The sequence below is a fragment of the Halomonas sp. 3F2F genome, assembly GCF_014897805.1.
Taxonomy (GTDB): domain Bacteria; phylum Pseudomonadota; class Gammaproteobacteria; order Pseudomonadales; family Halomonadaceae; genus Vreelandella.
The window spans coordinates 1-57,671 of sequence record NZ_JABUZE010000135.1; the positions used below are offsets into that span (position 1 = coordinate 1).

Genomic DNA, 57,671 nt, shown 5'->3' on the forward strand with positions numbered 1-57,671 from the left:
CACTCTGTCTTAGGCGTTTTGGTCTCTTCCTAAATTGTTTGTTAGTTTCTCTCTTTAGTGATTTTTTTCATTTTAAATTATTTGTTAATGATTTTTATAAGAGGCCTTATAAAGCCTCTTGTTAGCTTTTTACGACACTCCCTTTAGTTTTAAAGGAGAAAGGCTACGATGAATAAACAATATAATATTGAGGAAAATGAGTGGTTAACTGGCGTTGCCGTTTTTCTAATTAGGGAGCGTGGGCTGGCATATTTAGATGTCTTACGTAGCCTGCTTGATCGCTACGGTTTCAATATTTTGTGCGAACTAGCTATTCATGAAGATCAGCGGCAAACGTTGGCAAAGTGGATTGATAGTAGTGAACAGGAGCCTGTGGATTGGCCTGGTAATGGCGGCCTGCCAGCTTATTTTTTGGTGGTGCACGATGTTCATCCTGTGATGGAACAACCTTCTTCAAGGGAGACTCCTGGACGAACCGATAATGTACGGCTGCTGACTGTAGAAACAGTGCTAACTCAAAAGGTCAACGATGGGCGCAGAGGCCAAGAACACGTCAGTCCACTGTATTTGTCTTGTAGCACCACTCAGACACTTGAATACCTAAAGAAAATAGTTCCACAGCAAATCGGTAAAATACGTGCGACAGCGCAGCGCTATAACATTGAGTTTCGCACCCCTTATCCAGTGCTAGCCGACGTGAGTAAGCAGGTATGTCGAGCCAAAGTAGAGCTGGTGGATTTTCACGGCACTGAAGCAATTTGCAAAACCTTTCGCCCGGGGCGCGAGCGGTATTTAGAGCGTGAAGTAAAAGCCCGTGAGCTAGGCGCTTCATTACCTGAAGTATCGCGATTGCTAGAGGTGGGGCCTCATTACCTGGTGTTTGAGCGCTATTCCAATCGTATGGAGCGTATCCTTTCTCCCCGTGCACCGTTCTCACCACATGGGTTACTACCTCTCTGGACAATTGAGCGCGTCAGAGCGGTTATCTTGCATTATCGACGTCTTGGCTACGAGTGTATTGATCTCAATCCGCAAGACCTGATTTATGACCCTTGCCAAGGCCTCAAAATTATCGATTTCGAATTTCTTCAGCCTGGCACCGACGAGATAGAAAGTTTGAAGGGCAATTATGCTTGGTATGACGTGCCCTCACGTTTCAAGGGGGATTTGCCAATTTCGGCTCATCAAGGCTCCTATCATGAGCGCTGGTTCCCCTATACCGGGCTACCCCGAACCCTATGTTTGAACAAGCTTCCGCGACCGGTACTTACCATGGTGCGCTCGGCGGCACTAGTGCCTTTAACGTTAGACGGTTTAAGGCGAGTGAGTTGGCAACATATTCAGCGCCTGGTGCGTAACTGATCTATTTCCCTTCCTTCCTCTTGCTCACGGTTGTCTCGTCATGGAGTCACTGTATGAAGATTCTAGTAACCGGCCATGCTGGATTCATTGGCTTTCACACTGCTAAACGTCTGCTAGAGCGGGGGGATAGTGTCGTCGGGTTTGATAACGTTAATGACTATTACGACCCTGCTATAAAAGAAGCGCGTCTCAAAATACTTGAACAGACGGCAGCTGAGACAGGAAATAACTACCTCTCAATTCGTGCCAACTTAGCTAACCAGCAAGCGGTGGCAACGTGCTTTGAAGAGCACTGCTTTGATCGCGTTATTCATCTTGCTGCCCAAGCTGGCGTGCGCTACTCACTGGAAAATCCGCTTAGTTATGTGGAAAGTAACTTAATTGGCTTTACCAATATATTAGAAGCGTGTCGCTACGCTAAGGTTGCGCACCTGACTTACGCCAGCACCAGCAGCGTTTACGGTGCCAATACGCTAATGCCATTTTCCGAGCACAAGGGTGCCAATCATCCGTTGCAATTTTATGCGGCCACCAAGAAAGCTAACGAAATGATGGCTCATAGCTATAGTCACCTGTTTGGACTGCCGACGACTGGCCTACGGTTTTTTACTGTCTATGGGCCATGGGGTCGCCCAGACATGGCACTTTTTAAATTTACCAAGCACATTCTGGCTGATGAGCCTATTCAGGTTTTTAATTATGGCCACCATACTCGCGACTTTACTTATGTGGATGACATTGTAGAAGGCATTATTCGCGCCAGTGACGACATCGCAACCCCGGCTCAAGAGTGGAATAGCGATAGCCCCGATCCTGCTACCAGTAATGCACCGTTTCGCCTCTTTAACATAGGTAATAATGATCCGGTAACGATCAGTGTTTATATCGAAGCCATTGAAAAGGCGCTAGGTAAAAAAGCCATCAAAGAAATGCTGCCTCTACAGCCGGGAGATGCGCTAGATACGTATGCCGACTCAGGTGAGTTAGAAAGAAGGGTGGGATATAAACCCTCTACACCAATCTTTAAGGGCATTGAAAACTTCATTGCTTGGTATCGCGACTATTACTCATTAAAAAAATATTCACCTACTGCCTCCTCTGATGCTGCAAACGAAGTGTCTGGCTTAATTAAGTGATACGAACTCCTTACTTCTCCCTTAGTACACCCAACCCTAGCAGGAACTCCAATGAACGTTACAGTTTTCGGAACGGGTTATGTTGGCCTGGTTCAAGGTGCAATTTTGTCTGAAGTCGGTCATCACGTTGTTTGCGTAGATGTGGATGCTCATAAGGTTGAACAGCTTAAGATGGGTATCACGCCTATCTATGAACCTGGTTTGGAGTCGATAGTAAAAGAGAATCACGCTGCTGGAAGGCTCGATTTTACTACCGATGCGGTTGCCGCGATTAAACATGGACAGGTTCAATTTGTCGCCGTGGGAACGCCTCCCGATGAAGATGGAAGTGCGGATCTAACCTATGTGCTCAACGTGGCGACGACTATCGCTGAACACATGGAGCGCGACCAAGTTATCGTTAACAAATCCACTGTGCCAGTAGGTAGCGCCGACAAAGTTCGTGTCGTGATGGAAGATGTATTGAAAAGGCGTGGTCGAAGCGATATCAGCTTTGATGTGGTGTCGAATCCTGAGTTTCTAAAGGAAGGTAGTGCCGTCGTAGACTGCCAAAAGCCAGATCGAATTATTATTGGTACCAGTTGCGATGCAACAATAGAGGTTATGCGAGAATTATATGCGCCTTTCAATCGCAATCACGACAAAGTTATCGTGATGGATGTAAAAAGCGCTGAGTTAACAAAGTATGCCGCTAACTGCATGTTAGCAACCAAGATTAGTTTTATGAACGAAATGGCAAACTTAGCCGAGTTACTGGGAGCCGATATTGAAGCCGTGCGTAAGGGAATCGGTTCGGATCCACGCATTGGCTACCACTTTATTTACCCTGGTGTAGGCTACGGGGGTTCCTGTTTTCCCAAAGACCTACAGGCGCTTATTCACACTGCAAATAGTATCGACTTTGACGCCAAACTGCTCAAAGCGGTGGAATTACGTAATAAAGAGCAAAAAACCACGCTTTTCCAGAAAATAAATCAGCACTTCAATGCACAGTTAAAGGGTAAAACCTTTGCTATTTGGGGGCTTTCCTTCAAGCCCAATACAGACGATATGCGTGATGCGCCCAGCCGAGTGCTTATGGAGGCTCTATGGGCGGCAGGTGCAAAGGTGCAGGCTTATGACCCGGAAGCTATGGAAGAAGCGCAGCGAATCTATGGAAATCGTGAGCATTTAACCCTTTGTGGAACCAAAGAAGCCGCGTTAAAAAATAGTGATGCGTTAATTATCATTACCGATTGGCAAAACTTCCGAGCGCCTGATTTTGAGCTTATCAAAGCTCAGTTATCGGAACCGACTATCTTTGATGGTCGCAATCTTTATGAGCCACATAGAATGGCAGATAAAGGGTTTAACTACTACTCGGTAGGTAGAGCCAAACCAACGCTGTCAATAACAGCTCCACCTGAGCTGCATGTAGTCACTGCCAGTCATTAAAGTCGATATCTAATATGGATGTTTTTGGTCATTTAGTTATTGTGGCTGGCTTTATGTTGTATTTTTAAAGGTAGGTGGCTCATGTTAAAGCGCCAAGTTGATATTGCTGTTTCAGTAATAGGGTTAGTGTTGCTATCACCTCTGCTAGTTATTATAGCGCTGCTTATTCGCTATAAGCTAGGTACGCCAGTTCTCTTCCGTCAGTATCGCCCAGGGCTAAACGGTAAGCCATTTGAAATCGTCAAGTTTCGCTCTATGCGAGATGCCTATGATGAGCAAGGCCGAAAATTATCAGAAAAAGAGCGGCTGACTTCTTTTGGCCGGCGTCTGCGTGCTACCAGTCTGGATGAGTTACCCGAACTATGGAATGTACTGAAAGGAGATATGAGCTTGGTCGGCCCCAGGCCTTTATTAATGGAATATTTGCCTTATTACAGCGCCCACCAATTTCGTCGGCATGAAGCTCGCCCCGGTGTGACAGGTTGGGCACAAGTAAATGGTCGTAATGGTATCTCTTGGGAAAAAAAGTTTGATTACGACATTTGGTATGTAGATAACCAGACACTGCTTTTGGATATCAAAATACTACTATTGACAGTGAAAAAAGTTTTTTTCCGCGAAGGTATCAGTTACTCGGGTGATGTAGCGATGCCAAACTTTAAAGCATCAAAGTTGAAAAACGACAAAGGTGGGCAAAATGGCTAAAAAAATAAATATCCTTGTCACTGGCGTCGGTGGGCCAACGCCACGCAGCTTTGTCAGGTCTGTCCTTGACTCTGGAGCTGATAGTTATCGTTTTATTGGTGTTGATGCTAACCCATTAGCGATAGGCCTTTATGATAAATCTTCATATGATCATACCTATTTGGTGCCAAGAGCTGATGATGAACGTTACTGGTTAGAAATATCAAAAATAATTGATCATCACCAGATTCAATTTGCGGTTGTGTTGCCTGAAGTTGAAGTAGTGGCATGGTCGAAGCGGAAAGACCTTGAAGGTTTGCCTTGTAAAGCATTTATTTCTTCAAGCCAGCCGACCGAGGCACTGATCGATAAGAAAAAACTGCATGAAATACTGGCGGATAAGCCTTATATACCCCGTTACTGCACGTTTTCAAACGGCTTGAAAAGCCTTGATTTTACGCTTGATTATCCTTTTTGGGTACGTGGTACTGTTGGATCAAGTGGGTTGGGTTCTTTAAAAGTCACAAGTGAGAAAGAACTCGATGAATGGATGCAAATAAACCCTCTCATTGAAGAATTTATCGCATCCGAGTTTTTACCGGGAAGAAACCTTGCGTGTAAGGTTATTTATATGGACGGTAAGATTTTACGCTCTGCTTGTGCCGAGAGAGTAACTTATATCATGTCTAAGGTTGCGCCTTCTGGAATAACTGGCAACACTGCGTTTGGTCGTATGATTAATGATATTCAGCTTGTGAATATTGCTGATGATGCGATTATTTCATTTTTTAATCACTATCAATCGAAAGCGAATGGCATATTTACCGTAGATTTCAAAGAGGATGCGCAGGGGAATCCAATGATCACCGAAATAAATGTTAGGTTTGTTGCTTTTATTTCGTCTTTGGCTCAAGCAGGCGCTAATCTCCCTCTAGACTATCTTGAGATGAATCTTAATCCAGACAACTTCTCACACGTATACAAACATTATGAGTTTCCAAAAGGCACCATATTTTTAAGAGATGTGGATGAAAAGCCAGTTGTCATGAATGAAAAAGATCTATTAGATATGGATCCCCGCCATGCTTAACGGACCATTTTCTCCTTGGCCTTCCTTTACTCTGGAAGAGGCCCAGGCTATTCAGGACGTACTGCTTTCCAACAGAGTGAACTATTGGACAGGCAAGGAGTGCGTTGAATTCGAAAAGGAGTTTGCTCAATTTGCCGAGACTAAGCATGCCATAGCGTTAGCAAATGGGACTAACGCGCTAGACTTAGCTCTGAAAGGGCTGGGTATTGGCGAAAAAGAGCATGAAGAGGTGATTGTTACCTCTCGAACGTTCGTGGCTTCTGCATCATGCATTGCCAATGCCGGGGCTGTGCCAATCTTTGCTGATGTTGATCGCGACTCTCAAAATATCACTGCCGCCACGGTCGCTGAAAAAATTACCCCGCGTACTCGCGCTATTATTGCCGTGCATCTAGCAGGATGGCCCTGCGAAATGCAGGAGCTCATGGCGTTGGCAGAGCAATACGGGCTTTATGTGATCGAAGATTGCGCTCAGGCTCATGGCGCTCGTTATCAAGGCCGAAGCGTCGGAGGAATAGGTCATGTAGGGTGTTGGTCGTTCTGTCAGGACAAAATTATGACCACCGGTGGCGAAGGGGGAATGGTCACTACCAATGACATCGCGCTTTGGAAACGAATGTGGGCTTATAAAGATCATGGCAAGAGCTGGGACGCTGTCTATGTGCAAGAACATCCACCGGGTTTCCGCTGGTTGCATGATACGTTTGGCACCAATTGGCGCATGACTGAAATGCAGGCCGTCATTGGTCGTATTCAACTTAAACGGATGCCTGAGTGGAGTGCGATTCGCCAGATGAATGCTCAACATATCTGGCAAGCTGCGTTGGATTGTAAAGGGTTGCGTGTACCTGATTTTTGTTTAGATATGACCTCTGGATCACGAAGGCAAGATACCAAGCATGCCGCTTATAAATGCTATGTATTCATTGATCCGCGTCAGCTACGGGATGGCTGGGACCGCGATCGTATCCTGAGTGATATCAACCTAAGAGGAGTACCCTGTTTTCCAGGCAGTTGCTCTGAAGTATATCTCGAAAAGGCCTTTTTAAACGCTGGCTGGCAGCCACAAAGCAATTTGCCAGTTGCACAAGAGCTTGGTCAAACCAGTCTGATGTTTTTGTGCCATCCGACACTCTCCCAAGAAGAAATTGATAAGACATGTCAAGTGCTCAAAGAGGTCATGGCGCTAGCTGTTTAATCATTTTTTCAAGCCTTCCAGAATTTAAAAGATCATCTGTCTTTAAAGCTACCTGCATTTAAAGCTCACTATTTAAAATAGCTAATGTCGGCAAACGAGCCCTCAACCTGTGTGGCTTGGTGTTTCGTTAAGGAGTTTTTTATGAAGCCTAAGGTTGCTACCTCGAATAAGCGTTTTTTGCTGATATCGGGCACAAGCTATTCATTGGTCAATTTTCGAGGGCCATTGGTTCAAGCCCTGATCAAGGCTGGATTAGACGTCCATGTAGCTGCTCCAGGGCTTCTTGAAGACATGACTACTCGCCAGAAGCTTGAAGCCTGGGGAGCGGTTGCTCACGACTATCCGATGCAGAGAAATGGGCTAAACCCGTGGCGCGATGCTTTAACGCTGCACGCACTTTATCGTCTTATGTGCAAAATTCGCCCTGAAATGGTGCTTAGCTACACAATCAAGCCAGTTGTCTACGGACTGCTAGCCGCCTGGTTGGCCAGAGTTCCTCGCCGCTATGCATTAGTTACCGGGCTGGGTTACGCATTTGCTAGTCAGGCCAGCGGCAAGCGTGCTCTGGTCTATCAAGTTGTGCGTAGGTTATATGCCGCGGCACTCAATAGAGCAGACAAGGTGTTTTTTCAGAATCCTGATGATAACGCTTTGTTTCGTGAGTTGGGGATACTGCGTGAGAAGGTGCCTTCGCAGGTTCTCAATGGATCAGGGGTAGACATGAGTCATTTTACGGTAGCTCCTATACCCGTAGGTCCACCGCGCTTCTTACTGATTGCTCGCCTGTTGGGCGATAAAGGCGTGCGTCAATATGCTGACGCTGCACGCCGAATCAAACAGCGGCATCCCGAGATAGTATTTCAACTGGTCGGTGACATTGATAGTAATCCCGATACGATTACCCGGGAAGAATTGGATACCTGGATTAAGGAGGGCTCAATTGATCATTTAGGCTGGCTTAATGACGTGCGCCCGGCAATAGCGAATTGCAGTGTTTATGTACTTCCCAGCTATTACCGGGAAGGTACACCCCGATCAGTGTTGGAAGCCATGGCGATGGGGCGGGCGGTGATCACTACCGATGCGCCTGGATGCCGTGAGACTGTCATTGAGGGTGATAATGGCTACTTGATACCCGTTAGAGATGTCGGTGCGCTTGAGAGCGCCATGCAGGCGTTCATTGACAGTCCTGCCCTAGTACAAACCATGGGCCGACGTTCGTATGAAATTGCTAAAGATCGGTACGACGTTCATAAAGTTAATGCCGTCATGCTTAAATCGATGCAAATAAAAGATCTGGTAGCGAGTAGCCGAGAGCAAGCGCTAGTTAACAATAATGCTATTAATGAAGCCTAAAAATATAAAATTATTTCCTAGGGGTTAATGGTCTGTTGGATAAAACCTATTAATCCTATTCCTAATACAATTATGAGAACCTATTGATATGGCTTTCTTCTCGGTGATCATACCTGTCTATAATAAGGTGAACACTTTAAGTGATTCCCTGGAGTGTATATATAGGCAAAATTTCAAAGATTTTGAGGTGATTGCCGTAGATGATGGTTCTACTGATGGCTCTCTTGGCATTTTGCAGCAGTATGAGAAGGCCGGTTTGTTAAGGCTTTACCAGCGTGATTCTCCCGGTTCAGGAGGATATGCTGCGCGCAACTTAGGGGCAGATAAATCAACAGGTAAGTGGTTGGTTTTTTTTGACGCTGACGACATTATGTTATCAGACCACTTGTCATGTTTTGCCAATGCAATTAGTCAATATTCTGATATTGAATTATACGTCAATGCTTACCAGAAGATGGAAGGCTGGCGGCGGCTGCCGAGAATAAAAGGGCGGGCTAGTGGTCGTCTGAGCCGCTTGGAAGCCCTAGAATTCTTTGCACTTTTCGACTTTATTCACATGAATGGTGCGTGTATTTCGCGTCAGCGTTTTTTATCTATGGGAGGGTTTCCTGCAGGGCTTTATCGCCGAGGTGGCGATGTATATTTCTGGTTGAAAGTGCTTTGCGAATTAAAAACCATTCACTACAACGCCAATGTGACTACTTTATGGCTGCTTGAAAACAGCGATATTACTCGTGATAAACGCAACCTTGTTGGTTTACATCCAGGTGTTGATCTTTTTAAACAGTATGAATCAACATTAAAGCGTAGTGAGCGGCGACAATTGCGTTTGGCAATAAATCGCAAAGTTCTTTCTTGGGCCGTTGAGAAGAAGCTGCTTGGCCAATCAGTGCGCTTGGATTTAGAAGCATTAAGATTGGGAGGGATGAACATGCGTTTATGGCTGCATGCTATCTCATTACTAGTGCCCCAACCTTATTACGATCAGTTGCGTCGCCGTATTAAATAATCTGAGCAAGCAAAGGGGACAGTACTCATGACCAAGACAGTAATTACTTATGGCACCTTTGACATGTTCCATATTGGCCATCTGAATTTGCTAAGACGGTTGGCTGAAATGGGGGATCGTTTGGTAGTGGGGATCTCAACGGATGAGTTTAACACGCTCAAAGGCAAGCGCACGTTGATTCCATTTGAGCACCGTGCTGAGATTGTTCGCTCCTTGCGCTATGTCGACCAAGTGATTCCCGAGACCGACTGGGAACAAAAGCTTCAGGATATCCAGCGCTATTCAGTTGACACCTTTGCCATTGGTGATGATTGGAAAGGCCACTTTGACTTTCTTTCACCCCACTGTGAAGTGATATATCTGCCACGTACCGATGGCGTCTCTACGACTCAATTGAAACGTTCACTTAATCCTTTCTATAGCGTTTCACGTGATGAGTTAATGAATGCCTTTGACGTGCTCGATACGTTAAGAAAAGACTTCGGCTAATGTTCCTTTGTTTGATGGCGATAGTGCCAAGGAAATCACAATGTCCTCTTACACACTTCGTTTAGCAAAACAGCTGGCATGGTTACCGCTGTGCCTGATTGGCGGATGCTTCCCTCGCAATGATCGTTTATGGATATTTGGTGCTTGGCATGGTCGCCAGTTCGCTGACAACACAAGCTATTTGTATCGCCATGTGCGTGATCATGAGCCTAGCTTGAGAGCGGTTTGGCTTGCGCATGATCAAGAGGTTGTTAAGCGAGTTCGTGAAGAGGGCGGAGAAGCCTATCTTGCTTACTCAGTCAAAGGAATCCTGTTGTCGCTGCGTGCGCGGCTTTTTCTCGTCACTCATTCAGCAGAAGATGTTAATCCGCATGCGTCATTTGGGGGGCAGCTAATCAACCTAACTCATGGAACCCCTCTTAAGCGCTTGGTTCAGGATGCTCGCTCTTCCCGGCTTGGCGTTTTTACCGGCGTGTATGATCGTTACCTGCGCCGGCTTCTACCTGGGCAGCGCAGGCCTCAGCAAGTATTAGTGGCTTCCGACGTCGGCCGAGAGCGGTTGATCTCTGCCTTCGGTTTACCTAGCGATCGTGTCACTGCCCTTGGCTATCCTCGCTGGAATGCTTTCCAAGAAAATGCGTCAACATTATTGCAACAGGCTGGCATCGATATATTGGCGTACGACAAGGTGGTGCTATATGCCCCGACCCTTAGAATGCAAGGCAAAGGGGGGCTTGATGTGTCTCAAGGAGAACGCCTAGAAGCATTACTACCATGGCTTGAAAAGCATCGAGTACTATTACTCATCCGCGGGCACACCTCGTTGAAAATGAGCGGTGTACAAGCGTTAATGGAGGGGAATGCGAGTATTCGTGAAGCGCCTGTCAGTATATTTCCAGATGTAAATGCTTTATTTCCGGCCGTGGATGTACTTATCACGGACTACTCGAGTTTGATGTTCGACTATGCTTGTTTGAATCGCCCCATCATTTTGATGGCACCTGACCTGGATGATTATCTCAACCTCGATGTAGGAGTTTATGGAGATTATCTTGCTGATGCGCCAGGTCCGGTAATCGAATCTTGGGAGCATTTACCTGAAGCCTGGGACTCCTTGACTAAAAAGGTCCATCACCAGCGCTTAGCAACTTTTGTAGCTCGCCATGCCGCTATGAACGATGGCAGAGAGTGTGAACGCGTCACCTCTCATCTGCGTAACAGCTGTCGCCTCGAAGTAACCAGCCATGCCTGAATGAATGTAACTACAAAATGAGTACGTAGTTTGAATAGAGAATAAAGCCAGCTTCTCAATGATTTTATGGGGATGCGACATGTCATTTTATGAAAAAGGTATAAAAAGCAGGCAGGTAAGTGACGATGCCAATGTTGGCGCTCGAGTTGGTTTTCCAAGGGTTTCTGTGATTATACCGACGTATTATGACTGGTCACGTCTAAAAAAGTGTGTTGTTGCATTAGAGAACCAGTCGATTGCTCAAGACAATTTTGAAGTCATTATTGTCAATAATGCCTCTGATGATTCTCCGCCAGCGGACTTTTACTTACCCAACAACTTCACCATGATCAAAGAAGCGAAACCAGGCTCATATGCAGCAAGAAATGCCGCATTAAAGATTTCTCGAGGTGAAATAGTTGCGTTTACTGATTCTGATTGTATCCCAGATCCTTATTGGCTGGAGACAGCTATTAATCGACTCGATAAAGGTGCAGAACGCGTTGCTGGTAAAGTAGAGCTTTTCTTCAAATCTGAAAAACTGACGCTTGTTGAAATTTATGAAAAGGCCTTTGGATTTGATCAAGAACGCTATGCTCAGCGGGGAGGAGCGGTGACTGCTAATATGGTGACGTGGTCAAAAAACTTTGAAATAGTTGGATATTTTAACGATAACCTCATGTCTGGTGGTGACAATGAATGGGGAGTGCGTGCGAGCGAAAAAGGGATTCCTGTTGAATACGCCCAGGAGGTTATTGTTAACCATCCAGCACGCTCAAATGTAAAGGATATTCTTAAAAAACGAAGGCGAGTGATGGGAGGACAGTTGAATAAAATGAAAAAGAATTCGAAGAGGAGTTTCATTATAATTTTAGCTAAAGGCTATTTCCCCCCAATAAAAGCGCTAAAGTTGTTTTTAGAAAAAGAGTTGACTTTTTCAGAGAGATTTTTAGCTTATCTGTTGTGTTATTATTTTAAATCTTATTCAGCAACGTACAGGTTGGCGTTACTCCTCGGCCTGGCTAAGCCAGAAAGATCTTAGCTTGAAGTTATGTGATTGGTGATTGGTGATTGGTGATTGGTGATTGGTGATTGGTGATTGGTGAATAGTGGATGGTAATAGATAAGCGGTAGTCGAGTATTGTTTTTATAAATGCCTCGCCGAATATTAAGAAAATATTCGGCGAGGCATTTTTTTACTTAATGTTTTTTTAGAGAGCAGCAGACTATCGTCTTCATCCGTAGGTGCCTGATAAGTCTAAGGCTACGCTTTGAGGTGGATAGTCTTATGAATCAAGTTGTATTTGTAGATACGGTATTGACAGGCACAGTCTTTGCAGACACAAATCTTTTGATTTAGTATCTATGGATAGGTGGATGCAGACAGGGTACGAGGTGCTTATGCAAACAGCCAGCAATGTTATTCAGGACAAGGCCGCCGCTGCGGCTGGTTTGAAAGCCGCTGTGCGTATTTTGGATAAATGGCGGGCGACAGGTGAGCAGGGCGAATCTATTCTACGCGTCTCCCACAGCAGCTATGCCCGCGCGCGGCGGGGAGATTTAGCTGAGATCAAGTTAGACAGTGATCAATTGGCACGAATCAGTTATTTGCTCAATATTCATGCGGCACTGCGAATGCTGTTTGAAAACCCTGATAATGTTTACGGGTTCGTCTCTATGGCAAATCACAATCCTTACTTTAACGGGCGTACGCCGCTTGAAGTGATCGGTACTGGAGATTTCGCAGCACTTTATGAAACCTTCAAGCGTATTGATAGCTTGCGAGGTGCTCAGTGGTAGATTCGGCGGGAATAAGCGAAGGTTCGCTGCCCCTTTGTCAATCGAAAGAGGTAGTGGGGTATCGCTTAGTCAACAGTAAATTTCCTCCCATTGGGCTGTTTGACGATGTTGCGAGCCTCGATGAGTTTGAAGCGCTTTATGCCCTGCAGGCGCTGACGAACCCAAGGCTGCGTAACGAGGCTGGTGATTTGGGACTCATTCCTCACAACCAGATTCCCTTTGGTATCCGAGGATGCTCTTATGCGACAGCACCTTTTACCCACGTTAATCCGGAGGGTTCTCGCTTTAGCGACGGCAGCTTTGGTGTGCTTTACATTGCGGATGCACAACCAACGGCAATCAGTGAAGCGAGGCACCATCAGGAAATCTATTGGAAAAACGTACCATCGTTACATTTTGAACGGTTTATCTTCCGTGGGCTTAAGTGCCTATTTAATGAAAAAGCCTGTCGTGATGGCTTGGCGCTTCAGCCATCCCATGCCATTTATGATGCCGACGATTATCGAGCAGCGCGCACGTTAGGCAGAGAGCTTCGCAAAGAGCAACGTACCGGTTTGCGTTACCATTCTGTTCGGCAACCAGGAGCCACTTGCTGGGCGTTAATGACGCCGCAGTTCATCCTGGATATTATCCAGACCACTCATATTGAGATGATCTGGAACGGGCGAATAGCCCAAGTGAATCGCCTCTCAGCTGTACCCATCAAGTGAATTCAGTAGCGTAATTATGTTCGCTGTTGCTCGGTGAAGCGCTGCATGATCGTGAGTGTTTTATCACTAACATGATGCTCCATGCCCTCTGCATCAATACGCGCTGTACTGTCATCGACCCCAAGGGCACGCAAGAAATGCAGCACTACATCGTGACGCGTCCGGGAAATTTCGGCCATTTTTTGGCCTTCTTCGGTCAAGAAGAGCGAGCGATAGGGCTTGCTTGTCACTAGGCCCAGCTCATTCAGGCGGCGAATCATTTTAGAGACGGTCGCTTGGCTAACGGCCATTCGAGTAGCGATATCGGCTGCGCGCGCTTCTCCACGGTGGCGTAATAAGTCGCCAATTAACTCGACATAATCTTCGATCAGTTCCGTTTCGTGGGCATTACGCACCGTCTCATACTGCTGCGCATGCTGTTCCACTGGCGGTAGCGCATCTCCATCTTGGCCGTATGCGGTAGGAGAGTGTTGCTGTTGGTATTCACTCATTGGCAAAATTTATCAAGGTTAGTGGAAACGTTAATTAGTGATGGTAGCGCATTTTTTTAGATAATTGTTAGCCATGGCTAAACTGTTTGCATAAAGCTTTTTTGTTGAGCTACAGCTGTACTTATTGGGATCCTAGCACAGGAGAAAGAAATAATGGCCAAGCAGTATGGTTGGCTAATCATTGTGCTAGTAGCGTCTTGCTGCTTTTTCCTGACTCTGTTGTTTCCACCCAGGCACGGCGTATTAATACGTTTATGGTGTCATCGTGGGATTGGCCACATCAAGAGTTAGTCAGCCATCCTAGTACCATTTGGTGGTAATCAACGATGCCTAATACTTGTTGGTTTGCATCAATAACGGGCGCGAGTGATAGGCCAAATTGATCAAAAAGCCGAGCGCAGTAGCGGACGTTCATCTCGGTGCGAATGCTAACAACAGGTTTGCTCATAATTTCATACAGATTGATACGTTCGGCAGGGCGGTTAGGTGCGAGGACTTTCTTAGCGATATCAGAGGGTAATACGATGCCTAACTCGTCGAGCTCAGTACGCCGATTGATGATGATAACGCTGGCTTTGTGTTGGCGCATTAAGGTAATACCATCCGCAACCGTTAATAATCCATCTGCCGTCACATAGCGAGAATGCATGACATCTTTTACTGTGCGCTCTGTCATATTGGCTTTGACGTTCGACATTTTAAGTTCCTTAGCCTAAGGGCTGATTTAGCGTTTCTGAAAGAGATTTGATTTGATGCGTTACGCCTAGGGCATCTTCTACATCGATCTGAAACGCAATACCTGTGCCGGATGTTTCGTCAAACTCGCCAACGTCAGCGATGGCTTGGAGAATATGTCGGCTGATGTGCTCTTCAGCTAAAAAAAGCAGCACATCTCGTTGGGCGGTAATTTCCATGCCGAAAATACCCCGTGCTTTTTTGAGACCTTCACCGCGAGCGTTATTGATTACCGTTGCCCCGGTAGCGCCGGCATCGCGAGCGGCCTGAAGAATATCGTCGCTTAGTTCATCCTCAACTAACGCTACAATCAGTTTAAAGCGCATTTTTATCTCCTTTAGTAGACGACGGAGCTTGGCTGTAAGAGAGGCTATCAGTGGTTTGCTTGCGTTTATCTTTCCACTGAGCAATCTGTGCATATCCCATCACCGTAATAATGGGAAACAAGCAGGCGAGAGCAATCATGCCGAAACCGTCCATCAGAGCGCTTCGGCCGGGTATTGATGACGCCAGGCCCAATCCTAGTGCTGCAATAATGGGCACGGTAATGGTCGAGGTTGTAACGCCGCCGGAATCAAAAGCAAGGGGAATTATCGATTTAGGTGAGCGCAGGGTTTGAATAATCACTAAACAGTAAGCAGCAAAAACAAACCATTGGAGTGGCCAACCCATCACAATACGCCATACACCAAGAGTGATACCGAATGCCATACCTAACGCCACAGCAAGACGCAGCATAAATGGGTCTATGGTTCCGCCTGAAATTTCGCCAGCCTTAATTGAGACAGCAATAAGCGATGGCTCGGCAATGGTCGTGCTCGCACCAATCGCGAAAGCAAATATATATACCCAGTAATAATCACTCCAGTGTCGTTGAGCTCCCTCTGCAACAGCAGGCAAAAAATCATAATTAGTTAGCTGGGTGGCCATTAATTCCCCCATGGGGAAGAGCGCTTGCTCAAGGCCCACAAGAAATAGCGACAGTCCAACCCACACCATGAAAAAGCCAGCCAATACTTGCGGTAAGCGCTTAATGGGTTTGCGAATTACAATGTACTGAAAGCCAAAAATAATGGCAGCAATGGGCAAAATGTCTCGCAGAGTGTCCCAAAAGGTAGTGATTAAATTCATCAAGAGCTCCCTGCGACTAAATTGAGGCCAAAAATGCCGAATAGCAGCACGAAAATGATGGGCATGACTGATGCAAAAGCAATAAGGCCAAAGCCATCCAGCATTGGGTTTCGTCCTTTAATCGTCGATGCGAGCCCCACGCCTAGCGCCGTAACGAGCGGAACAGTAATTGTTGACGTGGTAACACCGCCGGAATCATAAGCAATACCGATTAACTCGCTAGGAGCCACCAGTGTCAGCAATAAGACAATGATATAGCCGCCAATAATCATCAGGTGTAGAGGCCAGCCTTTGAAAATTCTCAATACACCGACAACGACTGCAGTGCCAACAGAAACGGCCACCACCATACGAAGGGTAAAAGCGAAAGAAGCCTGGGCATCGCTAGTATTCGCAATTAAGCCACTTTCTGAGACCACTTCGCCTGCGCGGGCAGCGACGGCAATAAGTGCCGGCTCAGCAACGGTTGAACCAAAACCAAGCGCAAACGCAAATAGCAGCAGCCAAAATACCGATCCCTTTTGCACAAAAGCGCGTGCTAGATTTTCGCCTAGTGGGAAAAGTCCTAGTTCGAGGCCTTTGATAAATAAAGTCAGTCCCATTACGACAAACACGAGCCCTAGCACTAGATCTAAAAGGGCGAGTGAATCGGGTAGCGGCTGGCGTATGACGACAATCTGAAAAAAGCCCATAACCAGGACAACAGGTAATAGGTCTCTAAGGCTGTCTTTAAGCTGGTGTGCTAGCGAGGTAACGATATTCATTGAGCGTTTATTTTCACCGGGGCTTATAAATGGTTGTTATGAATTGGCAGGTGTCTAGTAAGCGTGCCTTTAAGCGGCGAGTGTAAAGTAAAAAAATAGTGACCAGCGTGACTCAGCTCAGGATTTGGGGCTTCTCAGCAAAGCCTGCTGCCAAATAGCAGCAGCGAGCCATCTAAAGAGTGCCAGCCCCACCAGGCTAGCACCACTCCGCCCAGCAGTAGCATTGCTAATGCTATCAACAGTGCAAACGCTGTTAGTGGTTTCATGAGGCCACCTGAGGAGTGATGTTTCGTGTCAGTGGTTTTTCGCTAATAAACCAGTGCAGACCAGCGGCGACCAGTGAGAGCACAATGGCAATCTTCCAGACAGTGTCATAATGGCCAGTGAGATCATAAAGATATCCGCCAAGCCAGACACCCATAAATGATCCTAGCTGGTGAAATAAGAATACAATGCCGCCCAGCATGGATAAATGGCGAACACCAAATACAGACGCCACAATGCCGTTGGTTAACGGCACGGTTGAGAGCCATAGTAGGCCCATGGCGATACCAAATAAATAAGCACTGGTAGAGGTCAGTGGCAATATGACAAAAGCGGCAATTATCGCGCCGCGAATTAAGTATAGCCAGCTAAGTAGGCGCGGTTTTGACCAAATTCCTCCCATCCATCCTGCCGTGTAGGTACCCACAATGTTGAACAAACCAACCAGTGCCAACACCGTGGTGCCCACCTGAATAGCCAGACCGTTATCGAATAAATACCCAGGTAGATGGACAGCAATAAATACAACTTGGAAGCCGCAGACGAAAAAGCCGAGGCACAGTAGCCAAAAGCCTTTCTGGCCGACCGCCTCATTGAGCGCGTCGCGTAAGCTTAAGTCGCCCAGTGCGCTGGGGCTTGGGCGGTCTTTTAACATCGCCCCCAGGGGAATCATCAGCGCGGCAATGGCGCCCATCGCTAGAAGAGCTGCTGACCAGCCAAGCCACTCAATTAGCCCCAGTGTGCCGGGTAACATCGCGAATTGTCCAAAAGAGCCAGCGGCACTGACAATGCCCATCGCCATACTGCGTTTTTCGGGGGGTACTGCGCGTCCCACTGCGCCCAAAATTACTGAAAATGTAGTGCCGGATAGGCCTAAACCAATGAGGAATCCAGCGCTTAGAGTCATGCCTAATGCGCTGGTGGAAAGGCTCATAAAGCACAGCCCCGTCACATACAAAATGGCTCCTACGACAATAATTCTCGCCGCTCCAAAACGGTCAGCCAGCGCACCGGTGAAAGGCTGAGAGAGCCCCCAAATTAGGTTTTGAACTGCAAGGGCAAAGGCAAACACGCCGCGCCCCCAGCCGAAATCGCTGCTCATCGGCTCAAGGAAAAGCCCAAAACCATGGCGAAGCCCCATAGCAGTGGAAATAACCACGCTTGCTAGCATGATAAGGAGTAGTGTGCGATGTCGCGTCAATGCCATTTTACGTCCCTTGTTCTGTAGTTTGTTAACGCGTTAACTAACTATCTCACGGGTCAGATTTTTTTAGAAGCTATCAACTGTCGGACGAATTAGCAGTGTCGGTAATAAGTTGAGGGCGGCATACTAGGTAGTATGTTGCAAAGCAACAAGTGTGCTTTGACTAAAGTCGTAAGCTTGTGTCACAAATGATTCGTATCTGTTAGTGACGCTTAAACGACATAAAAAATGCTTAAGTTAGGGCAGCTAAGTGTGGATGATACCGACGAACTTCTTAATCTGTCGGCAATGCCGTCGTTTATCTCGCCTCTGATGCTGGAGCGTCACTGACGGGTTTAACCCACTATGTAGATGCAGGTCACCATATTCGCTTCTAACGTATGGGTGATTAAGGAAGTTTCCTAGTTTAAGGACGTGGTTTAAAGGAGTCACTCGATGTCGGCCAATGACGCTAATGATCTAATTGAAAATCGCACCTATGACGAAATAACGGTCGGTGATGAAGCCCACCTAGAAAAACGCCTGACCATGGAGGACATCAAACTGTTTGCTGTGATGTCAGGTGACATTAATCCTTCACACGTCGACAGCGACTTTGCTAAGAGCAGCCGTTTTCAGGAAGTCATTGCTCATGGCATGTGGGGCGGCGCGCTGATATCCACTGTGCTGGGAACGCAGCTGCCTGGGCCGGGCACGGTCTATCTTACCCAGTCGTTGCAGTTTAAGGCCCCCGTAAGGCTGGGGGATGTTCTGCGGGTCTCCGTGCGGGCTATTGAAAAAGACGATCAGCATCATAGGATCACCTTTGCCTGCCGTTGCGAAAATCAACGCGGTGATACGGTTATTGAAGGTGACGCTAGCGTATTGGCACCGATTAAAAAAATCCAACGGCCTCGCGCGTTGCTGCCCAAAGTGCGTTTAACCGAGCGTGGCAGGTTGCATGAGATTTTAACTGCTGCCGATCATCCGGAGCCAATGCCCACTGCCGTTGTTCATCCGGTAGACCAAAGTGCTATTTGTGGAGCGGTTGAATCAGCGGCGCAAGGTTTAATTATTCCTGTGCTGGTTGGGCCCAAAGGGAAAATACAACTCGCCGCCGAAAAAGCCGAGGTGGATATCAGTGCATTCGAACTGGTGGATGTTCCCCACAGCCACGCGGCTGCTGAACAAGCGGTGGCATTAGCACGTCAAGGCCACGTAGGTGCGTTGATGAAAGGCGCGCTGCACACCGATGAGCTTTTACATGAAGTGCTTAAGCGTGACACAGGGTTGCGTACCGAGCGGTGCCTAAGTCATGTGATGGCCTTTGATGTGCCAACCTACCCGCGACCATTGTTGATTACGGATGCGGCAATCAATATCTATCCTAAGCTAGCTGAGAAGCGCGATATTGTTCAAAACGCGATCGAGTTAGCTCACTCATTGGGTAACGACAATCCCCGTGTGGCGATCCTTTCTGCTGTCGAGACCGTCAACCCCAAAATCACGTCTACGATTGATGCGGCGGCCCTGTGTAAGATGGCTGAGCGCGGCCAGATTAGCGGTGGCACCTTGGATGGTCCGCTGGCTTTCGATAATGCCGTCTCAGAAGCGGCGGCAAGAACTAAAGGCATCATTTCGCCAGTGGCAGGGCGTGCCGACATCCTACTCGCGCCAGATCTTGAAGCGGCCAATATGTTGATGAAGCAACTGACTCACCTGGCGGATGCCACGGGGGCGGGCGTTGTCGTCGGCGCTAGGGTGCCGATCATGCTGACAAGCCGCGCGGATGATGCATTGACGCGCATGGCATCCAGTGCATTAGCGTTACTACTCGCTGACTATCAGCGTCGGAGCCTACTCAGTAACCCTTCAGGAGCATAACCATGCAGGAAATACTGGTGCTGAATAGTGGTTCTTCCAGCGTCAAGTTTGCGCTTTATCATATCACTGATGAAGACGCTGCCGGTGGAATTCAGGAGGCGTTGACGGTCGCCTACAGCGGCCATTTTTCGGGCTTGGCAACGTCGCAATGTCGCGTGTCGTTAGCGCATCGCGAACCTGGACAGCCCCCGCATCGCTATAGTTTGCAAACTCTGGAGGCGCTGGGCCTAACCCCGGCAATAAACCATGAAGAGGCCATCACAAAGTTGATGGCATGGCTTGAGCAGCGTGAGGATAAAAGTACCCTGGTTGCCATTGGGCATCGCGTTGTTCATGGCGGCCAAACCTACTGTGAAGCGACTAGATTAAGCGCTAACGACGTGATCGAGTTGGAAAAATTTTCAAGCTTAGCGCCGTTGCATCAGCCCCATGGACTTGCGCCTATCAAACTACTGATGGCGCGTCTGCCAGACGTACCGCAGATCGCATGTTTCGATACCGCGTTTCATGCTCATCAGCCCTGGGTGGCTCGGCAGTTTGCTTTGCCGCGGGAATGGACGGCCAAGGGGTTGATACGTTATGGCTTCCATGGCCTTTCCTACGATTATATTCAGCGCACGCTACCTAATGTATTGCCGGATGATGCACCCCGTTCACGGGTGGTGGTGGCGCATTTGGGTAATGGTGCCAGTATGTGTGCTATTCGTGATGGCATTAGTGTGGCTTCCAGCATGGGGTTTACTGCGCTTGATGGATTGCCGATGGGGACTCGCTCTGGTGCCTTGGATCCAGGCGTAGTGCTTTACTTAATTAGTGATGAAAAAATGAGTATTGAGGACGTATCAGCGCTTTTATACAAGCGTTCAGGGCTGCTCGGTGTCTCTGGAATAAGTAGCGATATGCGCGAGTTGCTTGCAAGTGATGCCCCGGAAGCCGAAGAGGCTGTTGAGCTTTACTGCTATCGCGCCGCGCGGGAAATCGCCAGTTTAGCTGGCGCGCTGGGCGGGCTTGATCAATTGATATTCACCGCCGGTATTGGTGAGCATGCAGCACCGGTGCGTGCACGTATTGTGGCGCAGTGTGAGTGGTTGGGCATGCAACTTGATGAAAAAGCCAATAAGCGTGATGCCTGTTGCATCTCTTCAGCGAGTAGCCGTGTGGGCGTTTGGGTCATTCCAACCGATGAAGAGCGAGTAATCGCCAGTGATTGCCTAGCGCTTCTCAATAGGGCGGATCAAGCAGCATTTTAATTCAGCCACCTGATGCCAGGGAGATTAGTTGAGCCACTGACCGTAAAGAGGGTTGAGTGTTGTCATTGTTGTGGTGATGACTACTGTCATTACCGCTACCGAGAAACCACTGATCTGATAGAATCCCCAGTTTTTGTAAGCTCACTCACTTATCTAACTGGGAATCTTAATGAACGCGGTAATTCTTGCTGTGCTAGTCATGGTGGCGCTTTCGCTTGCTCGGGTATCCGTGGTGTTTGCACTGGTTGTAGGCGCGCTGGTTGGGGGCTTGGTTGGCGGTCTTTCACTGGATGAAACGCTCAGTGCATTCAATGATGGTGTTGGTGGAGGCGCGCAAGTAGCCCTTGCTTATGCCACGCTTGGGGCCTTTGCGGTGGCTATTTCCCGTTCAGGGCTTCCAGATATGCTGGCCAATCGCCTGATTACAATGTTGGGAAAAGAAGCGACTGCGGCACATCAGGCGCGGGTAAAGGTGTTTTTGCTCGTCGCAGTGCTCTTGGTGGCTATCTCATCACAAAACGCCATTCCGGTGCATATAGCGTTTATCCCGGTGCTGATTCCGCCGTTGTTGGTGGTAATGAATCGCCTCCAGCTTGACCGCCGCGCGGTGGCGTGTGCGCTTACCTTTGGGTTAACCGCTCCGTATATGCTGCTACCTGTAGGATTTGGCGCGATCTTTTTGAATGATATTCTGCTGGCAAATTTAAATAGCGCTGGCGAGTCACTGGGTTTGGAAATTACCCGGGGCATGGTGCCCATGGCAATGGCTATTCCGGTAGGAGGAATGGCCATTGGCTTACTCGTAGCACTGTTTTTCAGCTACCGTGGGCAGCGTGAATATACTAATAAAGATCTAGTGGCGACTAATGCCCACCAAGGTCACTCGCCTGCAAAACCTCATACGTTTGGGCTGGTGATGTCGGGCGTGGCTATTGTGGCTGCGTTAGGTTTACAGCTATATACCGGCTCTATGATTATTGGTGGGCTAGTGGGGATTGGTCTGCTTTCGCTGGGCGGCATTTTTAAGTGGCGTGAAGCAGACGATCTATTTACCAGCGGTATGCGCATGATGGCGTTGATCGGTTTCATCATGATTTCAGCGGCTGGCTTTGCAGAAGTAATGAAGGCGACAGGGGATATCGAGTCGTTAGTGACAGGTGCGTTTGAACTGTTTGGTGATAACCGCGGATTAGCGGCGTTTGTTATGCTGCTGGTAGGCTTGTTTATTACCCTGGGGATTGGCTCATCGTTTTCAACCATTCCCATTATCGCAGCGATTTTTGTACCGCTGGCGGTGCAGTTCGGTTTCTCGCCAATGGCGACGGTTGTGCTGGTTGGTACCGCGGCTGCACTGGGCGATGCTGGCTCGCCAGCGTCTGATTCCACGCTGGGGCCAACTTCAGGTCTAAATGTTGATGGACAGCATGATCATATGTGGGACAGCGTGGTGCCTACCTTCCTGCACTACAATATACCGCTGATTGCTTTTGGGTGGTTGGCAGCGATGTCGCTTTAAGTTTTTTTCGCGCAAACCAACAAGCAGACTAAGAAGGGCAGCCATGAGCTGCCCTTTTTTATACTAAAACCATGATTATTGCCCAGGTAGGTGCGTCTCGAAAGCGCTGAGCAGGCCGCGGAGTAAGGAGAGCTCCTTGCGGCTAGGCTGAGAGCGGGAGAACAGCGCCTGAAGCTGTTCTTCAGTGCGGGCATGGGGCTGGGTAAGAAAGCCACTTTGCTGCATCAGGCGTCCAAGATGCTCCTGGAAGTGCACAAACTGCTCGCGGCTGGGCGGCGTGGCTTCAAGTGGCCGTTGGTACATGAAGTGACTATCATCGCGCTTCCGCCAAGCACGGTGTACTTCATAGGCTAAAATCTGCACGGCCTGTGATAGATTTAAAATACCGTATTCAGGGTTGGCAGGTATGCTGACTTGGTGTGTGCAGCAACGTATTTCGTCGTTGGTGAGACCTGAGCGCTCACGCCCGAATACCAGTGCAACCGGCGCTTGTGCGGCGTTCTCAATCACCTGTTGCGCCATGTCATCAGGTTCATCGAAATGCGGCAGCGGTAGGCTGCGGAGCCTTGCACTCGCACCCACCACCTGTACGCAATCACTAACCGCTTCTTCAAGGCTGCTTACACAACGGGCATTTTCAAGCACATCTGTTGCACCTGCTGCCATGCGAGTTGCTTCGTCATCTGGGAATGCGCGCGGATTAACCAATAAGAGCTCGGATAAGCCCATGGTTTTCATCGCGCGAGCGGTAGCGCCAATGTTGCCTGGGTGGAAGGTTTGCACTAGTACGATGCGAATATTGGAGAGCACGGTAATGAAGACCTACAGCTGCCGGATAAAGGCGCTGATGGTAGCATGATTTTAACGATCGTTAGCGATGGGGGGTACATTACCAAATAAAAGAACCCCGCCATGGCGGGGTTCTTAGCGACGTTAAACGTCAGAGCGATAGGGCTCAGGGTTGCATGTCGGGTAGCAGCAGTGCATTACTGCACCGCCGCCCCCTAAGAACCGTACGTGCGAGTTTCCCCGCATACGGCTCAAGCCTTTATAAGCCTCCCAGATGAGAGACCGGTGACCTTTTCTCCTGTTGCGAATGCCACTGACGATGACAGTTAGGGTGCAACAACACCAAGTTACTCAGCTCGTCACCGCCACCCTTATGCCGTTCCACCACGTGGTGAATGTTCCACTTGGTTTCCCAAGTGATTAAGCCACGGCACATTGGGCAGCGCTTACCTTGCCGCTTCCATAGCGTTTGCAGTTTCTTACGACCTTTCGTTGACGCTTCCCAAGAGCGCTCCAGCCTGCTCTCGAAATACTGCTCGTCTCTAGGGTCATAAGGGTTTGCTTCCGCCCTGATCTTGGTATGTCGCACAATCGGGATGTCCTTGCTGCTCTGCAACCGTACGGGCTTACCGGGCATTAAGGTACTTTGGAAAATCCAGTTCTCGCTTTTCACCGAATGAAAATATTTCTTCTTCACCCAGCGCTTTTGGCGATTACTGTGTCGTCGACAACTCCAACGCCATAATAGCTTCCAAACACGGTAGTCCACATAGCCAAACGTTTCCTTGGCCACGACGTGACGGTGATAATTCGCCCATCCCAGCAGTACCGGGTTGAGTTGGTGAATCAACACATCCTGTCGTGACATGCAGTTGCGTCTGACGATGTCCTTGATCTTCTTTAGGTGTCGTTGCAGGTTCTTACGGCTGGGCTTAATCAACAGCTTGCCGTTGTACTTCCGCAGGTTCTGCCCGAGAAAATCAAAACCTTCTGCGATGTGCGTCACCACGGTCTTGCTGGCTGACAACGTAAGCCCACGTTCTGCCATAAAGGCAGAAACGACAGGCAGTACTTCATTTTCCAACAGCTCTTTCGAGATGCCAGTAATGATGAAGTCGTCGGCATAACGCACATAGTTCACCTTGGTCTTGTAGCTTGCTTTGGTATTTTTCTTCCCGAAATGGGATTCCAACACCTTTTCAAGCCCATCAAGCGCCAGGTTGGCTAATACCGGAGAGATGATCCCGCCCTGGGGCGTTCCTGCCTCTGTCGGATACAGACGGTGAGACTCCATGAATCCCGCTTTCAGCCACTTCTTGAGCACTTGCTTGTCCATCGGGACATTAGCCAGCAGCCAGTCGTGACTGATATTGTCAAAGCACCCCTTGATATCGCCTTCCAGCACCCATTCAGCAGAATGCTTACGGCTCAAATTGACAAAGCATTGCTCTATCGCATCGGCCGTTGAGCGCCATGGACGAAAACCATAGCTGTTGCGGTCAGCCACCGTTTCCGATACCGGTTCGAGCGCCAGCAAATAGAGTGCTTGCATGGCCCGATCCCGCATCGTCGGTATCCCTAGTGGGCGGCGTGAACCGTCCGGTTTGGGAATATAGACACGGCGTAATGGAGCAGGGCGGTAGCCCTTACTTTTTAGCCTGCCTAACGCTAACCACTTGGCTTGTGGAGTGCTCCACAATTCACCATCAACACCGGGCGTTTTCTTGCCCCGGTTTTCAGTAACACGTCTGACGGCCGATGCTCTGGCCGCCAGCGAGTGGGTCAGCAGTCGTTGCAAAGCTTTCACCTTGCGCCAACGTTGATCCCGAGTCGCCTTCGCGATCCGCACTTGTAGCCCTCTCACCTTTCTGTCGACGGCAGACCAGTTAATGGTGTGCCAGCTGTCAGGCGGGTGGGAGAACGCAGGTACTTGTTTAAAACCAGTACTCATCTTGCTGTCCTCCGAATGAATGCCGATAAGACGCCCTTCGGAGAACAGATACATTGATCCCTTGCGGGAGTGTATGTGCTCCCGCAGGGGTGAGATAAGGCCGCTAACTTGCTCGGCTATCTCTTCGTAATATCAGCATGATTGAGCGCTTTAGAGCGCTATCACGCGATTAAAGACCAGCTGGACGTAGGCCCCGTTTCCGGTAGAGGAACGTTTAACCTCTTATCCGCCCCATTACAGGGCGGCATTCGCTTTTTCCAGCCTCCTAAACCCGCACCATTAACAGCTCGCCTCACGGCTTGCCTGCCCGGTAGGGCAATAGTACGGGGTTTCCGAGTTCCGCATCATGGACACGGATCACTTAGACCCTGCCAGTACACCGTAGGTCTGTTGGTAACGTATCCCCAGATGTAAGAGGGATAACCGACCCAATACCTTTTGGTCAGAGCGTGTCAGTAGCTTACGCTCCTTGCGGCTGACGGTGCTTGTTAGCAGTTCACTTACGTTGGTCATATGATCCAGCCTAGCCTCTCACCCGCATGCTACTAGCGGGATCTTCAATGGACCTCACGGCCGCATTGAACCCCAAGAGGGGGAGTACATTGTCAGGACGCTTGGCACCTCACCGTTACCGGCGACGCACTGCCCCTAGGCTACTGCTGGCTACACAGCAGGTTCCGCTTATATCGTTACCGCTACATACGGTTTAGATACATGGAACCATCCAGAACACGGCTTCGCACCGGATAGGCAGCTTAGTCAAATAATAGACACGAATATCCCCGCTACATCACGTTCCCAAAAATGGAAATGTTTCAGCGTGTACGAATATCGCCAAAGCGAAAGGTACGAGCAGACTCATACCGGAAAAGGGGTATTTACCCTAAGGTAATACCCGATATCCGGACTGAGACAGCCCGAATATCGGGTTTATTAAAAATGCTTCTTGCGCGGTTGTGGTCACTAACGTTATGTTAGTGACCACTTCGTCTGTAGACCGCTAGGCAAGCTACCTATACGACTCTCGTCGCACTACATCATGCCGCCCATGCCGCCCATGCCACCCATTCCGCCCATGCCACCCATGTCTGGAGCAGCGTCTTTCTCTTCAGGGTCGTCAGCGATCATGCACTCAGTGGTGATCATCAGACCAGCGACAGAACCAGCGGACTGCAGTGCAGTACGGGTTACTTTAGCCGGGTCCAGAACACCCATTTCGAACAGGTCGCCGTACTCACCCGTTTGCGCGTTATAGCCGAAGTTGCCTTCACCATCTTTCACGCGGTTGATAACAACAGCGGCTTCTTCACCGGCGTTGGTAACAATCTGACGCAGCGGAGACTGCATAGCGCGCAGCGCCATGTTGATACCGTGGTTCTGGTCTTCGTTGTCGCCAGTCAGGCCTTGTACTTTAGCCATGACGCGAACCAGTGCAGTACCGCCACCAGGTACAACGCCTTCTTCTACTGCAGCGCGGGTTGAGTGCAGCGCATCTTCAACACGAGCTTTCTTCTCTTTCATTTCTACTTCGGTAGCCGCACCGACGCGAATAACAGCAACACCGCCTGCCAGCTTGGCAACGCGCTCTTGCAGCTTCTCTTTGTCGTAATCAGAAGAGGTTTCTTCGATTTGCGCACGGATCTGGTTAACGCGTGCTTCGATGTCATTTTCTACACCAGCGCCATCGATGATGGTGGTGTTTTCTTTAGACATCGTCATGCGCTTAGCGGTACCCAGGTGATCCAGGTTCGCTTGCTCAAGCGTCAGGCCAACTTCCTCAGAAATCACGGTGCCGTTAGTCAGGATAGCGATATCCTGCAGCATCGCTTTGCGACGGTCGCCGAAGCCAGGTGCTTTAGCTGCAGCAACTTTAACGATGCCGCGCATATTGTTCACAACCAGCGTTGCCAGCGCTTCGCCTTCGATATCTTCAGCGATAATCGCGAGTGGTTTACCTTGCTTAGCAACCGCTTCCAGCACCGGCAGTAATTCGCGGATGTTGGAGATTTTCTTGTCTACGAGCAGGATGTAAGGGTCTTCCAGCTCGACAGCCATGGTGTCTTGGTTGGTAACGAAGTAGGGCGAGAGGTAGCCGCGATCAAACTGCATACCTTCAACGACTTCCAGCTCGTCTTCGAAGCCACGGCCTTCATCAACGGTGATGACGCCTTCTTTACCGACTTTTTCCATCGCTTCAGCGATGATCTCGCCAATGCGCTTGTCGCCGTTAGCGGAGATTGTGCCTACCTGAGCAATCGACTTGGTGTCGGTGCAAGGAACAGACATTGCCTGAATCTCTTTAACAGCCGCGCTAACCGCTTGGTCGATACCGCGCTTAAGATCCATCGGGTTCATGCCCGCAGTAACGCCTTTCAAGCCTTCTGCGACAATTGCTTGAGCCAGAACCGTTGCCGTAGTGGTACCGTCGCCTGCAGCGTCAGACGTTTTGGAAGCAACTTCCTTAACCATCTGAGCGCCCATGTTCTCGAACTTGTCTTTCAGTTCGATCTCTTTAGCAACCGATACACCATCTTTAGTAACGGTCGGTGCGCCGAAGGACTTGTCCAGTACCACGTTACGGCCTTTCGGACCGAGGGTAACTTTTACTGCGTTGGCCAGAACGTCAACGCCACGAGCCATGCGTTTGCGGGCATCATCGGAGAACTTTACTTGCTTAGCTGCCATGTTCGTTATTTCCTAAACATTGAAATTTAAAAGGAAAAGTAAGTAGTCGAGGCGAGATTTAGCCTTCGACGACTGCCAAGATATCGGCTTCGCTCATGATCAGAACTTCTTCGCCGTTGATTTTCTGTTTCTCAACGCCGAAACCGTCTTTGAAAATCACCGAGTCGCCAACTTTAACGTCCAACGGGCGAACGTCACCGTTGTCGAGAATGCGACCATTACCAACCGCCAGGATTTCACCGCGAGTGGGTTTTTCCTGGGCGTTGCCCGGAAGCACGATGCCGCCAGCGGTTTTCTGCTCTTCTTCCACGCGACGAACAACGACGCGATCGTGCAAAGGACGGATATTCATGCTCACGTTCTCCTGAGTATCGTCAAAGCCCATAAGGGCAGTTAGCTAAATGAGATTTTCGTGGGCCTCTTGCCCGCGAAAAGTGAAGGTAAGTCACCTTCATGTTAATGGCGAAAGCTAGTGCATCCGCCGAACTTGTGTGCTGACTCAAAAGTGGGGGCTGCTCGTAGCCTTTCAAGGGGTAAGTGATAAAAAAATGTGGTTTTTTGGCATTCTTCTTCGATGAGCCTTCAGCGCCGCCTTGCTGTTTCATCGCGGCTAATGAATTCACCTTCAATCGGCCCTTCTTGACTGCTTGAGCGTGATGTCTGGGCCTGTTCGTAGCTTGCTTGCTGCTGTTGGTCAGCAGTGCTTTTTAAGCCTAGCCAGGTGAGGGCTTTAAATATTAACTGTCGAGCGTTAGGCAGCAGGCAGGCGATGCCTAGCGCGTCAGAGAGAAAGCCTGGGGCCAAAAGTAGGGCGCCTCCGAAAATCAGAGCGGCCCCGGTAAACAGTTCTTGAGAGGGAATTTCGCCCACTTGCATGCGCTGTCGCGCGCGCGCCAGAGTGGAAACACCCTCTTTGCGAATTAGATGTAGTCCAATGAAACCAGTGCCCAGTACGAGAAGCAGAGTGGTTAATAAACCAATTTGGCTACCGATCGAAAACAGTAGTACAAAATCAACTAACGTAAACAGCGATATAAAAAGAAGAATGGGCATGACAGACTCCATAACAAACGTAATTCGTCAATATGGTGGCAGAATTCGCGAAAACAAGCAGCCAACGTTCGGTTAGCTTGCTTACGTATGTGTTCTAATGCTCGATATTTCGCTCAATAACTTCTATGCTGCGATGCACAATAGCGCCATTTTACGAGGCGAGATAGGTAGCGCTTAGCAAGCAATTTAAAGTATCAGTCTTTATAAGTATCGGCCTAAGGAGAATCAGATGAACCTGACAAATAAAGTGATCGCGATTACCGGGGGAGCCCGCGGTCTGGGCTTTGCTATGGCGGAGCGGCTAGGCAAGCAAGGTGCTCGTTTGGCGCTTTTGGATATGAGTGCAGCAGCATTGGATGAGGCGGTATCAGCGTTAGCGTCTCAAGATATTCAAGCACACGCCTTTGTGACCAATGTGGCTGATGAGCAGTCAGTGCAGCAGGCATTTGCTGACATTGCGGCCCGCATGGGACCGGTAGGCGGTTGTATTAATAATGCAGGGATCACTGACGATGGCTTACTTATCAAAGCAAAAGAAGGGGTAGTTGAAAAACGTATGTCGCTATCTGCTTGGCAGAAGGTGCTTGATGTCAATTTAACCGGCGTTTTTCTGTGCGGCCGGGAAGCGGCAACGCAAATGGTAGAAGCTGGGCACCAGGGCGTTATTGTCAATATTTCAAGTATTTCTCGAGCCGGAAATATGGGGCAAAGTAATTACGCTGCTGCTAAAGCAGGTGTTCATGCGTTGACAGTTACCTGGGGCAAAGAGCTTGCCCGTTACGGCATTCGTACTGGAACCGTAGCACCAGGGTTTGTTGAAACCGACATGACAGCTTCCATGCGCCCCGATATGTTGGAAAGAATCTCCTCCAGTGTGCCTCTTAAGCGGCTGGGTAATCCTGATGACATCGCGAAAAGCGTCGCCTTCATTTTTGAAAATGACTACTTCACGGCGCGAATTATCGAGTGCGACGGTGGGTTGCGGCTTTAAATCACTAAAAATCAGCTGTTGCTATTAGTATTGCTACTAACGGTGACAACTAACTAATAGGCCATTGGCAGACCTGCCAATGGCCTATCGTGCGTTCGCGGTGGGGCACTGATTGCTAGAAGTGGAAGTGATCGCGCTGGAGCTCGCGTTGGAAATACATTTCTACCCGTAATGTCATCGCCCAGCGCGGGTCGTAGCTAACTTCTCGCTGAAAATGCAATTCTGGAATGACATCTGCAAACAGTATTCCTTTATGGATATCTCTGCGGTAGCGGGTTTGCAGGTAGTAGTTTGTCATTCGTGGGCTAGACAGGCTTTCACCAATGGCGATAGCTGAGTAGCGAAGTGCGCTACGGCTGTTTAAGCGCTGGTTTAGCTGCACTACCTCGCTGTACTCAAGCGTGTCCTCTTCCTCACGCCATTGCACGTTGGTGATAAATCGCAGGTGGCGATTGGTGGATAATGGCCGGCCAAGATCCCACTCGGTGCGTGCTGAATAACCTGAGTTGTTAAACCAGGATAGTCGATTAAATGATTCTAGCTGCCAGGGGCTATCCTTTAAGTCCCACAGGCGCTCGCTGGTAAAGCGGACATAGGGATCAAGAGGCAGACGAAGCCGGACGCCAGCGCCAAAGCGGTTGCTCCAGTTCTCACGTTTGTCTCTACTTTCTAACCAATCAAGGCCGAATGTTGATGTTCTGCGATCGCGTTGGTCGTTATAGAGCCGCCCAGAGCCTTGTTCAGCCAGTGTGCCTTGTGATTCTTCTGGATCGCTTTCAATGATTAAGCGCAGGCGGTCTTCTGTCGTAGGAAGATCGATGCGATAACGCACACTAATATCACCGTTAGTGCCTTCGCCTTCCATCCAGTCTATTTCCTGGCCAAGGCGGAGGTAAGATCTGTTATCAGCAGAAGCGGATTGATCACCACCAAAAAAAGAGTCAATGTTTCTTGATGTGTTGTCTACCCAGTTGCCAATGCTTGCTCGAAATGGCTCCACGCGCGCTTCAGCCCACTCGGGTAGGTCGCTGTCGCTATCTTCCTCAGTAGTATAGGTTTCGGCAGAATAGGTTTCAGCAGAATAGGTGTCTGGCGACAGTGCGCAAAATACGCCAAGGAGAAAGACAGCGAGCACTGGTTTCATCGAAGAGATCCTGGAAGCGATAAGGTTGTTAGTTGTTAGCTGCTAACCTAACTCAAAAACAGACTGAGGTCAGCTAATCGGTTTATGCAGGATCGTAAAACAAAAAAATTCGGTTAGCATGAAGCTACCGAATTTTTCGAAGGTAAGAACCTTTAAATTGGTGCGGATGGGGAGACTCGAACTCCCACACCTTACGGCACTAGAACCTAAATCTAGCGTGTCTACCAATTCCACCACATCCGCTGAAGACGAGACGTATATTAACAGCATTCGTATTAATGTCAACGGTGTGTCACTAAAATTGTTAATTAAATCAGTCTGAGGAAAGTATGCTCCTAACGCGGTTAGTACATTGTGCAAGCACTTGGGCCAAAAAGGGACTGCCAGGCTACTGCGCGTTTTGTCTTTCTCCCGGGCAAACCAGTGGCGGTTGGTGCCAGGAGTGCTTTGCACAGTTGCCGTGGAATGCCAATGGCTGCTGGCAGTGTAAAGAGCCTTTGGCTGTTGGAAGCGTTGCATCCGTTCAATCTTTTTGTGGCCACTGCAGAGAGAACCCTCCAGCGTTTACCTCCGCGACGGTGGAGCTTTTATTTGAAGAGCCTATAAGAGCGTTAGTTCATGATTTTAAATTTAATGCGTCGCCCCGTGCCGGCATGTTGCTGGTAGAGCTGATGATGAGTAAATCACCCAGCTGTATGGGAGAAGGTCTCTTGCCTGTACCGATGCATAGCGCCCGGGCGCGGCAGCGTGGTTTTAATCAGTCTCGCTGGTTGGCTGATCAACTAGGCAAGCGGGTCAAACTGCCCGTGTTAACGGCTGAATGTCGTCAACAGCTGCCTTCTCAAAGGACGTTAAGCAGAAAAGAGCGAGCAAAAAATTTAGTAGGTGCCTTTCATATTAATGGTCCACTGCCATCACATCTCACCATCATTGACGACGTTGTTACTACTGGCGCGACCTGCCAAGCACTTGCTGAAGAAGCGCTTCGTGCGGGGGCTAAACGTGTCGATATTTGGGCAGTTGCTCGAACACCTCTGGTGCATAATTGATAGAATGCAGGCTTAATTTGCACAGGAGCGGTATATGCCACACCCGTTTAGTACGCTTTCTCCGGACACTGTTATGTCTGCTGCGGAGTCTGTTGGGATTTGGCCGGCTGGCGAGCCGTTTGCACTTAATAGCTATGAAAATCGAGTGCTGATGTTTCGTGACGATGACGGTGAGCGCTGGGTTGTGAAATTCTATCGTCCTGGTCGTTGGGCAGATGAGATCATTCAGGAAGAGCATGATTTTCTTCAGGAGTTGGCTGCTGCAAATGTGCCCGTTGTTGCGCCATGGCGGGATCAGCATGGCCAATCACTCCATACTTACCAGCAATTTCGCTTCACGCTTTACCCGCAGTGCAGTGGTCAAGCGCCTGAGCTAGACAATCCGTCGCATCTTTTTGCATTAGGTAATGCGTTAGGGCGGTTACATGCAGTGTCATCACGAAAGGCGTTTCAGTACCGTCCAACATTAGAGTGGCAGGGCGATATTGATGATGCTGAGGCCCGTGTTATCGAGAGTAAAAGGCTAAGCAAGCATCAGCAGCGCGCTTATCACAACGTTGTACAGAAAATTCTTCGTCATCTTGAAAAGCACCCCATCGCCAGCGATCAAATGATTCGAACGCATGGTGATTGTCATCTGGGCAATGTTTTAGGAAGAGATGAATCATTTACCTTGGTGGATTTTGACGATTGCCTTATGGCGCCCGCTATCCAAGATGTATGGATGCTGTTACCCGTTGATGATCCATCTGGCTGGCGAGCACAGCTAAGTGAAATTGTTGAAGGCTATGAAGAGGAGCAAACATTTCCGCAACACCAGCTGTCACTGATCGAGCCGTTGCGGGCTTATCGTCTTATCCGATACACCGCGTGGCTTATTTCTCGCTGGGATGATCCAGCGTTTCCTCGTGCGTTTCCATGGCTGGCGGAGAGCGGTTATTGGGATCAGCACATCCGCCAGCTGGAGCAGCAGTTGTTACAGCTTGAAAAGCCTATTTGGCTAGCATAACAATTGCAGCGGGAGTTAATTAAGCATCGCCTCCATTGACGATGAGTGACGTGGTTTTATTCAGGTTGATTGACGGAGCGTGGGTTTTCAGCGCTTGCATCCGGGTCAGGCCGATCTGATGGGATGGGGTTGGCTACGCCTTCTCCATCAGCCTCTCGCCGAGCAGCATTAATTTCCGCTGAAGGGTTATCTTGAGCGTTGATATCGATATTTTCATCCAGTGTTACCACGAATGCTTGGCCTGGCGATAAGGTGCAAGGCGACTCATCACAGGCAAGACCGTACTGACCGTCTTCTGCATACGCACCGGCACTAAATGACCCTGTGAAAATAGCGCTTTCAGCATCGTGTGTTTCAATGCAGGTTGCGTCTTGAGTTGTAATACGAATGCGCCCATTAGTGAACTGTGCATTGGCGACTAAAACGCAGTATTCGGGCAACTGATGCGAGGCGCTGCCAGCTTGGGTGGGATGAAGTAAGATAGCTTCATAACGCGATTGGCTGTCGCTAAAAGCAAACTCTTCGATCACCTCGACACCGACACTAGCACCTTTAGGTAGTGTTAATGTCTGTTCAGCGGCTAACAAGGGGGTTGCCAATGCAGTTCCCAATAGAGCAGTTAAGAAAAATGGTGCAGATTTGAATGACATAAGGAAATCTCAGATGAGCGCTACGAATTAAGCTGGCTAGTTCGATCCATGATAGCACAGCTTAAATAGTCTCAAAGGGGGGTGCGCGGCACTCTGCCACAGCACGGTTAGGTGCGTTAAAATAACCGGGTGTGGTGTTTCTTATTGTGCAAAAGTTGTTTCGCGTATATTTTTTGTACATGATTGGCGCACGGCTCTCAGCTATTGATCGATAGCAATATTTCGCCGTTGAGTAAACGCTCTAGTAGAGCAGATATTTTTCAATGGCTAGCACGTACAGTTTTGATGAGGCTTCAAATGACCGACGACATTGCTCAACACTACCGCCACATTATCACCGCAATCGGTGAAAACCCTGACCGTGAAGGGCTGCGCGATACACCCAAAAGAGCCGCAAAAGCAATGCAGTTCTTAACTGCTGGCTATCAGCAATCACTTGAGGAGATTGTTAATGGCGCGGTATTTGAGTCGCAAACAGATGAAATGGTCCTTGTAAAAGACATTGAGCTGTACTCCATGTGTGAGCACCACTTGCTACCCTTTATTGGCAAATGTCATATCGCTTATCTGCCTAGCGGAAAAGTACTCGGGCTTTCGAAGTTTGCCCGTATTGTTGATATGTACGCTAGGCGTATGCAAATCCAAGAAAACTTGACGCGTGAAATTGCCGAGGCAGTGCAGCAAGTTACCCAATCAAGAGGTGTCGCTGTGGTGATTGAGGCACGCCATCTTTGCATGATGATGCGCGGTGTGGAAAAGCAAAATTCAAGTATGACATCTTCTGTGATGCTGGGGAGTTTTCGCAGCAATCAAGCCACGCGGCAGGAATTCTTAACGTTAATCAGTTGAAATACTGGCTAAGAATCTTTGGCAGATTTCATTGTAAAGATTTGGTTAAACACGTGGTTTCGTCTTAGCATGAACAGGTCAATGAGCCCGTGAGGCCAATATTTGGTCAGGAGTCTGTCATGGAAGCGCTGAAAGAAACACAGCTGTATTGCCCGTTTGCCTATATCGATGGTAGCTGGGTGGCCGCCGACAGCGGTGAGCAAATTAATGTCTTAAACCCTGCAACCGGTGAGTCCGTGGGCGACATGCCTCGACTAGGTAAAGCTGAGACAGAGCGCGCTATCGATGCAGCGGATGCCGCGTTACCCGCTTGGCGTGCGCTGACAGCTCAAGAACGAGCTGATCTGCTGCTGAAGTGGCATGATCTTATGCTGGAGCATAAACATGATCTCGCCTTGCTCATGACCTACGAGCAAGGCAAGCCAGTAAAAGAGGCAGAGGGCGAAATTGCCTACGCCGCTAGCTTTTTACGTTGGTTTGCTGAAGAAGCGCGCCGTGTTTATGGCGAGACTATTCCCGCCGCTAAAGCGAACCAGCGTATTGTGGTGACAAAACAGCCTGTCGGTGTTGTGGGGGCTATTACTCCCTGGAATTTTCCGGCTGCTATGATCACGCGTAAAGCAGGCGCCGCGTTAGCCGCGGGCTGTACGATTGTCGTTAAGCCTGCAAGCCAAACGCCATTTTCTGCAACGGCTCTCGCCATGTTGGCAGAAAGAGCAGGCATTCCCCGTGGCGTGTTTAATGTAGTGCCTGGCAGTGCTGCAGATATCGCCAGTGCACTTACTCAATCACCCAAAGTGCGCAAAATTACCTTTACGGGTTCTACGGAAGTTGGCCGCAAGCTCATGGCTCAGGCGGCTGAGCACGTGCAAAAAATATCCCTTGAGCTGGGCGGTAATGCGCCCTTTATCGTGTTTGAAGATGCAGACCTTGATGCCGCTGTAGAAGGTGCCATGGCTGCGAAGTTTCGTAATGCTGGTCAAACATGCGTATGCACTAACCGGTTTTTGGTGCAGTCCAGCGTTATTAACGCCTTCTGTGAGAAGTTGGCGGTTGCTATGAATAGTGAGCTGTACGTAGGTAATGGCACCGAGCCCAATATTAACATTGGCCCGTTGATCGACGGTGAGGCGGTCAAAAAGGTCAGTGAGCATGTGCAGGATGCGGTCGATAATGGCGCTGAGCTGCTGCTAGGTGGTCACCCGCACCCACTCGGTGGAAACTTCTTTACGCCGACGTTGATTAGCTTTGCAACAGATAAGATGAAGGTGGCTCACGAAGAAACCTTTGGCCCGCTGGCGGCAGTTTTTCCCTTCGATGAAGAGGAAACTGCTATCGAGATGGCTAATGACACCGAGTATGGTTTAGCCTCCTATTTCTACTCACAAGATCTGGGTCGCGTTTGGCGCGTCGCCGATGCACTTGAGTATGGCATGGTGGGAATTAACACCGGCCTTATTTCTAATGCAGCCGCGCCTTTTGGTGGCGTAAAAGCGTCCGGTCTTGGGCGTGAAGGCGGGCATCAAGGCTTGGAAGAGTTCCTTGAGACAAAATATCTGTGTATTGATCTAGGTTAAGCGCAGGCGCAAGTTCTATAAATAAATAGTGCTATAAATAAGCAGCGCTATCAGCAAACAGGCCCCCATCGGAAAATCCGTTGGGGGCCTGTTTTTATGGCAAGACGAGGCGATTAATGACGGAAGTGGCGCATGCCAGTAAATACCATGGCAATGCCCGCTTCGTTAGCGGCATCAATGACTTCCTGGTCACGCATGGAGCCGCCGGGCTGAATAACGGCAGTAATGCCAGCGGCTGCGGCGGCGTCAATACCATCGCGGAAAGGGAAGAATGCATCTGACGCCATTACCGAGCCTGGCACTGAAAGACCTTCATCCGCCGCTTTAATGCCCGCAATTTTCGCTGAGTAAACGCGGCTCATTTGGCCTGCGCCAACACCCACTGTTTGACCCTCTTTGGCGTATACAATCGCATTCGATTTAACGAATTTAGCGACTCGCCAAGCAAAACCCAGGTCGCGAAGTTCTTGTTCCGTTGGAACGCGTTCGCTAACCACGGTCAGCTCTTCGCGGGTTACCATGCCCTGGTCGCGCTCTTGTACCAACAGTCCGCCGTTAACACGTTTAAAGTCAAACGCAGGCTGTGTTTCGCCAGGCCAGTGGGCGCTGACATCAAGCAGGCGTACATTCTGCTTCTCTGCCACGATAGCAACTGCCTCATCACTCACGCCGGGTGCGATAATAACTTCAACAAACTGGCGATCAATAATTGCCCGAGCGGTTTCGGCATCTAGTGCCACGTTAAACGCAATAATGCCACCAAAAGCGCTGGTCGGATCGGTAGCGAAGGCTTTGTCATATGCTTCAAGTGCAGTAGCGCCAATGGCTACACCGCAAGGGTTGGCATGTTTGACGATGACACAAGCCGTTTCATCAAACGCTTTAACGCACTCAAATGCTGCATCTGTGTCGGCCACGTTATTGAAGGAGAGTGGCTTACCTTGCAGAGTTTTTGCAGTGGCGACGCTCGGTTCGCTTGCTTGGGGATCCACGTAAAAAGCAGCTTGCTGATGCGGGTTTTCGCCGTATCGCATGTCCTGCTTTTTGTCTAATTGCAGGTTGAAAGTGCGAGCAAACGTTGCGTTTTCGCTAGTCACTTTACGGCCTAGGTAATTGGCAATGGCGCCATCATAACCGGCGGTGTGCTCAAATGCTTTCACGGCCAGGTCAAAGCGGGTGGCGGCGCTCACTTGACCGTCTTGCGCAGCCAGCTCTCCCAGTACCCGAGCATAGTCATCAGCATTTACCACGATGGTGGTAAAGGCGTGATTTTTGGCGCATGCACGCACCATGGTCGGTCCGCCGATATCGATATTTTCGATGGCGTCTTCCAGTGTGCAGTCTGGGTTGGCGACAGTGGCGGCAAATGGGTAAAGATTAACAACCACCATGTCGATGGGGGCAATGTCGTTTTCTGCCATCACTGCATCATCCTGACCGCGGCGTGCCAGAATTCCACCATGGATTTTGGGGTGCAGTGTTTTTACACGGCCATCCATGATTTCAGGAAAACCCGTGTGCTCAGAGACTTCTTTAACAGGAACTGAGTTTTCCTGAAGCAGTCGGAAGGTCCCGCCAGTCGACAGAAGTTCTACGCCGTGCTGGCTTAAGCCGCGGGCGAATTCAACAATGCCGGTTTTATCGGATACGCTCAAAAGGGCGCGACGGACGGGGGTAGCAGTACTATCAGCCATTAGAGTGCTCGTGTGCAGAGTCAAGGAGTTAACATCGAAAATTACAAACAACAACGCCCCTTATGGGGCGTCACCTTCAATCAATCCATAGAGCTTAAGTTTTTTGCGCAATGTGCCACGGTTTAAGCCCAATACATCCGCGGCGCGGGTTTGGTTGCCTTCAGTATGTTCCATTACGCAGCTAAGTAGTGGCGCTTCTACTTCGGCCATCACCATCGCGTAGAGATCAGTTGCCTGGCTGCCATCGAGATGCTCGAAGTAACGACGTATCGCCGTTTCAACCGCTTCTCTAAGTGGTTGAGGCGGTGCGCTCGCGGCAGGGTCTGCCAGAGTGCCTGTAAGACGGTGAGAGAGCTCGTTCGAAAGCAGGTCGCGTTCAGTCATGCAGCATGGCTTCCTTTAGCTAGCAGACGCTCTGCAGCGTCTTGCGTCATGGCATCATTAATCCAATCAAGTTGCGATGCTGGGGTGGCAAGCGCATTAAATTGCTGCTTCAGCAGATAATACTGTTTGTCGTTGAAGCGCGGGTCTTCATTCAAGTACCAACCAAGGTGTTTGCGTGCTATACGAACACCCATTGTATCGCCGTAAAACGTGTGCAGAGCTTGTAAGTGTTCATTGAGAACGTCGCGGCGCTCATCAAGAGTCGCGGGTGTTAGCAGCTCACCATGGGCAAGGTAGTGGGTAATCTGCTCGAATATCCATGGGTTACCTTGCGCTCCGCGGCCAATCATTACTGCATCTGCACCTGTATATGACAAGACCTCTTTGGCCTTTTGAGGGCTGGTAATATCCCCATTGGCGATTACCGGTATCGTCAGGTGCGACTTAATTTCAGCGATAGTGTCGTACTCAGCCCATCCAGTATAGCGCTGCTCTCGATGACGTCCATGTACTGCTAAGGCTTGGATGCCTGCGGATTCCGCGAGTTTAGCAATGCGTAGGCCATTGTTAGCTTCAGCAGACCAGCCTGTGCGGATTTTTAAGGTAACTGGAATATCAACAGCCTTAACAACGGCGTCCAGAATCTCGGCTACAAGCGCTTCATCACGCATTAAGGCAGAGCCAGCCGCCTTATTGCAGACCTTTTTAGCCGGGCATCCCATGTTGATATCAATCACCTGGGCGCCTAGTTCGGCGTTAAGGCGCGCAGCATTGGCCAGCATTTCAGCATCCCCCCCGGCAATTTGTACAACCCGTGGGTCAGGCTCGCCTTGGTGATCCATACGTAGCTTGGACTTTCGGGTATGCCAAAGAGAAGGGTCAGCTGTCACCATTTCGCCGACCACCCATCCCGCACCTAAACGCCTACAAAGTTGGCGAAACGGGCGGTCGGTAACGCCAGCCATCGGCGCCAAGATAACTTGGTTGGGTAACTGGTAAGGCCCTATCATTGGTGGCTGAAAGTTTTGTGTGGTCATTGTGCTGCGCTGTTGATACAGATAATAATCGCCGAGTAGGCGTTTCAAGGGGGCGTATGATACGCCTACTCGGCGATGGGGTGAAGGCCGTTGGCTAGATTAAACAGCGCGGTGGCCTGATAGGCGAACCCACCCTTCGCGAATTGTGGGCTCTTCCATTGTCAAGCCCTGGGCTTCGTAGGCTTGCAAGACCTCATCCGCTTGGTTAGCTAAAATGCCAGACAGTGCTATTTGTCCGCCGGGCGCGACATGACCTGCAATCATTGGGGCTAACTCAACTAATGGTCCCGCTAGAATATTAGCCGTGACGACGGGGTAGTGGCCGTCGTTCAGTTGTTCTGGATAGTAAAGCGACAATTGTGCGTCGCTAATCTGATTGCGCGCCGCATTGTCTCGGCTTGCCTGAAGTGCCTGTGGATCTATATCAGTGGCGTCCGCATGGATAGCACCGAGCTTTAGTGCGGCAATGGCAAGAATGCCGGAGCCGCAGCCCACATCCAGAACGGTTTTATCTTCCAGTTCGCCACTAACTGCTAGGCTATCCAACCACTCCAGGCAAAGCGCTGTCGTGGGATGGGTGCCAGTGCCAAATGCAAGGCCTGGGTCAAGAATGAGATTGACAGCATTGGCTTCTGGTGGCTCATGCCAGCTCGGCACAATCCATAGCCGTTGGCCCATTCGCAACGGCGTAAAGTCATCCATCCACTCTCTTTCCCAGTCTCTGTCGGCTAATAGTTCATACTCAATCGTTGGGCAGGGTTCGCCGGGGACTTGCTCAGACCAAGCGGCCTGAATACGCTCAAGCATGGCTTCAACGCCACCTAAGTCGTCATATAGGCCGGTCAGAATTGTATCTTGCCAAAGCGGGGTAGTGCCTCGCTCAGGTTCGAAGACGGGATCATCGTGGGCGTCTTGTAGGCCAATGGCCGTTGCGCCTTCTTCTAACAGCAGATCTTCGAGTAGTTCGGCTTGTTCTGGAGCAACATGGGCTTTGAGTTGGAGCCAGGGCATCAGTAATCTCCACTGCGTACGTGCATTCACGCAAAGGTAAAACAATAACGGGGTGGCTATGGCCACCCCGTTGAGCATTATCAGCTATCTATATCGCTTTTGCAGATATTAGCTACTGAGTTTCTTTTCAAGATAGTGAATATTGACGCCGCCTTGGCGGAAATAACTATCTCTCACCAAATCTTTTTGCAGGTCAATATTGGTCTTGATCCCCTCAACCAGTAGCTCATCTAGGGCGTTGCGCATACGCGTTAGGGCAATCTCGCGATCAGCTCCCCAGGTGATTAGCTTGCCAATCAGTGAATCATAATGAGGCGGTACGGTGTAGCCAGTGTACAGATGAGAGTCCATACGCACGCCAAGGCCACCGGGGGCATGGAACAGAGTGACTTTGCCTGGGGAGGGCATAAACGTACGCGAGTCTTCTGCATTAATCCTGCACTCAAAGGCATGGCCATTGATCTTTACGTCTTCTTGGCGAATCGAAAGTGGCAGGCCGGAGGCAATGCGCAACTGTTCCTTAACGATATCTACGCCTGTGACCATCTCGGTGACAGGGTGCTCTACCTGTACACGGGTATTCATTTCAATAAAGAAGAAATCACCGTCTTCGTATAGGAACTCGAAGGTGCCCGCGCCACGATAGTTAATTTCGAGACACGCTTGGCGACATGCTTCGAGCACCTTTGCACGCGCTTCCGGGTTGATGCCAGGAGCAGGCGCTTCTTCCAGAACCTTTTGGTGGCGACGCTGTAAAGAGCAGTCGCGATCATAAAGGTGGATAGCATTGCCTTGCCCGTCAGCCAGCACCTGAACTTCAACATGGCGGGGTTTCTCAAGGAATTTTTCCATGTAAACCGTGCCATCGCCAAATGCCGAGTGCGCCTCAGTGCGGGTGACAGTAATGGCTGAAAGCAGATGGCCTTCGGTGTGTACCACCCGCATACCGCGGCCACCACCGCCGGCAGCCGCTTTGATAATTACCGGATAGCCAATGCGGCGTGCTGTGGCTAGGTTGGTAGCATCATCATCACCTAGCGGGCCGTCTGAGCCAGGCACGGTAGGAACACCTGCGGCCTTCATTGCTTCAATGGCGCTAACTTTATCACCCATTAGGCGGATAGTTTCCGCGCGCGGGCCAATAAAGGTAAAGCCAGAGCGCTCAACCTGCTCAGCAAAGTTGGCGTTTTCCGAGAGAAAGCCATAGCCAGGATGAATGGCGCTTGAATCCGTCACTTCAGCAGCGCTTATTAATGCAGGAATATTCAAGTACGACTGCGCTGAGGAGGCGGGGCCGATGCATACCGCTTCGTCGGCCAAGCGAACATGCATCAATTCACGGTCAGCTTTGGAGTGAACCGCAACGGTTTTAATGCCTAGCTCTTTACAGGCCCGGAGAATACGAAGGGCAATCTCGCCGCGGTTTGCGATAAGTACCTTGTCCAGCATGGGAGAATCCACCCGTGTTGTTGTGAAAGATTAAGCGATGACGATCATAGGTTGATCGAATTCCACCGGCTCTCCGTCTTCCACTAGGATGGCCTCGACGACGCCGTCGCGATCGGCTTCAATTTGATTCATCATTTTCATTGCTTCAACGATACATACCGTATCGCCTTGCTTAACCGTATCGCCAACTTCCACAAACGATTTGGCGCCGGGTGCTGGGCTACGGTAGAACGTGCCAACCATGGGTGAGTTAACCGCTTCACCTTGATAGCTTACGCCTTGGGGCTCTGCCTCAGCAGCCGGAGCGCTGGGTTGAGCTGGCGCCTGCTGCATAGGCGGCATTTGAGCGTACTGTGGCATCGGCTGAGGCTGCCACGTTGCACCATTCGGATGGCGGCTGATGCGGACGGACTCTTCGCCTTCCTGAATTTCGATTTCGCTAATGTTTGATTCTTCGAGGAGTTCAATCAGTTTTTTAACTTTACGAATATCCATACCTGTTGCCCCAAAAGTGATGAAAGTTAATCGCAATGCAGTTGAGTATCGTATCGCCAGCTGCATTGAGCGCTGTCACAGCGCAGTAAACCTTGTTTGAAAATGAACAGAACGCTGCACGATCTTGAACGTTACCCGGTGCTAAGTCCTAAAACATGAAGATTTTAGCTGATATGGCTGCGAAGTTTGCCGAAAAAGTACGGGCATGTCTAGTGAAGGCCGACATAAGCTCGTTGCTGGTTATTTAAACAACCGTTTGACGACGTTCGCGACACAAGGTGGTCATAGGCTTCAGCTCAGCCTTGTTGCCAGCGCCGTAACGCTTCCAGGTGCTGTACCAGCTGGGTAGCCGTTATTTCACCTTGAATGCGTGCATCTCGCACTTCTTCGCCCTGGCTAAAAAAAAGCAGACTTGGTGGGCCAAATAAGTTAAAGAGGTTTAGCAGTTCCCGACTTTGCGCATCCGTATTGGTGACATCGACCTCAATCAGGCGAAAATCGTTCAATGCAGCGACCACATTGGGGTCTGGAAAAACATCGCGCTCCATTAGCTTGCAGGAGATACACCAGTCAGCAGTGAAATTAACAAAGGCAGGCTGTTGGGCACTCGCGGCTTCAGAGAGTGCGGTTTCAAGTGCACTCAGTTCATCAACTTGCTGAAAAGCAAGCGTTGCTTGCGGCGTGCCGCTGTCCGTTGAGGCGCTGGATACCGTTAAGGGGCGCAATGGGTTGCTGCCGCCTTGGGCTGCGCCAATGACAAGAGCAATGCCCCATGCCAGTAACATCAGTCCTAATGTTTGTCGTGCTTTAGGCCAGCCTTGTGGCTGATTCATATTTAAGGCGCCCAACATGAGTGCGCTACCTATGGCCAGCGCTGCCCAGAGCAAAAGTGCCAGCGAAGGCGGTACTAATCGCTCAACCATCCAAATGGCAACGCCCAGTAATAGCAATCCGAAGGCAATTTTAACGCCGTTCATCCAAGCGCCTGAGCGGGGTAGCAGCGTTGCCCCAAAGGTGCCCACTAATAGCAGTGGCACACCCATGCCTAGGCCTAGTGCAAATAAAACAGCTCCGCCCATGGCAGCGTTTCCGGTCGAAGAAATAAACACCAACGCACCGGCAAGTGGGGCCGTTACACAGGGTGAAACCACTAATACCGATAGTGCGCCTGCCAGGGCTAGGCCTGCAGGGCCGCTTTGCTGTGCACGTGCTTGCCAACCGTCAATTTTAGCGGCCAGCCGCGGTGAAACTCTTAAGTCAAACGCCCCGAACATGGCTAAGGCAAATAGCGTAAATAGAACAGCAAAGGTAACTAGCACCGGCGCTGATTGCAGGTGGGCCTGAAGATTTAAGCCCGCGCCAAACAGGCCCATTAGCACACCGACTAACGCGTAGGTGGACGCCATGCCCAATACATAGCTGGCTGAGAGTACAAACGCTCGGGGCCGAGTTGGTTTTTGTCCTACGATAATGGAAGACAAAATAGGCACCATCGGTAGGACGCAGGGCGTGAAAGTAAGGCCCAGTCCGGCGATAAAAAATAACCCTAAGGCAAGAGGGAGGCTGGCACTGCCGAGCAATGCGCTAAAGCGGCTATCTTCGCTTTGTGGGGCTGAGAATTCAGCGCTGCTATTGGTGCCCGCGGTTTGACTAATTTGCTGGTCGTCGCTGCCTTCAGCGCCTGGCAGTGCTTGATCTGCAGCGTCCCAGTCAGCAAAGGCCGAGGGGGGAGATGACTCTGAGGCATCAAGCGATACGGTTTCCGGCGGGTAGCAAAGGCCTGCGTCGGCACAGCCTTGGAACGTCAGTTCAATATCGATCGGGCCGCTATAGGGCGGGGAAAATGGCGTTTCAAAGACTAATATGTCACGAAAAACATACACATCGCCCATGAATTCATCAGTTGTGAATGTTCCTTGCGGAAGTAGCGGCTCATCAAGGGATACAGCGTCCGTTGTGCTGCTAACGCTAAATTGGTGGCGATATAAATAATAGTCGTCCGCAATATCGACACCAATATAAATGGCGCTGCCGTCATGCCAAGCGGTAGGTTGAAAGGCTTCTAGGACAGGTAAAAAATCGCTTTGATTACTGGAAGAGGAAAACCACTGAGCATGGGCTAGCAGGGGAAGCCAGCAGAGTAACAGTAACAGACTTAAACGCTTAAAAGACAACACGAAGTATCCTTACGCAGACGTATCAGGGAAATTTTGAAATAGCATATCCTACCTTGTGATGTCAGCGTAGATGCTGCGGTGACGTGACGCGCTTCTTCATACTCCGTTAATGTTGAATCTCAGGTCTCGGAATTAAACGACAGATAATAGAAAAGGCTGCCACATGGGCAGCCTTTAAGAGGAAGCGCGGTCTGGCGTTATCGCTCAACCCGATAGGTTAAGCTTTTTGGTAAGCCGCGACTGATTTTTCAATCGCTTTGCGTGCCGCTTCAACACCTTCCCAAGACTCTACTTTCACCCACTTACCTTTTTCGAGGTCTTTATAGTTCTCGAAAAAGTGAGCGATTTGCTGACGTAGCAATTCAGGAAGATCAGTCACTTCTTGAACATCATCATACAGCGTGCTCAGCTTGGGATGCGGGACGCACACCAATTTTGCATCTTCGCCTGCTTCGTCGGTCATATTCAAAATGCCAACAGGGCGAGCGCGAATGATGCTGCCCGGAGCCACGGGGTGGGGGGTAACTACCAAGGCATCCAGCGGGTCGCCATCATCGGCCAGGGTGTGGGGAATAAAGCCGTAGTTAGCCGGATAGAACATGGGGGTTGCCATGAAGCGGTCAACCAGCAAGGCACCCATATCTTTATCGATTTCATACTTAATCGGCGCGTGATTAGCGGGAATTTCGATCGCCACGTAAATATCGTTGGGCAGATCCTTTCCAGCGGGGATGTTATCGAAGTTCATCGTTTATTCCTTGGCTTGGCTTATTTAGTGCGAAGGCTAAGCAGTTGATGCATTGCATTAATGGCGGAGAATTATACGAAGTTGGCTAGTGGATTACCAATGCGACATAGGTGTGTGCCGCTAACAATGACGATGAATCCAAAAATAAGCGTCGTTTTTCGCCATCACGACGTTTGGCGGGCATCGCTTCCCTTGATCAGCGTGTATCATAACCGCTGTGTGGTTCCCATGAAGAGCCTAAAGCCTAGGAGGATGAGTTGGCGCACGCCCAGTTACTAATTAGTTATGGCCAGGCCTTTGTGGCCCCTGATCGGCGTCTACACCGTAGCTCTATGTCGGTGCGGTTGCCTGATGCGCAGCTGTTGAAAGTAAAAGGGGGTTGCGCAGTTATTAGTGACTCGATTTCTCGTAACACCTTGGCTAAACAGGCAGGTGATTTAAGTGTTCGCGGTTTTTTGGCTGACTATTACTCGACGCCTGACCACTGGGACACGAAAACGTCGGCAACCCGGGTGCTTCGTGCTCTCAATGGGTGGTGCTACAGCCAAAGCAAGCATGTTAAAGAAGGAAGTTTCGTATCTTCGCTATCCGCGATGGTCTTTCGCGAGCGTGAAGCGCACCTATTTCATATGGGGGATACGTTAGTTTTTCGATTGCGAGGCGCTGAGTTCGAGCAGCTAACCCGCGACCATGTGACCGATATTGGCGGCTATCGTTACCCCTCACGTGCTTTGGGGATGGATGGCAGCGTCGATATCGACTATACCCATCTACCGCTTAAACAGGGCGACTTTTTTGTTTTTACTACTCAGGGCGTCCGTGGCACCTTAATGCCATCTGATTACGTTCGTCTGATCCGCCAAAATGCCAGTGATCTAGACGCCGCCTGTGAGTGCCTAGCGAGCGAAGCAAAGCAGCGTGCCCAAGATAGAGGGTATGGAGGTGATCAATTTTGCTTCCAACTGCTGCGTATTGATGAGCTGCCGGAAGAGTCTGAAGATCACCCAGGGCTTATTTATGGTGACCTGCCTATTCCCCCCGAGCTGACGCCAGGAGAGCGGTTTGATGGGCTTGAGGTGCTGTCGGTGCTGTCACGTAATGCGCAATCAAGAGTTTATCGCGTCCGTGATGTGCATTCAGAGCGTGAAATGGTGATGAAAGCACCCAGCCCAGAACTCTCTTTGCGTAACGCTTATCTGGAACATTTTTTACTGCAGCAATGGGTGGTAGAGCGTGTAAATTCGCCCTTTGTAGTCAAAGTAATGCAGTCGTCACGACCACGCCGTTACCTTTATTACCTAATGCAGCACGTTGAAGGTGAAACGCTTCGCCAGTGGGCAGAAAGGCACCCACAAGCGAGTTTGGTGCAGCGTCTGGATATCGCCAATCAACTGGGTAAAGCAGTTCAAGCGTTGCATCATCGCGATATCATTCATCAGCAAATTAACCCTGATAATGTGCTGATCGACCCCCACGGCAAACTCGTGTTAGCAGATTTCAGTGCCTGCCACATGCGCGAGGTGGATGGCCATCGCCACTCGGGCGAGCTACTCCGCCAAATTGGTTTTAATGAACACACGGCCCCTGAGTACGCACTAGGTGATAGCGTAGGTCGGCGCAGTGACCAGTATTCATTGGCATCAACGGTCTATTGGTTGCTGACAGGGGCATTGCCCTATACGTTGACGCCTAATCGACTGCGCAGCCACACCGATCTTGAAGAGCTCAGCTACCGTAGTGCCCGAACAACCAATCCAGAAATATCGACTGAGCTTGATGACGCGTTGCGTCGTGCGCTAGATCCTCAGCGTGCACTACGTTTTAGACGGCTCTCCGAATTTCTGCATGCCTTAAGAGTCCCGTTAGGGCGCGTGCCCAGCCGTGAGGAGCCTCGCCAAGAGTCACGGCGTTTTTGGCAGGGGGTGGCGGGTATTCTGCTGCTCTTATTAGTGCTTTCCTGGTTATTGCGCTAAAAGCGTAACGTTGCTCAATTAATAAACGCTAACCATAAAAAACGGGGCGATGAATGCTTTCATCGCCCCGTTTTTATAACACGCTAACTATTTACAGCGTGAATTTAGGTAGTTTTTGTTCCACTTTTGCGAGCTTTAGCTTAGCTACTTTAGGCAGACCGTTTTCAAACGGAGGGAAATCCTCGCCCTGGATGAGCGGAGAGAGATACGCTCGGCAAGCAGGTGTAATCGCAAAACCGTTTTCGCTAATAAAATCCCGTGGCATGAATTTTTCTTGGTTAGCCACTTGTGACAGCGGCGCCGAGATGACATCCCACTGATAGGGATCCTGTGAAATACGGCGTATGGCGGGCATCATGGCATTTTTGCCTGCAAGTGCTAATGTTACCGCCTCGCGGCCCACTGCATAGGCTTGTTCAACGTCGGTTTTAGAGGCTAAGTGGCGCGCCGCGCGCTGTAAATAGTCAGCAACTGCCCAGTGGTACTTGTACCCCAGGTCCTGCTTCACCATTCCAGCCAGCGTTGGTGCTACGCCGCCTAACTGGCGGTGACCAAAGGCATCCGTATTGCCGGCATCGGCAAGGAAAGTGCCATCTTCATAGCGTGCGCCTTCAGAGACAACGATGACGCAATAACCGTACTTCTGAACGCACTCTTCAACGCGCGCCATGACCGCTTTACGGTCAAACGATACTTCAGGAAAGATAATTAGGTGAGGCGGCTCGCCTTCGCCTTCTCCTGCTAAGCCGCCCGCTGCTGCAATCCAGCCAGCATGGCGACCCATCACTTCAAGGACGAATACCTTAGTGGATGTGGCGCACATAGACGCGATATCCAGCGATGCTTCACGGGTAGAGGTGGCAATATATTTGGCAACGCTACCAAACCCCGGGCTGTTATCAGTAATAGGCAGATCGTTATCAACGGTTTTCGGCACATGAATCGCGGTTAGCGGGTAGCCGAGCTTTTCTGACAGTTGGGACACTTTAAGGCAGGTGTCTGCGCTATCACCGCCGCCATTGTAGAAGAAGTAGCGAATATCGTGGGCTTTGAAAACTTCGATTAAGCGTTCGTATTGAGCACGGTGGGTATCAATATCTTTCAGCTTGTAGCGGCAGGAACCAAAGGCACCGCCAGGCGTATGGCGTAAGGCAGCAATCGATTCATCGCTCTCTTGAGTCACATCGATGAGGTCTTCCGTTAAGGCACCGATAATGCCGTTATGACCGGCATATACCTTGCCAATCTGGTCGGGCGCTTGTCTGCAAGCTTCGATAACGCCGCAGGCGCTGGCATTGATGACGGCGGTAACGCCACCGGACTGGGCGTAAAAGGCATTATGCTGGGCCATGGAAACGTCTCATCTCCTGAAAACGGGTAGTTAAAACAGTATTCAAGCAAGGGGAAATGACGCCCCTTTGCTTGTTTTCATAATCGTGCATTAAGCAGCGCGCACTAATGGCACGCTTACCACTAATGACACGCTTACGTAGAAAGATCGTGCAAACGCGTGGCCTGCAGCCGCGAAGTTTAGCGCAAAGCCACTGTGGGTGCATCTTGGAGGCTCATTACTCGCTGTCGTCCAGTTCTTGTTCCTGCTGAGCCAGCCGCCATCCGCCTAAGTCTTTATAGCGGTTGACCATCGCACAAAAGAGCTCTGCTGTGCGTTCGGTATCGTAGCGGGCCGAGTGGGCGGACTTGTTATCAAACTCGATACCTGCCGCACGGCACGCACGAGCAAGCACTGTTTGGCCATATACAAAGCCTGCCAGGGTTGCTGTGTCAAAGCTGGAAAAAGGATGAAACGGATTCCGTTTTACGCTGCAGCGGTTCGCCGCCGCATTTAGGAAGCCATGATCAAAGGCAGCATTATGACCAACCAGTATTGCCCGTGAGCACCCATGTGCCTTGATTGATTTGCGGATGGGGCGAAAAATTTCACCTAGCGCTTCAGATTCGCTTAGCGCCACTTGGCGACGCAGTGGGTCATCTAGATTAATGCCTGTGAAATCAAGGGCGGATTGCTCAACGTTCGCGCCTTCAAACGGATGAATGTGATACGCGTAAGTGGCGTCGGGTAATAAATTACCGTCAGGGTCCATGGTAAGCGTCACGGCAGCAATTTCGAGTACTGCGTCACTTTGGGCGTTAAACCCACCCGTTTCTAAATCAATGACAACCGGCAGATAACTGCGAAAACGTTGGGCCATCAATTCGCGGGCAAATGCCTCGCTCATGCAGCTCTCCTTAGTAAAGCGAGTAAGTAGTTAGAATAAGCGGTTAAAGCAACCCCTTTGTTGGCTATGATTCTAGCAGCTTTACCCCTTAGGCGTCGTTGACGGTATTCGCTGAGCATTGAGAGCGCTATACTCGTAGTTTATGTTATTGCACTGCGCTCTGCGCGGTGTCGTTGGGTGAACTACTTTTCATGAACAAGGAGCAAAGAATGTCCGATGTCAAAAAGGTTGTGCTGGCGTATTCAGGCGGCCTGGACACATCCGTTATCGTTAAGTGGTTGCAAGAGACCTACAACTGCGAGGTAGTGACCTTTACAGCCGACATCGGTCAAGGTGAAGAAGTCGAGCCCGCACGCGCTAAGGCTCAAGCACTGGGTGTTAAAGAGATCTATATCGAAGATCTTCGCGAGGAGTTTGTTCGCGATTACGTATTCCCAATGTTCCGAGCGAACACCATCTATGAAGGCGAGTATCTGCTCGGTACTTCTATCGCTCGTCCGTTGATTGCTAAGCGCTTGATTGAAATTGCTAATGAGACGGGCGCTGATGCCATTTCTCACGGTGCAACAGGTAAAGGGAACGATCAGGTTCGTTTTGAACTGGGTGGTTACGCACTTAAGCCTGGCGTGAAGGTTATTGCGCCCTGGCGCGAGTGGGATCTTACTTCGCGTGAGAAATTGATGGCTTATTGCGAAGAGCACAATATTCCCGTTGATTTTTCTAATAAAAAGAAAAAATCACCGTACTCCATGGATGCCAACCTGCTGCACATTTCTTATGAAGGCGGCATTTTGGAAGACCCATGGGCCGAAGCAGAAGAGGACATGTGGCGTTGGAGTGTTTCTCCTGAAGCCGCGCCTGAGCAGCCGACTTATGTAGAGCTGACGTTTGAGAATGGCGATATCGTCGCTATTGATGGCGAAGCGCTTAAGCCTCATGAAGTGCTTGAAAAGCTTAATAAACTAGGTGGCGATAATGGTATTGGCCGCCTGGATATCGTTGAAAACCGTTATGTTGGTATGAAGTCCCGTGGTTGCTATGAAACACCAGGGGGCACAATCATGCTGCGTGCTCACCGCGCCATCGAGTCGCTGACGCTTGACCGTGAAGAAGCGCACTTGAAAGATCAACTAATGCCTAAATACGCTGAAGTGATCTACAACGGTTATTGGTGGAGCCCCGAGCGTCGTATGCTACAAGCGGCGATCGACGAAACACAGAAAAACGTCGCGGGCGTTGTTCGCATGAAGCTCTATAAAGGCAATGCAACGGTTGTAGGGCGTAAGTCCGAGCAGTCGTTGTTTGATGAGTCGATTGCAACGTTTGAAGATGATGCGGGCGCGTACGATCAAAAAGACGCAGAAGGCTTTATTAAGCTGAATGCATTGCGTCTACGGATTGCTGCCGGTAAAGGTCGTCAACAGAGCTAAGCATGCTAAGCGGCCAGACGACGTCTGGCCGCTTTTATTGCGAAGGAGTCCGAATGTTTAAAAAACTATTTTCTGGCCTGTTGGGTGGCGCGGGGGCTGGCGCCTCGGAAGGAGCCACCAAAGCGGCCGAGCCAGTTGAATATAAAGAGTATTTAATTGTGTCTCAGCCTGATAACCAAAGCGGACAATTTCGCGTTAGCGGTTGGATCCGTAAGTTAGATGGCGAGGGCGTTACTCACGAGCACCGCTTTGAACGCTCTGACATGCTGCCAGGCCGTGAAGCCTGTGATGCGATGATGGTCGCTAAAGCGCAGCGCTTTATTGATGAAGTGGGTGAGGAGATGTTTACGGCTGATCCTCGTAATGCTAGTGACACCTAGCAAGCTTTTCGTTTAGTTGAGGAGCGGAGTATGCACATGGTCTATCGTGCTTCCCCTTGGCGCTCCTTGGTATGTCATCATGGCTCATTGGATATCTCGGCGCTAAGTGCTCCACTTCGCGATTTTTACACGCATACCTCTCTTTTTAATCCATCCTTATCTGACGCCTATGCCGCACAGCTCTCTTTTGTTGAGACATTGCTGCGTTATGACTTGCCTGCTTGGCGTATTAGCGAACTCATTAGTGACCACATCGCTTGGCTTTATCGTCAATCGATTGCCGCAGCGCTAGATGAAATGCAGGCACAAGGGTGGGGTAAGCCGCCAGTGGATTACTGCGTTGTTACGCTCGGCTCGGCGGCACGCTTTGAAAGCTTGCTTGGGCCTGACCAGGACAATGCGCTGATTATTGGTGACTATCCTGACGCTCGACACGTTGAAATTGATGGCTACTTTCAGGCGCTAGGCGAACGTTTTACACAACGCTTAGATGAAGCGGGCATTCCGCTGTGCCGTGGCCATGTCATGGCGCGTTGGCCAATGTGGCGCAAGCGCTTGAGCGAATGGCAGCAGCAATTTGTAATTTGGAGTGCGGATCGTCAGGTTAAGCGGGTGCAGCAAACCAATATATGGCTCGATTTTTATCCTGTGGCAGGGAATGTTGAGTTTGCACAAACGTTAGGCCAACGGGTGCGCTCAACTCTCTCAAGCGCGCCTTTGTTCATGAATGAAATGGCGGCGTTGTTAGATGAGCTGCCGGTGGCGCTTGACCGGTTTGGTCGCATTGCTTCACATCCTGGGCTAGCGGCTCCCTATGACCAAGCAATCGACCTCAAGCGACAAGGATTGATGCCGTTAATAAGCGCTGCCCGATTACTCTGTGTGCGCTACCAGCGACGTGAGATAGGCACACGTGAACGACTAACGGCACTTGCCCATTTCACACGTACGTTGACGAAGGAGCAATCGAACTTACTGCTAGCCGCTTTTAGCCGTATGCAGCACTTGCTTCTAGAGCAGCAGCGCCACAATAAGTCTCACGGGCAAACCGCCGACGGCTGGGTGGACCTGCGACGTCTTCGTGATGATGAGCGGCTACTGCTGAAATTTGATTTACAGCAAATCAAAGCGTTTGTTAACCAAGTAAAGCGCTTATAACGGCTATTCCCCCGTAAGCTGCGAAGAGTTACCTAGAGTTGACTCCTTAGGAGCTGCTGGCAGCTCTAGGGTTAAGCATGCGCCACCCAGCGTTTTAGCGTCTTCCACCCAAAGTCTTCCACCAAGGTGAGCAATAATGCCTCGGCTGATAGGTAAGCCAAGGCCGCTACCTTTGGGGCGGCCGCGTGGTGTTTCGCCGCTTTGCTGTATTTGATGAAATTTCTCAAACACGCGCTCACGTTCGTCAGCGCTGATACCGGGTCCGTTATCTTCAACGCTTAAACGAAAATGATTGCGGTGCCGATAAAGTGCCAGCCGCACTTGAGGCTGCTGGCGGTCAGCGAATTTGCTGGCGTTATCGAGCAGGTTAATAATGACTTGCTCCAAGCGGTCTTGATCACCGACCACCATGGCGGGGTCAGCCGCTAAACTGATATCGAGGGTAATACCTCGATCTTCATGTAATCGAGCAACCGCATCGATGCTCTGCCTCGCTAGGGCTGCTAGGTCGAGGGGAACCGGGTGAAGCGTCAGGCGACCGCTCTCTAAGCGCGCAAGGTCAAGAATTTCCTCGATTAAACGCGAAAGACGCTGACTCTCATGGACAATAACGCCCAGGAAATGATGGCGTTTTTCATCGGGTAATTGATCACTATCGCGTAATATTTCGGCAAACGCGCGTATCGAGGTTAGCGGGGTTCGAAGCTCATGACTTACCATAGCGACAAATTCGTCCTTCAGGCGGTCAAGCTCGCGCAGCTGTTCATTGGCACTGCGGAGCTCGTCACTGACGGCGACTAATTCTTGTGATTTTTGCTCTAGCCGACGGTTGTACTCCAGGGTTTGTGACGTAGTGTCTAAAATACTCAAAATCGACTCAAGATCCAGTGCTTCTCCACGCACCACTGAATTGATCAGTACGCGCGCTGATGCACTGCCAAGTGAACCTGCCAACGCCTGCTCTGAACGGGTAATTAGATCGGCTGTTGCCGGTTCGTCTGAGCGGTAGTCGCTTTTATTAATGCTCTGGTTAAACACCCGATGGGTGACTTGGTTGCCAAGGTAGCGAATAAGTAATTCTTTTAAGGCGCCTTGAGTCGTCTGTCCTCTCCATAAAGAGGTCGTTTGCAAGTTAGGGTGTAAGGCGCCAGTGAAAAGGGCGGCTTGGGTTTGCTCAAGTGGCGTAGGGCGGCTAAAAAGTGACACGCCAATCAGTAAGCCAACATTTGCCAGCATACTCCACAGCAGTGCGTGGGAATAAATATCCCAATCTTCCAGGCCAAATAAGCGGTAAGGCATCAGCCATGAAATGCCCCATGGCCCCTGAGTTAGAAACGTTGCATCTAACCAACCGGATTGTGCAAAACCTGGCAGCAGTAACGTATAGCACCAGACTAAAAAGCCTGCGATTAAGCCAGCGGTGGCTCCTTGGCGAGTCGCGCCACGCCAGTAGAGGCCAATTAACAGGGCTGGGGCAAATTGTGCCACCCCAGCAAAGGAGACAAGCCCGATAGTGACAAGGCTGTAGGAGTCACCAATCAGCGCGTGATATAGATAGCCAAGCAGCAGTATCAAAACGATGGCAATTCGGCGAATGCCCAACAGCCAACCTGCCAACTCGCCGGACGTGCTCAGGTGAAGGCGTTGAGTTCTTAGCAGTAAGGGCATAATGAGCTGGTTACTCACCATGGTAGAAAGTGCAATCGTTTCAACAATCACCATGCCAGTAGCTGCTGAAAGACCGCCTATAAATACCAGCAAGGGTAATCCTTCAAGCCCTGCAGAAAGGGGTAGTGTCAGCACAAAACTATCGGAATCACCCGCGCCAGCACCTAACAGAAGGCCAGCAAAGGCGATAGGAATAACAAACAAGTTGATGAGCAACATATAAAGCGGAAATAACCAGCTCGCCCTGGCTAAATGCTGTTCATCGACATTTTCGACAACCAGCACCTGGAACTGACGAGGCAGGGTTAAAAAGGCCAGAAAGGCCAGTATTAGCATTCCGACCCAGCCAGTGGCACCGCCTGGTACGCTTTCCAACCCCATTTTTTCCGCTATTTCTGGCATCGTGGCGACGCTGGCGAATAGCGCGCCGGGGCCTTCATACAACACAAATACCACAAAAATACCGACGGCCATAAACGCAATTAGCTTCACCAGTGATTCCAAGGCAATAGCAGCAACCATGCCCTCATGTCGTTCACTGGCATCGAGATGACGGGTGCCGAAAAGAATAATAAATACCGCAAGCACTAAGGCGACCCAAAGCGATTTGTCCAGCCAGAAACGCTCATCAACCAGGGTGGCATCCGCTGTATTGGGATAGTTCACCAGTACTGCATGGCTAACGGTGATCGCTTTTAACTGCAGCGCAATGTAGGGCGTTATACAAATGAGGGCCATTAATGCAACGAGTGCGCCTAAGCTGGTGCTTTTGCCATAACGAGCACTAATAAAATCAGCAATAGAAGTGATGCGCTGGCGGGATGCGATGCGCACCATTTTGCGAATGACGACAGGGGCGAGAAGCATCGCCAGGGTTGGGCCAAGATAGATAAGCAGGAAACTGGGGCCGTGGTCTGCTGCGCGTCCCACGCTGCCATAGAACGTCCATGCGGTGCAGTAAACGGCAATCGACAGCGCATATACCGTGGGCGAGCCAATTAATGATCGGCCCTGCTCGGCACGACGGTCCCCCCACGCGGCGACGACAAACAGCAGCGCCAAATAGCCAAATGCCGTTCCTAGAATCACTGCATCTGTACGCATGATCAGCGTCCCGAACGTTGTTCCATTAACCAGGCGGTGAGGCCAATTACCGCGCCCCAAGCAATAAACAGATAAAGCGGTAACCAGCTCATGCTCAAAGAGGTGAGCCGGTCAACCATGATAATCAGCGGGGGGCTGAAGAGCAGTATTGCTAGGGCGAATAAGGCTATTAAACGCTCGATTTGCCGTGAGCCTGGATGTTTCATGAGGCGCTGGCATCTTGGCGATCAAACGCGTTGGCCTGCAGCGCCAACAGCTGCTCTAACGTATCCACGCCACGTGCTTCAAGCCGGGGTAACAACGCTAGCCATAATTCAGCGGTTACACGGGCGTCACCAAGCGCCGTGTGGCGAGTGCCTGGTGGGAACGTCAGGTCGTAGCGTTGTGCCAACGTATCTAAATCATGCCCATCTAACGCTTCGTCTAATGCTCTTGAGATTAATAAGGTGTCGATGACAGGCAAATCAAAGACAACCCCTTTGTTAGTAATGGCGAGCATATCAAACGCGGCATTATGCGCTAATAAAACCGCTTCACCGACGTAATCTCGAAAGCGCGTTAGGACAATATCAAGGGGCGGTGCACCGACCACATCAGCATCTGTCAATCCGTGTATTGCTGTACTGGTAGGGGGGATTGAGCGTTTCGGGTCGACTTTTTGATCAAAAACTTCGCTGGCCAACAGGCGAGCGTTAACCACCCGACAAGCCCCCAGGCTAATCACCGTATCCCCTCGGCGTAGCTCAAGACCGGTGGTTTCAGTATCAAACGCAACCACCTCTAAACTGCGTAACGTGCGGTTAGCCAATTCCTCATCGGGCGGCGGCAGGTCAGCAATGCCGAAATCATGGAACTCTGGTCGCGGAGGTGCAGTTTCTCGAGGCGCCCCAACGCGCTCCATGGCTGGTAGCGGCAGGCGCAGGCGTGCATGAATAGCATCATCGTCAGCAAGGCTCCAAATATCGCTCGCATGCTGACGCAGTACGTCAGACACCAGCGGATTAAGTGGTAGCGATGGCAGGGGCTGGCGACGCCATTTCGCTAGCTCATGCTCTGGCAAGGGGCTGCCTTGCCAAATTAAGTCCAAATAAACCCGCTTGTTGCCAAGGCATATCTCACCTTCAAAATGGCTAACCGGCAGGTGAGAGTTAAGATGCTTGACTAAGGAATCAAACAGAACAATCAGTGCCGGTGCGTCGCCTTTAAACCAGGCAGGCATGCCGACGGGGGTGATGAGTCGATGCGCTGGATCTAAGCGTTCATCCAGGGCTTGCCAGAAGTCATTCGACCACATGGGAGTCAAACGCTCACCTTGATGTTGCAAATCGTCCAATAACTGTCCGATTTGACCAACATTATCACCTAGGGTAGCGCCTTCCTCTTGGATTACCTGCTCGAACCGCTGGCGTAACATAGGGTTCTCGGTGCCGTTATGGCGCAGTTGTATCAGTGCATCCGCTGCACTGGTCAGGCTTGCCGTATGCTGGCGTAGTAGGGGGAGCTTGGTGGCGAGTTCTGCTCTAACACCCATTTCATTTGACCAGGAAGCGGTTGCATCGCTAAACGTTAGTAGTGTTTCTCCATCACTGCCAGGAACTCGACGTAGCACGACCTTTAACCAGCGGTTATCACAGGGGGCAAGCAGTTCGCGGGGCGAACCATCCGCGGGAAGTTGGCTAAGCGCTTGTTGTAGGCTGGCAACGGGTAGTAGCGCTTCTAAGCGTTTACCCAAGCCCAACGCCGTATTATCGACAAAGAAATCTTCCGCGGCCTGGTTGAATAGCATCAAACGGCGGTGGTGGTCACATAGTAATAAGGGGGTTTCGAGTACTTGCAGCAGCGTTTCTAATTCGCGACGTATTTTTGCGGCGCTACGTGCGCCATCGGCATGAGCCGTGGCTAATTGATTGCGGTCAATGCGCCAACTCTCGCGCACTCTTCGTAGGTCAGGGCCAAGCCCTTTCAGCCAGCCTTCTGGTAGGTGTTCATCACGAGCATCTGGGTTTGCCACTAATCTGGCCAGTTGAACCTGCAAATGGCGTAGAGGGGTGAACAGCATGCGTTCTAGTAGCAGGCCAACTAAAAATATCGTCGCACCGCCGGAAAAACTGCCCAACCAGAGCGCTACACGGGTAGGGCCAGTAGGCGAAAGCTGAGCATCCAGCCACGCAGCAAAAATAGCGCCTCCCAGCAAGCTGATACCACTTAGCAGCAGCCATAGGCCAATGAGTCGCTGACGTTTAGGGAGCCCGTCGCGGGTCA

General features: G+C 50.1%; 53 protein-coding genes and 1 tRNA gene (2 of these 54 only partly in view). 25 read left to right on the forward strand and 29 right to left on the reverse strand.

The features are described 5' to 3' along the window. Positions 1-168: 168 nt before the first annotated feature. From INT21_RS14745 to INT21_RS14805, 13 genes are all read left to right on the forward strand, one after another. The gene (locus INT21_RS14745) at positions 169-1,362 is read left to right on the forward strand and encodes a hypothetical protein (protein ID WP_193085380.1); all 1,194 of its coding nucleotides are present in this window, start codon (positions 169-171) and stop codon (positions 1,360-1,362) included. A gap of 53 nt (positions 1,363-1,415) precedes the next feature. Continuing rightward, on the forward strand, positions 1,416-2,498 hold the full coding sequence (locus INT21_RS14750) for an NAD-dependent epimerase (protein WP_193085381.1): 1,083 nt from the start codon (positions 1,416-1,418) through the stop codon (positions 2,496-2,498). A gap of 51 nt (positions 2,499-2,549) precedes the next feature. Then, entirely contained in the window at positions 2,550-3,932 is a 1,383-nt protein-coding gene (locus INT21_RS14755) for a UDP-glucose dehydrogenase family protein (protein WP_193085382.1), read from the forward strand. An 81-nt stretch (positions 3,933-4,013) separates the two neighbouring features. Next, positions 4,014-4,637 (forward strand): sugar transferase, encoded by a 624-nt coding sequence (locus INT21_RS14760; RefSeq protein WP_193085383.1) that lies wholly within the window; start codon positions 4,014-4,016, stop codon positions 4,635-4,637. Next, a complete protein-coding gene (locus INT21_RS20440) occupies positions 4,630-5,706 on the forward strand; it encodes a hypothetical protein (RefSeq protein ID WP_226930662.1) in 1,077 nt (358 codons plus the stop codon). Before INT21_RS14760 ends, INT21_RS20440 begins: the two co-directional genes overlap by 8 nt. Continuing rightward, positions 5,699-6,904 carry a DegT/DnrJ/EryC1/StrS family aminotransferase gene (locus tag INT21_RS14770; protein WP_193085384.1) on the forward strand — a complete coding sequence of 402 codons (1,206 nt, stop codon included), beginning with the start codon at positions 5,699-5,701 and terminating at the stop codon, positions 6,902-6,904. The genes INT21_RS20440 and INT21_RS14770 overlap by 8 nt, the downstream gene beginning before the upstream one ends. Positions 6,905-7,045: 141 nt before the next feature. Then, positions 7,046-8,260: a glycosyltransferase family 4 protein gene (locus INT21_RS14775; RefSeq protein ID WP_193085385.1), complete on the forward strand. Its 1,215-nt coding sequence runs from the start codon at positions 7,046-7,048 to the stop codon at positions 8,258-8,260. 88 nt (positions 8,261-8,348) lie between these two features. Continuing rightward, the gene (locus INT21_RS14780; protein ID WP_193085386.1) at positions 8,349-9,269 is read left to right on the forward strand and encodes a glycosyltransferase family A protein; all 921 of its coding nucleotides are present in this window, start codon (positions 8,349-8,351) and stop codon (positions 9,267-9,269) included. A 27-nt stretch (positions 9,270-9,296) separates the two neighbouring features. Continuing rightward, positions 9,297-9,758: a glycerol-3-phosphate cytidylyltransferase gene (tagD, locus tag INT21_RS14785; RefSeq protein ID WP_089038491.1), complete on the forward strand. Its 462-nt coding sequence runs from the start codon at positions 9,297-9,299 to the stop codon at positions 9,756-9,758. Positions 9,759-9,798: 40 nt separating this feature from the next. Further along, positions 9,799-11,010 carry a CDP-glycerol glycerophosphotransferase family protein gene (locus INT21_RS14790; RefSeq protein ID WP_193085387.1) on the forward strand — a complete coding sequence of 404 codons (1,212 nt, stop codon included), beginning with the start codon at positions 9,799-9,801 and terminating at the stop codon, positions 11,008-11,010. A 79-nt stretch (positions 11,011-11,089) separates the two neighbouring features. Beyond that, positions 11,090-12,031, forward strand: coding sequence for a glycosyltransferase (locus INT21_RS14795; protein WP_193085388.1), 942 nt, complete (start codon positions 11,090-11,092; stop codon positions 12,029-12,031). 335 nt (positions 12,032-12,366) lie between these two features. Next, positions 12,367-12,789, forward strand: a complete 423-nt coding sequence (locus INT21_RS14800; RefSeq protein WP_226916807.1) for an MbcA/ParS/Xre antitoxin family protein — start codon at positions 12,367-12,369, stop codon at positions 12,787-12,789. After that, positions 12,783-13,499: an RES family NAD+ phosphorylase gene (locus INT21_RS14805; RefSeq protein WP_193085389.1), complete on the forward strand. Its 717-nt coding sequence runs from the start codon at positions 12,783-12,785 to the stop codon at positions 13,497-13,499. The genes INT21_RS14800 and INT21_RS14805 overlap by 7 nt, the downstream gene beginning before the upstream one ends. Positions 13,500-13,513: 14 nt before the next feature. On the opposite strand, the gene mntR is transcribed toward INT21_RS14805, so the two are convergent. The 7 genes from mntR to INT21_RS14835 all read right to left on the reverse strand — a co-directional run bounded on the left by mntR (position 13,514) and on the right by INT21_RS14835 (position 18,091). Further along, positions 13,514-13,990 (reverse strand): manganese-binding transcriptional regulator MntR, encoded by a 477-nt coding sequence (gene mntR, locus INT21_RS14810; protein ID WP_089038486.1) that lies wholly within the window; start codon positions 13,988-13,990, stop codon positions 13,514-13,516. Between the two features lie 280 nt (positions 13,991-14,270). Beyond that, a complete protein-coding gene (locus tag INT21_RS14815) occupies positions 14,271-14,687 on the reverse strand; it encodes a CBS domain-containing protein (RefSeq protein WP_226912782.1) in 417 nt (138 codons plus the stop codon). Between the two features lie 10 nt (positions 14,688-14,697). Continuing rightward, entirely contained in the window at positions 14,698-15,051 is a 354-nt protein-coding gene (locus tag INT21_RS14820) for a P-II family nitrogen regulator (protein WP_083004922.1), read from the reverse strand. Continuing rightward, positions 15,041-15,856 (reverse strand): Na,Li,K/H(+) antiporter subunit UmpB, encoded by an 816-nt coding sequence (gene umpB / locus INT21_RS14825; protein ID WP_193060168.1) that lies wholly within the window; start codon positions 15,854-15,856, stop codon positions 15,041-15,043. Before umpB ends, INT21_RS14820 begins: the two co-directional genes overlap by 11 nt. Further along, the gene (locus INT21_RS14830) at positions 15,856-16,620 is read right to left on the reverse strand and encodes a DUF1538 domain-containing protein (protein WP_193060169.1); all 765 of its coding nucleotides are present in this window, start codon (positions 16,618-16,620) and stop codon (positions 15,856-15,858) included. Before INT21_RS14830 ends, umpB begins: the two co-directional genes overlap by 1 nt. A gap of 134 nt (positions 16,621-16,754) precedes the next feature. After that, positions 16,755-16,886, reverse strand: coding sequence for a hypothetical protein (locus INT21_RS20605; protein ID WP_264298857.1), 132 nt, complete (start codon positions 16,884-16,886; stop codon positions 16,755-16,757). Then, complete coding sequence (locus INT21_RS14835; protein ID WP_193060170.1) at positions 16,883-18,091, reverse strand: MFS transporter; 1,209 nt, start codon at positions 18,089-18,091, stop codon at positions 16,883-16,885. The genes INT21_RS20605 and INT21_RS14835 overlap by 4 nt, the downstream gene beginning before the upstream one ends. Positions 18,092-18,523: 432 nt before the next feature. On the opposite strand from INT21_RS14835, the gene INT21_RS14840 reads away from it, so the two are divergent. The 3 genes from INT21_RS14840 to INT21_RS14850 all read left to right on the forward strand — a co-directional run bounded on the left by INT21_RS14840 (position 18,524) and on the right by INT21_RS14850 (position 22,717). Continuing rightward, complete coding sequence (locus tag INT21_RS14840) at positions 18,524-19,951, forward strand: bifunctional enoyl-CoA hydratase/phosphate acetyltransferase (protein WP_193060171.1); 1,428 nt, start codon at positions 18,524-18,526, stop codon at positions 19,949-19,951. Between the two features lie 2 nt (positions 19,952-19,953). After that, complete coding sequence (locus INT21_RS14845) at positions 19,954-21,201, forward strand: acetate/propionate family kinase (RefSeq protein ID WP_193060172.1); 1,248 nt, start codon at positions 19,954-19,956, stop codon at positions 21,199-21,201. Positions 21,202-21,370: 169 nt separating this feature from the next. After that, positions 21,371-22,717, forward strand: coding sequence for a Na+/H+ antiporter family protein (locus INT21_RS14850; protein WP_089038480.1), 1,347 nt, complete (start codon positions 21,371-21,373; stop codon positions 22,715-22,717). Positions 22,718-22,792: 75 nt separating this feature from the next. Here the strand turns inward: INT21_RS14850 and INT21_RS14855 are convergent, their stop codons facing one another. The 5 genes from INT21_RS14855 to INT21_RS14875 form a co-directional block, all read right to left on the reverse strand. Then, entirely contained in the window at positions 22,793-23,527 is a 735-nt protein-coding gene (locus tag INT21_RS14855; RefSeq protein ID WP_193060173.1) for an RNA methyltransferase, read from the reverse strand. A gap of 238 nt (positions 23,528-23,765) precedes the next feature. Continuing rightward, complete coding sequence (gene ltrA / locus INT21_RS14860) at positions 23,766-25,457, reverse strand: group II intron reverse transcriptase/maturase (RefSeq protein WP_050801113.1); 1,692 nt, start codon at positions 25,455-25,457, stop codon at positions 23,766-23,768. 1,032 nt (positions 25,458-26,489) lie between these two features. Then, complete coding sequence (groL, locus tag INT21_RS14865; protein ID WP_193085390.1) at positions 26,490-28,142, reverse strand: chaperonin GroEL; 1,653 nt, start codon at positions 28,140-28,142, stop codon at positions 26,490-26,492. Between the two features lie 58 nt (positions 28,143-28,200). Then, positions 28,201-28,494 carry a co-chaperone GroES gene (locus tag INT21_RS14870; protein WP_038484796.1) on the reverse strand — a complete coding sequence of 98 codons (294 nt, stop codon included), beginning with the start codon at positions 28,492-28,494 and terminating at the stop codon, positions 28,201-28,203. A gap of 230 nt (positions 28,495-28,724) precedes the next feature. Continuing rightward, the gene (locus tag INT21_RS14875) at positions 28,725-29,195 is read right to left on the reverse strand and encodes an FxsA family protein (RefSeq protein ID WP_038484793.1); all 471 of its coding nucleotides are present in this window, start codon (positions 29,193-29,195) and stop codon (positions 28,725-28,727) included. 229 nt (positions 29,196-29,424) lie between these two features. Between INT21_RS14875 and INT21_RS14880 the strand changes: the two genes are divergently transcribed. After that, positions 29,425-30,186, forward strand: a complete 762-nt coding sequence (locus INT21_RS14880) for an SDR family oxidoreductase (protein WP_038484790.1) — start codon at positions 29,425-29,427, stop codon at positions 30,184-30,186. A 115-nt stretch (positions 30,187-30,301) separates the two neighbouring features. Here the strand turns inward: INT21_RS14880 and INT21_RS14885 are convergent, their stop codons facing one another. Then, positions 30,302-31,330, reverse strand: coding sequence for a hypothetical protein (locus tag INT21_RS14885; RefSeq protein WP_193060174.1), 1,029 nt, complete (start codon positions 31,328-31,330; stop codon positions 30,302-30,304). 158 nt (positions 31,331-31,488) lie between these two features. Next, positions 31,489-31,573, reverse strand: a tRNA-Leu gene (locus tag INT21_RS14890). Between the two features lie 431 nt (positions 31,574-32,004). Here INT21_RS14890 and INT21_RS20445 point away from each other — a divergent pair. After that, the gene (locus INT21_RS20445) at positions 32,005-32,379 is read left to right on the forward strand and encodes a ComF family protein (RefSeq protein WP_226912781.1); all 375 of its coding nucleotides are present in this window, start codon (positions 32,005-32,007) and stop codon (positions 32,377-32,379) included. A 34-nt stretch (positions 32,380-32,413) separates the two neighbouring features. Further along, positions 32,414-33,388: a serine/threonine protein kinase gene (locus tag INT21_RS14900; protein WP_193060176.1), complete on the forward strand. Its 975-nt coding sequence runs from the start codon at positions 32,414-32,416 to the stop codon at positions 33,386-33,388. A gap of 56 nt (positions 33,389-33,444) precedes the next feature. On the opposite strand, the gene INT21_RS14905 is transcribed toward INT21_RS14900, so the two are convergent. Beyond that, complete coding sequence (locus INT21_RS14905; RefSeq protein ID WP_193085391.1) at positions 33,445-34,038, reverse strand: hypothetical protein; 594 nt, start codon at positions 34,036-34,038, stop codon at positions 33,445-33,447. Between the two features lie 297 nt (positions 34,039-34,335). On the opposite strand from INT21_RS14905, the gene folE reads away from it, so the two are divergent. Together folE and INT21_RS14915 are read left to right on the forward strand one after the other, a co-directional pair. Continuing rightward, positions 34,336-34,887, forward strand: a complete 552-nt coding sequence (folE, locus tag INT21_RS14910) for a GTP cyclohydrolase I FolE (protein WP_125748245.1) — start codon at positions 34,336-34,338, stop codon at positions 34,885-34,887. Positions 34,888-35,006: 119 nt separating this feature from the next. Next, positions 35,007-36,464 carry an NAD-dependent succinate-semialdehyde dehydrogenase gene (locus INT21_RS14915; protein ID WP_193060178.1) on the forward strand — a complete coding sequence of 486 codons (1,458 nt, stop codon included), beginning with the start codon at positions 35,007-35,009 and terminating at the stop codon, positions 36,462-36,464. A gap of 113 nt (positions 36,465-36,577) precedes the next feature. Here INT21_RS14915 and purH read toward each other — a convergent pair whose 3' ends face one another. The 8 genes from purH to ppa form a co-directional block, all read right to left on the reverse strand. Beyond that, entirely contained in the window at positions 36,578-38,158 is a 1,581-nt protein-coding gene (gene purH / locus INT21_RS14920; RefSeq protein WP_193060179.1) for a bifunctional phosphoribosylaminoimidazolecarboxamide formyltransferase/IMP cyclohydrolase, read from the reverse strand. A gap of 60 nt (positions 38,159-38,218) precedes the next feature. Beyond that, the gene (fis, locus tag INT21_RS14925) at positions 38,219-38,542 is read right to left on the reverse strand and encodes a DNA-binding transcriptional regulator Fis (RefSeq protein WP_125748236.1); all 324 of its coding nucleotides are present in this window, start codon (positions 38,540-38,542) and stop codon (positions 38,219-38,221) included. After that, positions 38,539-39,579 carry a tRNA dihydrouridine synthase DusB gene (gene dusB / locus INT21_RS14930; protein WP_146943574.1) on the reverse strand — a complete coding sequence of 347 codons (1,041 nt, stop codon included), beginning with the start codon at positions 39,577-39,579 and terminating at the stop codon, positions 38,539-38,541. Before dusB ends, fis begins: the two co-directional genes overlap by 4 nt. A 99-nt stretch (positions 39,580-39,678) precedes the next feature. Continuing rightward, entirely contained in the window at positions 39,679-40,590 is a 912-nt protein-coding gene (gene prmA, locus INT21_RS14935; RefSeq protein WP_125748230.1) for a 50S ribosomal protein L11 methyltransferase, read from the reverse strand. 108 nt (positions 40,591-40,698) lie between these two features. Continuing rightward, positions 40,699-42,039 (reverse strand): acetyl-CoA carboxylase biotin carboxylase subunit, encoded by a 1,341-nt coding sequence (gene accC, locus INT21_RS14940; RefSeq protein ID WP_125748228.1) that lies wholly within the window; start codon positions 42,037-42,039, stop codon positions 40,699-40,701. A 30-nt stretch (positions 42,040-42,069) separates the two neighbouring features. Continuing rightward, positions 42,070-42,534 carry an acetyl-CoA carboxylase biotin carboxyl carrier protein gene (accB, locus tag INT21_RS14945; RefSeq protein WP_089038468.1) on the reverse strand — a complete coding sequence of 155 codons (465 nt, stop codon included), beginning with the start codon at positions 42,532-42,534 and terminating at the stop codon, positions 42,070-42,072. A 296-nt stretch (positions 42,535-42,830) separates the two neighbouring features. Continuing rightward, a complete protein-coding gene (dsbD, locus tag INT21_RS14950; protein ID WP_193085392.1) occupies positions 42,831-44,711 on the reverse strand; it encodes a protein-disulfide reductase DsbD in 1,881 nt (626 codons plus the stop codon). 217 nt (positions 44,712-44,928) lie between these two features. Continuing rightward, a complete protein-coding gene (ppa, locus tag INT21_RS14955) occupies positions 44,929-45,459 on the reverse strand; it encodes an inorganic diphosphatase (protein WP_009724723.1) in 531 nt (176 codons plus the stop codon). Between the two features lie 257 nt (positions 45,460-45,716). Between ppa and INT21_RS14960 the strand changes: the two genes are divergently transcribed. Further along, positions 45,717-47,432, forward strand: coding sequence for a bifunctional protein-serine/threonine kinase/phosphatase (locus tag INT21_RS14960; RefSeq protein WP_193085393.1), 1,716 nt, complete (start codon positions 45,717-45,719; stop codon positions 47,430-47,432). A 91-nt stretch (positions 47,433-47,523) separates the two neighbouring features. Here INT21_RS14960 and INT21_RS14965 read toward each other — a convergent pair whose 3' ends face one another. Beyond that, a complete protein-coding gene (locus tag INT21_RS14965; RefSeq protein WP_089038466.1) occupies positions 47,524-48,783 on the reverse strand; it encodes a 6-phosphofructokinase in 1,260 nt (419 codons plus the stop codon). A gap of 217 nt (positions 48,784-49,000) precedes the next feature. Further along, on the reverse strand, positions 49,001-49,669 hold the full coding sequence (gene rnt, locus INT21_RS14970; RefSeq protein ID WP_038484741.1) for a ribonuclease T: 669 nt from the start codon (positions 49,667-49,669) through the stop codon (positions 49,001-49,003). Positions 49,670-49,878: 209 nt separating this feature from the next. On the opposite strand from rnt, the gene INT21_RS14975 reads away from it, so the two are divergent. Genes INT21_RS14975 through INT21_RS14985 form a run of 3 tightly spaced genes read left to right on the forward strand, consistent with a single transcriptional unit; the run spans position 49,879 to position 52,637 of the window. After that, on the forward strand, positions 49,879-51,099 hold the full coding sequence (locus tag INT21_RS14975) for an argininosuccinate synthase (protein WP_038484737.1): 1,221 nt from the start codon (positions 49,879-49,881) through the stop codon (positions 51,097-51,099). Between the two features lie 53 nt (positions 51,100-51,152). Next, positions 51,153-51,479 (forward strand): HlyU family transcriptional regulator, encoded by a 327-nt coding sequence (locus INT21_RS14980; RefSeq protein ID WP_089038465.1) that lies wholly within the window; start codon positions 51,153-51,155, stop codon positions 51,477-51,479. Between the two features lie 30 nt (positions 51,480-51,509). Continuing rightward, positions 51,510-52,637, forward strand: a complete 1,128-nt coding sequence (locus tag INT21_RS14985; RefSeq protein WP_193085394.1) for a DUF294 nucleotidyltransferase-like domain-containing protein — start codon at positions 51,510-51,512, stop codon at positions 52,635-52,637. A gap of 3 nt (positions 52,638-52,640) precedes the next feature. Here INT21_RS14985 and INT21_RS14990 read toward each other — a convergent pair whose 3' ends face one another. Continuing rightward, the gene (locus INT21_RS14990; RefSeq protein WP_193085395.1) at positions 52,641-55,409 is read right to left on the reverse strand and encodes a sensor histidine kinase; all 2,769 of its coding nucleotides are present in this window, start codon (positions 55,407-55,409) and stop codon (positions 52,641-52,643) included. A 2-nt stretch (positions 55,410-55,411) separates the two neighbouring features. Beyond that, positions 55,412-55,615 carry a hypothetical protein gene (locus INT21_RS14995; RefSeq protein ID WP_089038462.1) on the reverse strand — a complete coding sequence of 68 codons (204 nt, stop codon included), beginning with the start codon at positions 55,613-55,615 and terminating at the stop codon, positions 55,412-55,414. Continuing rightward, positions 55,612-57,671 carry the 3' portion of a 3'-5' exonuclease gene (locus INT21_RS15000; RefSeq protein WP_193085396.1) on the reverse strand. Its footprint extends 1 nt past the window's final position, so only the last 2,060 of its 2,061 coding nucleotides appear in the window; the start codon is cut by the window's right edge — 2 of its three bases fall inside, at positions 57,670-57,671; the stop codon is at positions 55,612-55,614. Before INT21_RS15000 ends, INT21_RS14995 begins: the two co-directional genes overlap by 4 nt. Further along, positions 57,669-57,671: the final stretch of a response regulator transcription factor gene (locus tag INT21_RS15005; RefSeq protein ID WP_038484719.1), read on the reverse strand. Its footprint extends 372 nt past the window's final position; the window shows 3 of its 375 coding nt (coding positions 373-375); its start codon lies off the right edge, out of view — the gene reads right to left on this strand; the stop codon is at positions 57,669-57,671. Before INT21_RS15005 ends, INT21_RS15000 begins: the two co-directional genes overlap by 4 nt.

Coding starts and splice junctions, on each gene's coding strand:
- INT21_RS14905 (WP_193085391.1), bottom strand. CDS start 34,038: ATGTCATTCAAATCTGCACCATTTTTCTTAACTGCTCTATTGGGAACT.
- accB (WP_089038468.1), bottom strand. CDS start 42,534: ATGGATATTCGTAAAGTTAAAAAACTGATTGAACTCCTCGAAGAATCA.
- INT21_RS14900 (WP_193060176.1), top strand. CDS start 32,414: ATGCCACACCCGTTTAGTACGCTTTCTCCGGACACTGTTATGTCTGCT.
- INT21_RS20440 (WP_226930662.1), top strand. CDS start 4,630: ATGGCTAAAAAAATAAATATCCTTGTCACTGGCGTCGGTGGGCCAACG.
- INT21_RS14770 (WP_193085384.1), top strand. CDS start 5,699: ATGCTTAACGGACCATTTTCTCCTTGGCCTTCCTTTACTCTGGAAGAG.
- INT21_RS14795 (WP_193085388.1), top strand. CDS start 11,090: ATGTCATTTTATGAAAAAGGTATAAAAAGCAGGCAGGTAAGTGACGAT.
- INT21_RS14975 (WP_038484737.1), top strand. CDS start 49,879: ATGTCCGATGTCAAAAAGGTTGTGCTGGCGTATTCAGGCGGCCTGGAC.
- INT21_RS14800 (WP_226916807.1), top strand. CDS start 12,367: ATGCAGACAGGGTACGAGGTGCTTATGCAAACAGCCAGCAATGTTATT.
- INT21_RS20445 (WP_226912781.1), top strand. CDS start 32,005: ATGAGTAAATCACCCAGCTGTATGGGAGAAGGTCTCTTGCCTGTACCG.
- INT21_RS14850 (WP_089038480.1), top strand. CDS start 21,371: ATGAACGCGGTAATTCTTGCTGTGCTAGTCATGGTGGCGCTTTCGCTT.
- INT21_RS14995 (WP_089038462.1), bottom strand. CDS start 55,615: ATGAAACATCCAGGCTCACGGCAAATCGAGCGTTTAATAGCCTTATTC.
- INT21_RS14755 (WP_193085382.1), top strand. CDS start 2,550: ATGAACGTTACAGTTTTCGGAACGGGTTATGTTGGCCTGGTTCAAGGT.
- prmA (WP_125748230.1), bottom strand. CDS start 40,590: ATGCCCTGGCTCCAACTCAAAGCCCATGTTGCTCCAGAACAAGCCGAA.
- INT21_RS14845 (WP_193060172.1), top strand. CDS start 19,954: ATGCAGGAAATACTGGTGCTGAATAGTGGTTCTTCCAGCGTCAAGTTT.
- dusB (WP_146943574.1), bottom strand. CDS start 39,579: ATGACCACACAAAACTTTCAGCCACCAATGATAGGGCCTTACCAGTTA.
- INT21_RS14915 (WP_193060178.1), top strand. CDS start 35,007: ATGGAAGCGCTGAAAGAAACACAGCTGTATTGCCCGTTTGCCTATATC.
- folE (WP_125748245.1), top strand. CDS start 34,336: ATGACCGACGACATTGCTCAACACTACCGCCACATTATCACCGCAATC.
- INT21_RS14830 (WP_193060169.1), bottom strand. CDS start 16,620: ATGAATATCGTTACCTCGCTAGCACACCAGCTTAAAGACAGCCTTAGA.
- tagD (WP_089038491.1), top strand. CDS start 9,297: ATGACCAAGACAGTAATTACTTATGGCACCTTTGACATGTTCCATATT.
- INT21_RS20605 (WP_264298857.1), bottom strand. CDS start 16,886: ATGAAACCACTAACAGCGTTTGCACTGTTGATAGCATTAGCAATGCTA.
- INT21_RS14875 (WP_038484793.1), bottom strand. CDS start 29,195: ATGCCCATTCTTCTTTTTATATCGCTGTTTACGTTAGTTGATTTTGTA.
- mntR (WP_089038486.1), bottom strand. CDS start 13,990: ATGAGTGAATACCAACAGCAACACTCTCCTACCGCATACGGCCAAGAT.
- INT21_RS14965 (WP_089038466.1), bottom strand. CDS start 48,783: ATGGCCCAGCATAATGCCTTTTACGCCCAGTCCGGTGGCGTTACCGCC.
- purH (WP_193060179.1), bottom strand. CDS start 38,158: ATGGCTGATAGTACTGCTACCCCCGTCCGTCGCGCCCTTTTGAGCGTA.
- INT21_RS14760 (WP_193085383.1), top strand. CDS start 4,014: ATGTTAAAGCGCCAAGTTGATATTGCTGTTTCAGTAATAGGGTTAGTG.
- fis (WP_125748236.1), bottom strand. CDS start 38,542: ATGACTGAACGCGACCTGCTTTCGAACGAGCTCTCTCACCGTCTTACA.
- INT21_RS14750 (WP_193085381.1), top strand. CDS start 1,416: ATGAAGATTCTAGTAACCGGCCATGCTGGATTCATTGGCTTTCACACT.
- INT21_RS14885 (WP_193060174.1), bottom strand. CDS start 31,330: ATGAAACCAGTGCTCGCTGTCTTTCTCCTTGGCGTATTTTGCGCACTG.
- INT21_RS14780 (WP_193085386.1), top strand. CDS start 8,349: ATGGCTTTCTTCTCGGTGATCATACCTGTCTATAATAAGGTGAACACT.
- INT21_RS14840 (WP_193060171.1), top strand. CDS start 18,524: ATGTCGGCCAATGACGCTAATGATCTAATTGAAAATCGCACCTATGAC.
- INT21_RS14880 (WP_038484790.1), top strand. CDS start 29,425: ATGAACCTGACAAATAAAGTGATCGCGATTACCGGGGGAGCCCGCGGT.
- rnt (WP_038484741.1), bottom strand. CDS start 49,669: ATGAGCGAGGCATTTGCCCGCGAATTGATGGCCCAACGTTTTCGCAGT.
- groL (WP_193085390.1), bottom strand. CDS start 28,142: ATGGCAGCTAAGCAAGTAAAGTTCTCCGATGATGCCCGCAAACGCATG.
- INT21_RS14990 (WP_193085395.1), bottom strand. CDS start 55,409: ATGCGTACAGATGCAGTGATTCTAGGAACGGCATTTGGCTATTTGGCG.
- INT21_RS14790 (WP_193085387.1), top strand. CDS start 9,799: ATGTCCTCTTACACACTTCGTTTAGCAAAACAGCTGGCATGGTTACCG.
- INT21_RS14745 (WP_193085380.1), top strand. CDS start 169: ATGAATAAACAATATAATATTGAGGAAAATGAGTGGTTAACTGGCGTT.
- INT21_RS14980 (WP_089038465.1), top strand. CDS start 51,153: ATGTTTAAAAAACTATTTTCTGGCCTGTTGGGTGGCGCGGGGGCTGGC.
- INT21_RS14820 (WP_083004922.1), bottom strand. CDS start 15,051: ATGCGCTTTAAACTGATTGTAGCGTTAGTTGAGGATGAACTAAGCGAC.
- ppa (WP_009724723.1), bottom strand. CDS start 45,459: ATGAACTTCGATAACATCCCCGCTGGAAAGGATCTGCCCAACGATATT.
- INT21_RS14870 (WP_038484796.1), bottom strand. CDS start 28,494: ATGAATATCCGTCCTTTGCACGATCGCGTCGTTGTTCGTCGCGTGGAA.
- INT21_RS14775 (WP_193085385.1), top strand. CDS start 7,046: ATGAAGCCTAAGGTTGCTACCTCGAATAAGCGTTTTTTGCTGATATCG.
- ltrA (WP_050801113.1), bottom strand. CDS start 25,457: ATGAGTACTGGTTTTAAACAAGTACCTGCGTTCTCCCACCCGCCTGAC.
- accC (WP_125748228.1), bottom strand. CDS start 42,039: ATGCTGGACAAGGTACTTATCGCAAACCGCGGCGAGATTGCCCTTCGT.
- INT21_RS14835 (WP_193060170.1), bottom strand. CDS start 18,091: ATGGCATTGACGCGACATCGCACACTACTCCTTATCATGCTAGCAAGC.
- INT21_RS14815 (WP_226912782.1), bottom strand. CDS start 14,687: ATGTCGAACGTCAAAGCCAATATGACAGAGCGCACAGTAAAAGATGTC.
- umpB (WP_193060168.1), bottom strand. CDS start 15,856: ATGAATTTAATCACTACCTTTTGGGACACTCTGCGAGACATTTTGCCC.
- INT21_RS14985 (WP_193085394.1), top strand. CDS start 51,510: ATGCACATGGTCTATCGTGCTTCCCCTTGGCGCTCCTTGGTATGTCAT.